Raw genomic sequence first — 57,671 nt, forward strand, 5'->3', positions numbered from 1 at the left:
GTATAAAGAAATGATTCTATATAATCCTAAGCAGTATTTGCCTGATATAGAAGTGCCGGTACTTGTCCTAAATGGGGATGCAGATATTTTTGTACCGGCTTCTGAGAATGTAGCTTCCTTCAAAGAAAATCTGATTAATGCTCCCGTAGTGACAACCAAAATATACCCGGGCCTGAATCATATGTATCAACATTGTAAAACCTGTACTTCCCAAGAAATAAGTATGCTAGATGAGGTGTTTGCACCAGAGGTTTTAGAAGATATTACGCAGTGGATTTGGGAGATATATAGGGATGATAATAAGTAATACAAAATAAAAACCAAAAATTTACAGGGGTTTTAGTTCTGGTTTACGTCTAAACTGTAGTCACCTTTTTTACTTAAAACTATTTTATCGATGAGACTATTTATCACGGGTATCTTTTTTTTAATTGTTTCTCTTGCGCAGAGCCAAATCTATGATCCGGTTTCTTTTAAGCCCGATGTTCAAAAAATTGACGATACCCATTATGCTTTAAGTATTCATGCGAGCATTGAACCTGGCTGGCATTTATACGCTCAAAACGTACCTGATGGAGGTCCTGTTCCTACTCAATTTGAGTTCACTACAAGTGATGCTTATGAGCTTAATGGATCTGTTTCTGAGCCACAGGGGCACGTGGTGGATGACCCTATTTTTGAAATGCGTATTAAATATTTCTCAGATTCGGCCGAATTTCAACAAGTTATAGAACGTAAAACAGCTGAAGCTTTTAGTGTGAAGGCTTCCGTAGAATTTATGGTGTGTAATGATGAAAGTTGTTTGCCACCAACTATAAAAGAGGTTGTTTTTGAGCTGGAAGCGACGGCGGCAACCCTTAACGAAGAAGCTACAAAACCCTTACAAAAAACGAACGAAGTCGAAGAACAGACTGTTCCTAAAAATGGCGATGCTACTAAATCAGAATCAACCGAAGTTGAAGTTGTTAATGCCGAAGAGCAGGATACGTTAACTCTAAAAGAAGGAGATCAGCCAATTAAAAAACCTAATTCAGATTTAGAGAATACTAAAGCAGAACAGGAAGAGGAAGCTGCGGATTCTCGTAATTTGATCTCTATTTTTATTTTGAGTTTTTTAGGTGGTTTTGCAGCGCTATTAACACCTTGTGTGTTCCCGATGATTCCGATGACGGTAAGCTTTTTTACCAAACAAAGTAAAACCCGTGCCAGCGGTATTAAAAATGCTTTGCTATACGGACTTTTTATAATAGTGATTTACGTGGTACTGGGCTCTGTAGTGGTTGCCATTTTTGGTGCCGATTCGCTCAATGCGCTCTCTACGAATGTTTGGTTCAACTTGATCTTTTTTGGATTACTTCTTGTTTTTGCTTTTTCGTTTTTGGGGGCTTTCGAGATTGTGCTTCCCAGTTCCTGGGTCACAAAGATCGATTCGCAGGCAGACCGCGGTGGTCTTATCGGTATCTTTTTTATGGCGCTTGCCCTGGCTATTGTGTCGTTTTCGTGTACCGGGCCCATTGTGGGCACTTTGCTGGTAGAATCTGCTTCGCAGGGCGGGGTAGCTCCCATTGTGGGAATGTTAGGGTTTTCAATGGCGATTGCGCTACCTTTTGCCTTATTTGCGGCTTTCCCCGGCTGGTTAAACTCGTTGCCCAAATCAGGTGGCTGGCTCAATACGGTTAAAGTGGTTTTAGGATTTTTAGAACTCGCTTTAGCCTTTAAATTCCTAAGCAATGCAGATTTAGTGCTTCAATTGCATTTATTAGAACGAGAAACCTTTTTAGCGATCTGGATTGCTGTTTTTGGAGGTTTGGCTTTGTATTTATTTGGTAAAATCACCCTCCCTCATGATAGTCCTTTAGCGCATATTTCTGTAGGAAGATTGAGTCTGGGGTTGTTTGTATTGGCCTTTGTGGTTTATCTGATTCCCGGTCTTTGGGGCGCTCCTTTGCAGTGGATCAGTGGTTTTCCTCCTCCTGCACAGTATAGTGAGTCTCCTTATGGTGTAGGAAATACCAAAGGCGTTTCAGGCACTTCGATAGAGCTTCCTCCGCACGCAGAATTAGGACCTTTAGACCTTGTTACCTTTAAAGATTATGAGGCCGGGATGGCCTATGCAAAAAAGGTGAACAAACCTGTAATGCTTGATTTTACGGGATATGCCTGTGTTAATTGTCGTAAGATGGAAGAACGGGTTTGGCCTGAGCCTCAGGTTCAGCAAGTACTTCGGGATGAGCTGATACTAATATCGCTTTATGTTGATGATAAAAAAGAGCTTCCCGAAGCAGAGCAATATGTTTCAGAAACTACCGGCAAGAAGATAAAGACCATAGGGAACAAATGGAGCGATTTTCAGATCAAACACTATAAAGCAAATGCGCAGCCGTATTATGTGCTGATCGATAACGAAGGTGAGAATTTAAATGATCCCCGAGCTTATGATCCCGATGTGGATTCGTATTTAAGTTGGTTACAAGAGGGAATTAAAAATTATAACAACAAATAATATATGATCTATAGAATAAAAAACGGCCTGGTTCTCTTAATTGCGTTGTTAAGCTTCAGCCTTAATGCGCAGCAGATTGATAGTCCTATACCACCTAAAAATTTCGCTTCGGGAGTTCTTGAAAATGGAATGCATTATTACGTGCTGCATAACGAGGAGCCTAAAGAACGAGCATCTTTTTATTTTGCACAGAATGTAGGTTCTGTTCTAGAAAACGACACCCAGCGGGGTCTTGCCCATTTCCTGGAGCATATGGCTTTTAACGGTACCCAGAATTTTAAGGACAAAGAAATGCTGGAGTACCTGGAGAAAAACGGAATGAAATTCGGTTCTGAAATTAATGCGTTTACCAGCTTTGATGAGACGGTTTACAACATCAATCAGGTTCCGGTTACTAATGAAAAATTACTGGACTCGGTTTTATTAATCCTACACGACTGGTCGGGTTATTTATCCTTAACCGATGCAGAAATCGATAACGAGCGCGGTGTGATTAACGAAGAATGGCGTTCACGCAATACGGCAGGTTTTAGGGCTAATTCTAAAGTTTGGCTCGATGGATTTTTAAAAGATTCTAAGTATAGTAAGAGAATGCCTATTGGTCTAATGGATGTGGTCAATAATTTTGAATATGATGAACTTCGTGACTATTACAAACGCTGGTACCGTCCAGATCAGCAAGCTGTAGTCGTTGTTGGTGATGTTGATGTAAAAGGGCTGGAGGCTAAAATCAAGAAGGTGTTTTCGTCTATTCCATTAAAAAAAGATTTGCCGGAACGCCCTGTTTTTGATGTACCCATCGCAGCAGAATTTGTGTATATTAATTCTACCGACAAAGAACTTGGTGAACCTTCCCTTCAATATTTTGTGAAGCGTACCCCTTTAGATTTAAGTGTGGTTGAGAAAATTAAAGAAGATATTACGGGTAGCTTTGCTTCCTATATTTTAAACAACCGTTTTTCTGAATTGGTTTTAGAAAAAAACTGCCCGGTGTTGGGAGTAGGTTTTGGTGTTCAGGAATTTGTACGTCACTTAGAAATTCTTAGTCTGAATGCACGTCCTAAAAAAGACAGTTTACTTAGCGGGCTGAAATATATAGTAAAAGAGTACACCCGTTTTGCTGAATTTGGTGCTACGCCGGAAGAATTAGCCAGAGCTAAAGCAGCTTTTAAAACCAGTCTTGAATCTTCAATAGCAAATATTGCTAAACGCAGCAACGATAGTTATGCAGGGGAGATTTATCAGGATTTCTTTGATAAGGAGTCGGTAACTGATTATGGCTGGACCTTATCGTATCAATTACGTCTTTTAGATCAGGTGACTAATGAATCTATTCTGGATTATCTGAAACGTTTTAAAGGTGATAATGGCAGAGGCGTAAGTATTGTAGGTTCTGATACAAATACTTACCCGGATAAGGAAGACATTGAAAGCGCTCTTGCTGAAGTGGCGGCACAAAAGCTCACTCCTTTTAAAGAAACCAGCTCAGATAAGAAGCTTATCAATACAGATCTTAAAGGCAGCCCGGTTATAAAAACAGAAAACATTGAAGGTATAGATGCTAAGTCGTACACGCTGGCAAACGGATTAAAACTGGCACTTTATCCTACTGATTTTGATAAAGAACAGGTTTTTATGACGGCCTTTAGTCCTGGAGGTAGTTCGCTACTTTCCGTAGAAGAATTGCCAAATACGGTTGTGGCCTCTTATCTGGTAGGTCAATCAGGCCTTGGTGAGTTAAATAAAATTGAACTTCAAAAATTGCTTGCCGGGACCGAGACTTCTCTGGGTGTTTCTATAAATGGTTATAGTGAGAGCCTCAGCGGAAGTAGTAAAACTAAAGACCTGGAAACTTTGTTTAAGCAAATTTACCTTCAGTTTACCGCCCCTCGATTTGATGCACAGGCTTTTGAAATTATAAAACAAAATCTGGCGACTAATTTAATCGCTAAAGAAAAACAGGTGACCAGTGCTTTTCAAGATTCCCTTACACTCGCATCTACCGGTCACAGCAAGCGATCCGTTCTTTTTGACCAGAAGCTCATAGATAATGTGACTTTAGAGGGAGCTTCTAAAGTTTATCGGGAGCGTATCTCTAATGCTAACGATTTTACTTTTGTTTTTGTAGGAGATTTCCAAGAGAGTGAATTGCTTGATCTCGCTACAAAATACTTAGGAAGTATCCCGTCTACGACTAAAACAGAAGAGGTGGTAAACCATAATATGCGCCCTGCTAAAGGGAAAACAACTGTGCATTTGGAGAAAGAAATGGAGACTCCTCAGACAACCATCAATGTTAGTTTTAATGGTGATATGGAGTATTCCAAGAAAAATAACCTTGAGCTTTATGTGTTATCTCAACTTCTTGATAAACGTTATATGGAGCGCATACGGGAGGAAGAAGGAGGTTCTTACGGTGTCCGAGTAGGCGGTTCTGTAAGCTGGGAACCTATAGGAAACTATAATTTAAGCGTAAGCTTTAACTGTAATCCGGATAAAACAGATGAGTTGTTAAAGATTGTATATGGCGAATTAAAAAAGATGGAAACAAGCATCGGTGCAGAGGAATTGGCTGAAATAAAAAGTAATTACAAGAAAGGTGTTTCAGAAAACCAACGTAATAATAACTATTGGTTGAGTAATATCGCTAATAACCTTCAAAAAGGAACGCCGGTTTCTGACGAAGCAGGTAGTATCGCATTAATTGAAAGTATCACGACAGATGATCTTATGGCTACGGCAAAATTGATCAATAGTGAACCAGATATTATCGAAGGTGTACTTATGCCTAAATAATAACGGCTATAAATTCAGAAAGAAATTAGAATTTATTTGAATTAGCCTTCTTCAAAATTTTGATTTTGCTTGAATTTACTTGGGAGAGCTTAAACTACAGGTTTAAGCTCTTTTTTAATTGAAAAAATCGGAAAGAATTAAAATCAACCAGATCAGTACTTGCTTCCTGATTAGTCGTAGCGCCCGGGATATATGATCTTCAACTGTCTTTATAGAAATCCCCAGATATTCCGCAATTTCTTTATTTTTCAGATTGTGTTGACGTTTTAGTAAAAAGACTTCTTTGCACTTTTTGGGAAGGCTTTCAATAGCTTTATCTATTTGCTCCAAACGCGGTTTTAGATTTTCCTCGTTCAATTCTTCCGTTTCTAAAACAGTTTCTAGATATATCGTATCTGTTAAATAAACCTGTTTTTTTTCTTTTCGGTATATATCGATAAAGCGGTTATGGGCAATAGTAAATAAAAATGTTTTAAGGAAGGCTTGAGGATTCAGAGACGTTCTCTTTTCCCAAAGTTTCATAAAACTATGTTGCACAATATCTTCGGCCAACGCCTCATCCTGGGTGTACGTGTATATAAAAGCCGTTAAGGGTTCAACGAGTTCATTGAATATATACTGAAAACACTCGCTGTCTCCCGCTTGAAGGCGTTGTATAAGTTTTTCATTGTTTTTAAAAGAATACTGAGACATAGATATGTAGGGATACTTTGATAAAGATAGCACAGATATGCTAAGTAAAAATTTTAAGTAGTGGCAAAGACAGAAAGTCTGTTTTAAAATCTCTACCTATAAAGAAATTTATGACCTATAATTCCAAATGCTGATCGCAATGAAAAAAATGTAATAAAAAAGCCGGGGTGATTCATTTTATATACGTTTAATTAAAAAAAATTGCATAATGGAGAGTAAATATACCGATTTTGAAAGATTAGTTGAAAAATTCATTCAAGGAGATCTTTCAGATGAAGAGCAAGAGAAACTTGACTCCTTATTAAATGACAAAGACAATAAGAGTCATTTTAAAGAAATGCTAAGTCTGAATTACAGGCTAAATAAAAGATGGTTAAAGATTGAACAAGCTAAGAAGGATAAACTCTTCGCTAAAATTATGGAAGTACCCCCTGTAAAGAAACTAAATCCTTATCAAAACCTATTACGTATTGCAGCCATTTTTGCAATTCTTCTGGGTGGGGCAGTACTTTATTATGCATCTTTTGAAATTCAACCTGTTCCAGAGCAGGTAGTGACATTAGATCTGGATACAGGTGTGCATAAACAACTTGAGAAAGGAGCTAAAGGCGTTATTGCTGAAACCAATGGCGTTCGTATTGAACAAAGGGGTGATACTTTAACTTATATAACTAAAAATCAGGATGATGTGATAATTAGTTTTGATGAAATTCACGTTCCTTACGGGAAGAGTAGTGTAGTGGCTTTAGCAGATGGTACATTGATAAACCTTAATGCTGGCAGTAGTCTTAGATATCCTAATGGCTTTAAAGCCGAAGGTAATCGGGAAGTATTTTTAACCGGGGAAGCTTACTTTCAGGTGAGTCATGATGCAAAAAGACCTTTTTTGGTGCATACTGATGATTTGGAAATTGAAGTGTTGGGGACACATTTTAATGTACAGGCCTATGCTGATGAGAAAAACTCTAATACGCTACTGGTTAATGGGGTTGTACAGGTAAAACAAAAATCAAACCCTGAGGATGCAGTTGTATTAAAACCGGGGATGCAGGCCTCATACACTCAGGGATCAAAAACTCTGGAAATTGCATCTGTAAATACTGCACCATACATTGCCTGGGTTAAAGGTCAGCTTTATTTTGATCAGGCTGATTTTCCCCAGATCGCCCGGATACTGGAACGCAAATTTGATGTTCAAATTCAGGTGAATAATACCGCCTTAAAAAAAGAGAAGTTTACGGCAAAATTTAAAGCGGAAAGCCTTGAGCAGATTTTAAAATCTTTTAATGAAAGTTATCCTTTTAATTATGATATAAAACAAAATACTGTTGTGATCAACTAAAAAAAGGGAATGCGGCAACATTCCCTTTAGTAAACATAACAGCGATTTAAAACTAAGTTAAACCACTAATTCTACACTTTAAAAGTATGAAAAAATGTATTACGCACAGGTGTCGTAGCTTGCTATGGCCAAAAATGAATCTTTCTATGCGGTTCAGTATTCTTTTTATTTTCGTTGCAATCTTTCAAATACAGGCTAATTCCTATTCTCAGGATGTGAAAATTACACTTCACGAGAAGCAAATAAGCATTCTGGACTTTTTTGAAAAAGTAGAGACTATTACCCCTTATTCGTTTTTGTACCGTGTAGGTGATATTGATCTTAATCGGAGGGTGAATGTATCTGTAGATCAAATTTCTCTGGAGAAGATTTTGAGTAGTTTGTTTACTACAGAAGGGATTATCTACAAGGTACTGGACAAGCAAATTGTTTTTAGTAAAAAAAACGAAACTCTTGTAGCGAAAGAGGTTGTGGAACAACAAACCGTCTCGGGGATAGTAAGTTCTCAAAAAGGGGAGCCATTATTTGGTGTTACTGTACTTATAGAAGGTACACGTCGCGGCGTTTCTACAGATATAGATGGTAAGTACACTATCGTAGCTGAACCCGGTGAAGTACTTGTTTTTAATATGTTGGGTTTTGAAAAAGCTTACCATACGGTAACCGATCAACAGGTGGTAAATATCAGTCTTAAAGAACAAACTTCAGAGCTCGATGAAGTTATGGTGGTTGCCTACGGCGAGACTTCAAAACGTTTTAATACGGGAGCTGTTAATCAGATAAATGCAGAAACGATTGAAGAACAACCTGTAAACAACCCAATTTTAGCCTTACAAGGTGCTGCCCCTGGTCTTTTTATAACTCAGGAAGCAGGTCGCCCGGGCGGAAACGTGACCGTGCGCATCCGCGGAGAAAATTCTATAGGGAGCTCCAATCGTCCCTTATATGTGATTGATGGAATACCCTATAGTGACGAGCCTATGAATCAATTCAGTTATATTGGTTTTCCTACTAAAGGAAACCAGAGCCCACTTAACAGTATCAATCCTGCAGATATTGAAAGTATAAGTATACTTAAAGATGCAGATGCTACTGCGATTTATGGATCTCGTGGAGCAAATGGGGTGATATTGATTACTACCAAACACAATAAACTTTCTGGAAAAGGACTCAGCGTTAATGTAAATGTGCTTACCGGCGTGAAAGAAGTAGGCCATATGATGGATCTATTGAGTACTCCAGAATATCTTGCGCTTAGGAGACAAGCTTTTGAGAATGATGGTGTTGTGCCAGACAATAGTAATGCTCCTGATCTTACCTTATGGGATCAAAATCTGGATATGAATTGGCAGGAACACTTGTTTGGCGGGACGGCCAATTTTGTAAATGCCCAGGCCGGAATCAGCACCGGGACTGCCAGGAACTCATTTTCTTTAAACACATCGTATAACCAGGAGGGAACTATTTACCCGGGAGATTTTTCATATCAGCGCTTTAGTATTCGTTCCCGGTATAGCTATCAATCTCAAGACGATCGCTTTAGGTTGAACCTTCAGGCTAACTATAGTACAGATGATAATAATTCTTTTGGCGGAAATTTTGCCAGCGTTCTTTTAACACCACCCAACTTCAACCCCTATAATGAAGATGGTTCATTAAACTGGACGATTACAAATCCCATAGCTCCCTTAAATGCTTCTTATGTTAATAAGACTAACACGCTTTTTGCGGATCTTAATCTGGCTTATGAAATTTCAGACTACATAACGGCTAAGGTTTTAGTAGGCTATAACATCAATAATCTTGATCAGCAGAATAAAAACCCTTCAACTTCGCTTAACCCGGCTTATGCCAATTATTCCTGGGGAAGTCCTAATGTACAACAAGGAGATACCAAACGCCAGACGCTTAATATAGAACCACAACTTACTTATAAAAATCAAATAGGAAATGGTGTATTCTCTGCCCTATTGGGGGGCACGCTAATGAAACGTACCCAGGACAATCAAACCATTGATGCAAATAATTACTCGTCAGACTTGTTTTTAGATAATATAGGTGCAGCGGGTAGCTATTCGATATTTGTTTCCAATATAGATTACCGGTATTTATCCGGTTTTTTAAGGCTTAATTATAATTGGAATGATAAATACCTGTTCAATGCCTCTGTAAGACGAGATGGTTCCAGCCGTTTTGGACCTAACAATCAATATGGGAATTTTGCCGCTTTGGGTGCTGCATGGATTTTTTCTGAAGAGAAATTTTTTAAAGATCAGTCGGTGTTAAGTTTTGGTAAATTGAGGGCTAGCTATGGCTCCACCGGTAATGATGGGATAGGGGATTATGGTTATTACCAATTATGGACTGCAACCTCTTCGATAAATAATGAATCTTCAACTGTTTTAACACCTACTGCACTGGCAAACTTAGATTATAGCTGGGAGAAAGTATTGAAGTTTGACGTTGCTTTGGAATTAGGTTTTTTAAAGGATAGAATCCTGCTAAATGCTAATTACTACCGTAATTCAACAAAAGATCAGCTGGTAGGTTTACCGTTGCCCTCACAAACAGGATTTACTTCGGTAAATGCAAACCTTCCGGCATTGATACGTAACACGGGAGTTGAGCTGTCTTTGAATACCCGAAATATCAATTCTGAAACATTTAGTTGGAATACAGATTTTAACATCACTTTTCAAAAGAATGAATTAGTCTCTTTTGATGATCTGGAAGCTTCTACTTATGCCAATACTTATGAAGTTGGATCTTCGATTTTGAGTCAGAAAGGTTATCTAGCTTCGGTTGATCCTGAAACAGGGACGTATACTATTCAAGATTTAAATAATGACGGTCAAATTACTTATGCCGATGACCGCAAGATTCTGGGAGATCGTTTACCTAAGTTTTATGGGGGACTGCAAAACAATTTTACCTATAAAAACTGGAACCTTGGCTTTCTGTTTCAATTTGTAAAACAAGAAGATTACAATTATTTGAACACTGTTTATGATGCAGTAGGTAACAGGTCAAATTTTGAGGAATCGGTTCTTAATTACTGGAAGCAACCGGGTGATCAGGTAAGCGTTCCAAAGCCTTCAACTGCTACCAGCAATGCCTTTTTTAATTCACTAAGCTCCAGCCTCCATTGGGATGATGCCTCTTACATTAAATTACGTAATGTAAATCTATCTTATAATTTACCCGCAACCTGGGTGAATCAGGTAGGAATGCAGAATGCACGTGTTTATTTTCAGGGGCAAAATTTGCTTACTATAACCTCTTATAAAGGATTGGATCCTGAATCGAAATCGACTTTTGCACCGCCTTTACGTATAGTTTCATTAGGGGTACAGACCAATTTCTAAATCATAAAAAATCATTATGAAAAACAATATATATCTATCAAGTTGTTTTATGTTAGCCCTTTTAACACTTTTCAGTTGTGAGGCTTATTTAGAACCCGACCTTTCAGACAATCAATTAGCAACCTCAGATGTTTTTGCTTCTGATGCTACTGCTATATCCGCTATAAATGGTGTTTACGGAGACTTTATGTTACGAACTGATCCTATTAATATTTCTAACGGGAGCCTAAGTGTGATGGGAGGACTTTGTGCAGACGAATTGTACGATTTTACACAGACGTATCAATCGTATAATATTAATGAAGTTCCTTTTACTGCTTTTGGCCCGGATTATTATTACTGGTATGATACCTATAATATTATCTATTCGGCAAATGCTATCCTGGAAGGACTTGAAGATGCACCTAATGTTTCTGAAGATCTTAAAGTTCAATTACGCGGAGAGTCATATTTTGTAAGGGCTTTTCTACATTTTTACCTGGTTAATATGTATGGTGGGATACCCTTAATCACCTCTACTGATTATAAGGAGAATGCTTCTAAGGGTAGAGCCTCTGTTGCTGAGGTTTATGAACAGGTAATTACAGATCTTAAAAGTGCTGAGGATCTTTTGACAGATGAATATCCCAGTGATAAAAAATTGCGACCTAATAAATATGTGGTTCAGGCGATGTTGTCTCGCGTTTATTTGTATATGCAAGAATGGAAACTGGCAGAAGATTATACGACAAAGCTAATCAACGGTCCTTATGCCCTGGAAGATGATGTTGAGCAGGTTTTTGGAATTGATAATCAGGAAACCATCTGGCAACTTATACCTTCAAATACAAATTCTACCGTGGTTAATGAAGGCCGGTGGTTTAATCCCGGGCAAACACCAACTTATGTGCTTACTGAAACTGCTTTGAACGCATTTGATGATGCAGATGCTCGTTTTGAGACCTGGGTAGATACCGTAAGTTATCAAAATGAGCTTTATTATTATCCTGCTAAATATGAACCTTTAGGTGGGTCAATTAATCAATATAGCATTATGTTGCGCTTAGGCGAGCAATATTTGATACGTGCCGAGGCACGGGCAGAGCAGGATATGCCCAATGAGGCTCTGGAAGACCTTAATAAGGTTCGTACCCTCCACGGTAACCTGGATGCGTATGCAAGTGGCATGAACAAAGAAGAAGTACTTGATAAAGTATTTGAGGAGCGCCAGGTAGAGTTTATTGGCGAATGGGGACATCGCTGGTTAGACCTCAAACGAACAGGGAAGGCAGATGCCGTTTTAAGCGCTTTAAAACCGCAAACCTGGGAGTCTACCGATGTACTTTGGCCTATAAACAATAGTGAATTACAATCTAACCCTAAACTAGAACAAAATCCAGGATATAATGATTAATATAATGAAAAGCACGAATAGATTAAGTTTGGTTTGTATTTGTATCGCTGTCTTGACGGCGGTGCAATGTAAAAACTCAGATTCCAACGAAAATTCAGAAGAAAAAGAGCAATTCAAAATTTCAGGAAAGATTAAAAATCAACCAGATGGGATGATTTATCTTGAAGAATTGGATGTTCCCGAAGGAGCTTCATCACTGGTAGACTCTGTACAACTTCAGAATGATCAATTTACTTTTAGCGGGAAAGTTGATTTCCCAAAATGGTATGCTATTAAAACTTCAGATACAACAGAGTGGCCTTTACGTATTGTTTTGTCTAACGAAGACATTACTATAAATGCGGTAAAAGATTCTTTGTACAAAGCAAAAGTAAACGGAGCCTCAGTTTATGCAGAGTATCAGGATTATTATGACACCTATTTTGAAAAAATTCGAAGTAAAGCAAGGCCAATATACCAACTGCTTGATTCGCTTAATCAAGGAGGAAAGCGAGAATTAGCTAAGAAGGAGCGGTTGATGATGGATAAAAAGTGGGAAGAAATGAGCAGATTTAGCGATAGTATTACTAAGCTTTATGTATCTAATAACCCTGGTAGTCTGGCGGCTCCTATGATTATTTCAGAGCGTTATATTCAATATGCAGATCCAGATAGAGCCGATGAATTGTACCAGTTGCTTGATCCCAAAGCGCAGTCTTCCTTTTATGGTAAAAAACTTTCCAAAGCTCTAGAGGGGTATAAATCGGTTGCAGTAGGCAGTAGAGCACCTGCTATAAAAAATCAGGTAGACCTTGAAGGAAACAAAATAGGCCTTGAGGATTATAAGGGAAAGTTTGTACTCGTAGATTTTTGGGCAAGTTGGTGCGGTCCCTGTCGTAAAGAAAATCCTAATGTATTAAAGGCTTATAATACCTATCACAGCAAAGGTCTTGAGATTTTAGCAATTTCATTAGATGAAAAGCGTGAACTGTGGGAAAAAGCTATTAAGAAAGATAAGCTTCCATGGAAACATGTTTCTGATTTAAAAGGCTTTAAAAATCAGGCCGCTCAGGATTATATGGTTAGTGCGATACCCCAAAATTTCCTTATCAATCCAGAGGGAGAGATTATTGCTACCAATCTTCGCGAAGAGGGACTTCATGAGAAACTGAAGGAAATATTTACTAATTAAGTCTAAAAATTCAAGCATTCTGAAAAAAATTAATCCTTACTAATTTAGATGATAGATCGGTTATGTACAGAAAATAGTTCTAGTATAAAACAGGTTGTTTTTAGAAATGGAACAAAGCAACCTGTAACCGTATTCCGTACTAATCAATACTGCAGGTGAGTATTTAAGCGGTGTTTAAACGATCCCAAAGCATATGAACCTGATTAGAGGGAGTTAGAAATTATATTCAGGAATTGAAAACAGATTAAAATTAATTTGATGAATATTGAAAGAGGGCTTATATGCTTGTTTAAGCTCTCTTTCTTTATAAAAGACCCGATATTTGTATTAGGTCAATAATTAAAAGGATGAAGAAAAACATGCAAAAAACTACGATGTCAGAAAATCTGGAGACTTATTTTCAAAGCTTTAGGCGAAATACCATAGGTGTAAATCATGAATTTAAATCGGTTTATGGAATCCAGAACCAATTATACGCTGATTGGATTGCGAGTGGAAGGTTGTATCAACCTATAGAAGAAGTGATTTGTAATAAGATAGGCCCTTTAATGGCCAACACCCATTCTTTTTCGAGCGAGACAGGCAAAGCGTCTACCTACGCCTATCACGAAGCCAGAGCTATTATAAAGCAACATGTAAATGCAGGAACAGATGATGTCTTGGTTACCACCGGCACCGGAATGACGGGTGCTCTGGCCAGATTGCACCGCATTATGGGGCTTAAAGCTAAGCAGCATTTGTCTGGATCTTTAGAGCGACCGGTTGTTTTTATCAGCCATATGGAGCATCACTCCAATCAGGTGCCATGGCAGGCTTTAGACGTAGATGTGGTACTTATAGCACCTGATGAAAAATTGCAAATGTCTCTGGAAAACTTAGAGACTCAGCTTAAAAAATATGCGGACCGAAAGGTGAAAATAGGTTCGTTCACCGCATGTTCAAATGTTACCGGGGCTATTGCTCCTTTTTATCAATTAGCAGAAATGATGCACGCCTATAATGGGCTTTGCTTTGTTGACTTTGCAGCATCGGCACCTTATGAAGTTATTGATATGCACCCCGAAAATAAAAACCAAAAACTGGACGCTATTTTCTTTTCACCACATAAATTTTTAGGAGGTCCGGGCACCAGTGGTGTTTTGGTTTATGATAAAAAATTGCATCAAAACACACATCCGGATACGCCCGGTGGTGGGAATGTAAAATGGACGAATCCCTGGAGTGATTATGGGTATCATACCGATCTGGAAACGCGTGAAGATGGAGGAACCCCCGGTATTCTTCAGGTAATTCGTACCGCTTTGTGCCTAAAACTCAAAGAGCTTATGGATCCTAAAATGATGAAGTTGCGTGAAAAGGAATTACTTGATTTGTTTTATGAAGGTGTTGCTGAATTTCCAGAGATTGAAGTGCTGGGAAATCGTGAAGAGAATCATATTGGTTGCGTCTCATTTAACGTAAGAGCAATGCATTACAATTTGGTGGTTAGACTACTTAATGATAGATTTGGGATACAGGTACGTGGCGGATGGTCTTGTGCCAGCAGCCTGGCACATTACCTGTTTAAGATTGATAGTGAGCAATCTGAAAAAATGATTCAGGATATTGAGAATCAAAATTTAACTGATAAGCCTGGCTGGGTAAGAGTGTCTTTACATCCCATTATGACCAATGCCGAGGTACAGAGCATTATTGAAGCCTTACGGGAAATTATACAGTATGGAAAAGAATGGGCAACAGACTATCAATATAATCCCAAAACTAATGAATTTGATAGCCTACGGCAGGATGATACTGAACTAAAGAAAGGTATGAAAGCGATGTTCTTGGGCTTAGCGTAATGTAAAAAATGCTATATGGCTAAATTTTTTCAAATTATATGAAGGAGGAGCCTTCTATCGTTTTTGAAGAGATTGGTGAATAATAGTACACTTTCCTAATCGCCATCTACTCGCTTAAAAAAATAAACCTATTAGAATATTAAAATCCCAGCGTTTCCGAGAGTAATTTTTTATATTCTTCTACATCATTCTTGTGTTTTTTCTGTAATCGAAACCACAATAATAGGACAATGGCGAAAGTAAGGGCGGCTAATAAATACATAGAATTTCCACTATTATTGCCTAAAACTATTGCCGCTATAAAACTTAATCCTAAAGAAAGATGTGCTAAAATCACAAATTTCCAAAGAATATTTTGGCCAAAAGAAATATGTACATCTGTTTCATCTTGATTATCTGCTCTGGATAATTTTCCGTTAACCACTAAATTGTTGTGGTAGACTATGTACCATGCGTACAGTAATCGTTTACGAATTTTAAAGGTGATGCGGCTGCTATTATCACTTTTGATATCTATAACAAACCCGTGAACCGATGCAAGGGAAGATTGTAAATTGTTCTTTATCTCAGCAGGGTTGTTTTTGACTTTAAAATTCCAGTTTTTCATAATATCAGTTTTAAAGAACCGGTATAATTATTTAATAAACCAATCTTAATTTATGCTTGAATATAATCATTATTTACCGATGATTTTATTTTTAAAACAATGATGATGGAAATTAGTTATACTATCGTTTTTAGTTTTTTCCTGTAAAAATATTTTAGACAATTGCGGACTTGTTAGTCGTTATTGCGAGATAGTGTCTAAAGTTATTATTTTGGATAAGCTTGCGAGTAGGGTTCTTCAAAATTTTCAAATAATCTTTTTAAAACCTTTGCGTTATTTGAGTAATAGCTTGTATGATTTTTTTCTAACAAGTCATAATATTTTTTTAACTCGTTTTTATTTTTTTGAAGAAAAGCTAATATGCCCTTGTAATACCACCAGAATTGTTCATCATCATTTTCTGATTTACCTTTCATTGATTCTTTGATATAAAATACAGCCTTTTTATATTGATTATCAAAAGCATATACCTGACCAATATGCCAATAGTCCGCATGCTTATTTCTTGTAGAATCAGACATAGAAAGAAATATAAGTTCACTAGCAGCTTCAACGTGTTGACCATGTTTACTTAATTCTCTCCAATCTTCTTCTAAGTAATCATCTGTTTTTGTAGTCCCGGGATTATCTTTATTTATTTTTTGATTTTGACCATAAGTAAATGAGGTTACCAAAATGAATATTAAAATAATCTTATTCATGATATTATATATTATGTTTTCTGATTAGAATTTTGCAAATATCTTTTTTCAAAATTCACAAATAGAGAATTTAAAGTTCACCACCAATTCTTCTTTTTGGTGATTATCTATTGATTTGTTTGAATAAAATATTGCCTTTTGACAATCATTTAAATATCCATAGGTCTAGATACTTTTTTAATTTTGAATGTTTTAGTTTTCACTATTTCTTATCCAATAACTTCTCTAAATAAGTTACTTTTTCCTTTTCCGCCTGTAACAATCTCTCATAGAGCTTTTTATTTTCTTCAACTGATTCCATTAATTTATCTAGCGGATTGAAAGTACAGTGGTTATTAAAAGTCCCATTACTACTATCCTGAAAACTATTAAAAAAATTTATGGCTAATTCTTCTGAAAAATTCTCAATTGCTTCCTTACTTACTCCTAAAACCTTAGCTACTTTTTCAAGTTTTTCATCTTCAATATGTTCACTTTGTTCTAAGCTGGAAACACTTTGCCGGCTTATTCCTAATTCGGCAGCAAGGGCTTCTTGCTTCATGCCCCGAAGTTCTCTTATTCGGCTAATTTTTCTACCGATATGACTTGTTTTTGTTGCTGTGCTCATAATCTCAAAGATAAACATTCTTTTTAAAAGTTTCGTTTATCACCCTTTGGAGTAAAAATAACTTCTTTATTTTTTTTAGATTACTTTGTTTGGTTGCAGTTGTTTTTTTAAAACTTGAAGTTTCGTAATATCACCATGTTTTCTTTTCTGAATATTAAGACCTAGAATTAGGATAAAAAGAGCGTGGATAATATTCTTTTTCACCATATACTCCTGGTGTGGCACAAACTAAAAAAGGGATTAAAAGTGAAACTTTAATCCCTTTTCCTGACTTTAAAACTTACTAGAACATATCCCACCATCTTTATAAAGCAGCAGAATAATCAAAAAACAAATAACTGCCAGAACGATTAAAATGATTTCCAGCATGACATAATTTTTACTGGTATCGGCAATTGGTATAATACCCCGATACCGGTTACTATTGGGAAATTCAAAATATTAAAAAAAATTGGTTTTATTTATTGCGGTTTTTCTGGGTTTTTTAATTACTGAAGTTGTGCTACAACTTCCTGCCATTCTTTAATTTCAGGTATGCCTGGTTTCCGTTTTCCAAAAAACTGAACAATTAATTCGTCATCTTTATCAAAACACTCAATAGAGGTAACAATTCCATCTTCGGTGGGCTTTCTAACCACCCAACAATTAGTGACGCCATCCATATTTAAATGAAGATTGAAATCTGGATCCATAATATTAAACCATTGCTGGTGCCAAAGCGTTTTATTTATTTTTCCGGTATGAATCTGGATATTCCCAGGATTACCTACAAAAACCATAATTGGCAATTCCTGCCTGGCAACCTTTTCTAACATGCTAACAATTTTTTCTTTTTCAATTTTATCAGCATAGTAGGCGCTGGGTGCTAATCTTAGCGCCTGGGAACGACTAATATTGTGCTTCTTTAATAATCCAAAAAAATGATGTGTATCTTTTAATTCTTCCCATGATTTTTGGAAACCGGCAAGATCAACTTCATTATCGTTTTTATACCTTGGGGCTTCGGCAAAAACGCTAATCTCTAATTTGGTATTTTGCTCTTCAGACTTATATTTTTCTACCAAAGCTTTATAAGCTTCAACATGACTTTGGGGCGTAAGGTAGATTTTATGAATAGCCATCCCATCTTCTGCAAAAAATTGCAAGCTAAGATGTTCTTTTCCGCGCGCCATTTCAGAAACGGCAAAAGCAAAAGCCCAGTGCATAAAGAAAATCCGCAGGTCGATATCTTCTCCAACAAAAAGTCCGACGGGCGATTTACCTATCGACGGATTTAGATATATTCCTTTTCGTTCGTGTACGCAGCTTTCGTTGCGCGTTAGCGCCATAACCTTGCCCAAAGATTCAATTTCCGGTAAAATTTCTTTAGGTTTATTTACTAATCGGGTAACCCCATTGTTGATTTTTGTCGCCAGTAATTCGGCTTCACTTACATTAAGCGCCTGGGCGGCGTTTCGTATTCTTAGTTGAGGTTGCTCTTCTTTAAGAGTTTCCCATCGCTGTTTTAAACTTGTTGTACTCATGGGTTTATATTTTGAATTATTGAAGCTGATTTTTCTTCACCAAAAACAATCATGGGTGTTTTTGCGAGCGGATGCGCCATGACCTTGCAGGGAAAATCGTAAACATCACAAATAGTTTTAGAGGTCAGCACCTCTTTGGGATTACCGTACTTTATCGTTTTACCATCTTTAAGTAATACAATACGATCTGCAAATTGGGCGGCAAGATTTAAATCATGCATTACGATGGCAGCCATATTTCCTTTCTTTACAAAGTCTTTTATCACTTCTAAAACTTTATGTTGATAATAAACATCCAGGTTATTTAGGGGCTCGTCCAGTAACATTAATTTCTTTTGAAAATTATTAGTGAGCTGGGCAAATATTCTGGAAAGATGAATGCGTTGCTTTTCCCCTCCCGAAAGTTGATTGTATGATTTGTCCTTAAAATGACTCATTTCTGTAAGCTTTAAACTTTCCGCAACCACTTTTAGATCGGTAATACCCGGCCTACTGACAAAATAAGGATAGCGCCCCATCATGACCACTTCGTTTACCGGTAACGGAATATCCTGTTGATGATGTTGGCTAAATTTAGCCCTTGTTTTTGCCAATCTTGCCGTTGTCCATTTTTTTATGGATTCTTGTTGAAAACGGATTTCTCCGGAATACTTAATTTCTTCGGTTAAGGCTTTAAGCAAAGTACTTTTACCCGCACCATTGGGACCGATAATAGCAAAAAGCTCTCCCGGTTGAATACTAAAGTTAATATCTTCAAGCAGCTTTCTGTTTTTGATGTGGATGTTTAACTGATTTACGGCTAACATTACAATGCTTTTTTAAATTGCAGAAGAATTAAAATAAATACCGGGGCGCCCATAAAAGCAGTAATGATACCTATTGGGATTTCGATGGGCGCTAAAGTGGTTCGGCTAATAATATCTGCTGTTAGCAGTAATACACTGCCAAAAAGTGCTGAGAGTGGTAAAATTAGTCGGTAATCAGATCCTAAAAGCAATCGTAAAATATAAGGAACAATAAGTCCTACAAAGGCAATAGTTCCAGCAAAAGCTACTGAGGTACCAACAACTAATGCCGATAGCCAGATAATTTTAGCATGGTATTGTTTTACGTTAATGCCTAAATGCCTTGCATTTTCTTCTCCTAGCATCATGGCGTTTAAGGCTTTGCCATTACCTAACAGGAGACTCAGGCAAATAAGATTAATGGTAAAAAGGATCATCACTTTAGACCAGTTGGCGGCACCTAGGCTCCCAAGTCGCCAAAACGTAAGATCACGTAATTCGTCGTCTTTAGAGATAAAGGTCAAGAATCCCGTCGTAGCTTCGGCCAGGGCTGCAATGGCAACGCCGGCTAAAAGCATAATCACTACGTGTGTTTTTCCATTTTTAAAGGAGATGCTGTATACCAGTATCATGACTAAGAGCGCACCGATAAAAGCAGCAATAGAAATTAAGGAATAATGTAAAATTTCAGGAAGAAAACTTTTAATGGTACTCCCTAACACAATGGCTACAGCGGCAAAGAGAGCAGATCCCGCGGTAATTCCTATAATTCCCGGGGTGGCAAGAGGATTTTTAAACATACCCTGTAATGACGTTCCGGTAACAGCAAGACCTGCGCCCATAATGATTGCTAAAATAGTTCGTGGCATACGTACATCAAAAAATATATAGGCATCGGTGGGGTTTACTGCTACCGTGTCATCAAAAATGCTTTTAAATAAAAGCAGAAAATCATTCCAGTTTAACTGGTATACGCCCAAGAGGCTGGAAGCGATGAAAGCGACAACCAACAGGGTAAGACCTAAAGACATATACCATTTAAACTTAGTTTGCATATTGGCTAAGCTCTTTGTTAAGTTGGACTGCGGCTTCTCCTGTTCTGGGGCCAAAGCCTGTTAATAATAAACCATCCATGCTAACTACCTGTCCTTTTTTTACTGCGGTAGAATTGGCTAAACCCGATATTCCTTTTAAACCTTCTATCCCGTTTACACTTTGTAAGCCGCTATCAAAAAATAAGAGTACATCGGGATTGGCCTGTGCAACAGCCTCTGTAGTAAGCGGGCGATAATCATCATACGTATTCATAGCGTTTTCACCACCGGCAAGCTCGATCATTTTTGCCACTGGAGTCTCTTTCCCGGCCACAAGCAAGGTGCCGGCCCCACGCGCATAGACAAACATTACCCTTGGTTTGCTTTTAAATTCCTCTAGAACATCAAGCTTATTTTCGATGTTGTGGGTTATTTTTTCCGGAGCTTCAGTATTAAGATCTTTGGCTACCAAGTTTATCAGGTTTTTAGCATCTTCTACTGAATATTCAGGTTCGTAATAATGAACAGGAACTTCTAAAGTATTAAGCTGGGAAATAATATCTGCAGATAATTCCTTTTTTACCGCAAATATTTGTGTTGGTTTTTGCTGAAGCAGGGCTTCCACATTTAAATTCATCACATGGCCAAGGTCGGTAGCCTTTTCTTTTAAGTTTTCCGGGTAAATGCTGGTCACATCTACAGCTACCAGTTGATCCTGATACCCTAATTCACTAATAATTTCGCTTAGTGTTCCATTAAGGCTAATAATACGTTCCTGTGATTTTTCTGACTCAGATTCTTGTGATGATTTCATATCAGATTCTGTGTTTTTACAGCCAACGATGGCGATAACACATAGAAGGATGGACAGTTTAAATAGTTTCATTTATAATTTTTATTAAATCTAAATAAATCAAATGTAAAATTCATTTTGAAAGAATTCCATTTTCAAATGTTAAATTTATTTTTATTTAGATTGTTTAAAAATAAAAACAATTTTTACTTGTAGTTTTCAATTTCAGCCTTTAAGTTTGCGACTAAATTTATTTAAACTAAATCTAAATAATGAGATTTTCAGTTTTTATTTGTTTCAGCCTAATTGTTGGGAGCCTTTATTCACAAAGGGATTCGGTAAGGGTTAATACATTAGATGAAGTGCTGTTATTTGGAAACCAGTATACCATTTCCAGTATCGATAAGGAATTATTCACTGTAAATACTATAAGTGCCCAGCAGATTAACCAGGTTGGAGCAAACAATCTTGCCGATATTTTAAATCAGCAATTAAACATCAGCATTACGCCCAATGCCGCAGACGGCCGTTCTACCATAAGTATGTTTGGATTGTCCGGCGATTACGTGAAAATTTTGGTCGATAATGTACCGCTGGTAAGTGATAATGGCTACGGCAATAATATAGACATTACGCAGATCAATCTGGAAGATATTGCCCGTATAGAAATCGCCGAAGGCGCTATGGGAGTTCTTTATGGTGATAACGCTGTTGCAGGAGTTATTAATATTATCACCAAAAAATCTACTGCTTCTAAATGGAATATTAGGGTAAGCTTACAGGAGGAAACGGTTGGTGAAGAATATAATTTTGAGGATGAAGGAAGGCATATCCAAAACTTAGCTATTGCACATAATATTTCAGATCACTGGTATGCTTCGGCTAATTTTTCGAGAAACGATTTTAATGGATTCAAAAATAATTACTTCGGGAGGGACTATTTTGGTTTATCGGGAAACAGTGTAGTTAATGACGGTCTTCGAGGTTACGAGTGGAATCCAAAGTTGCAGCATAGTTTAAATGCCATGCTGAAATATGGTAAAATGAACTTCAATTTTTTCTACAAGTTCAATTATTATAACGAAACCCTGGATATTTATAATCATTCGATTAATCCAAGAATTCAGAATGGAGAATACGATATCATAGCTAACGACGAGCAATTCGTAAGCAACCGATTTAGGCATGAAGCCCAGGCTTTTGGACGTATAAATCAGATAGATTATAATCTTTCACTATCGTATCAAACCCAAACCAGAGACTATGAGAATTATGTGTATGATCTTAGGCAGCAAGGTAAACGGAGTACCACTAAAAATACCACTAATCAGGAAAGTGATCTTTGGTTTTCTAAGGGAACGTTTACCAACTTATTGTCTAAATCGGCCGATTTTAGCCTAACCGCAGGTTACGAAATCACCTATCAGGAGGGATATGATGCCGTGGCCAGCGGAGCCTATTCCAATGATATTGCCCAGCAGGATTTGGGGAATTACGATGTGTTTTCTCAGCTTTCTTTTACCAAAAAGAACTGGTCTTTTTATCCAGGCGTTCGCTTAAACAATAATTCTAATTACGGTAGTAAACTTATTTGGTCTACCAGTGCTAATTACAAGCCGGCAAAGAATATAAAACTCCAGGCGGTTATAGGGTCGGCTTATAAAACACCAACTTTCACTAATTTATACTACTATTTTGTAGATGCTAATCATGATGTTCGTGGTAATCCCGATTTGACCCCGGAAGACGGAATTTCTTATCTGATCTCTGCGGAAAAAACTTCAGTCTTCAATAAGCAATTTCAGCTTCAGAATAATCTGAAATTCTTCCATTTTGATATTCAGGATAAAATAGACCTGGCGGTAGTGGGGGATAATTCACAGATGCAATATTTAAATATCAGCGAATATAAAATCCTGGGAGTGTCTACTGAAAACAACTTGAGCTATAAAAATTTTCAAACCAATATCGGATTAAGTTATACCGGGATTTCACAAAGCCTGAAAACCGAAACATCTAATCCAGATGATTATCTGTTCAGTTTAAATGCTACGGCGGCGCTTCGATATTACTGGCCAAAAGCAGAAACACGTTTTTCAGTATTATTAAAATATAACGGCGAGTTACAGCAATATTTTAGAGATAACGATACCAACGAATTTGTAAAGGGAACGCAGGAAGATTACTCGTTAATGGACGCCAGTATCAATAAATATTTTTTTAAGAAACGTTTTGAAGTTACCCTGGGTGCCAGAAATCTATTTAATGTCGTTCGTGTAAACAATGCGGCTATTACCGCTATGGGCGGTCATGCTGCGCCAGCAACTTCACTATTGTTTGGGTATGGCCGCTCTTATTTTTTAAAACTTTTATATAACCTTAATATGTAATCCTAATTAATATACCAATGAAAAAGAATATTTTACTTCAATTATTTTGCCTCTCTTTTGTCGTGTTTAGCTGTAGTAGCGATGATGATAATGTGAGTGTTATCGAAATTCCCGCAGTAGAAAGTGCGGTGCTAGATATAGAATCTGGAGGTTCGAATGAACCTAATCAGGTATATATCGATCTAAGTACAGAAAAGACAACTGTAGTTCGTCGTGATAGCTGGGAACTTGGTTTTATAAGTACTGAAAACCGGGTGGTTTTAAATTCGTCGATTTTAGTTTCAGCAGTAAAACTTGATGGCATTAATGATATCGATGCGGTTAGTGAGGATACTTCGTTAGTAACTCCAATGAATTTAAAATCACTTAATCTTGCGACGTTTCAATCAGTAGATGTGAGCGTAACAACAGTAGAAGAGTTACTTGTTGGTTTACCAATAGGATATTCTATGTATGGAGATCCAGAAAACAATATATCCTTTACAGATAGCAGCATTGGAGATTTGGATGATACAGCCATAGGAGATATTGCAAACTCTGAAACTGATGCTGAGGTTTATGTGGTTTCTCTTGGAAGTGAAATCCCAAATGATCCAGCCGAACCAGGATCTGTAAATCATACTGGTGATCACCGTGGCTTTTATAAGATTAAAGTGTTTATGGATAACAATGATTATGTATTGCAGTATGCTCCCCTAGGCGAAAATTCACATTCACAAGTTGTGATCAATAAAAATGAAACGTACAATTTTACTGGTTTTAGCTTAGCAAACGGTACTGAAGTTGATGTAGAGCCAAACAAGGGAAACTGGGATATAAACTATACCAGTGTATATTCTTACTACGGAAGTATGGGGGGGATGAATGCCGGTTTAACGTATTCAGATTATGTAGTGCATAATACTTTAAACGGAGTAGGGGTTTATATGGTACTTACGGAAGAACCTGGTGAAGGAGAAGATGCAGATCCTGTAGCCACCGGAGCACCATCTTACGAAGATTTTACCTTAGACGATATAAACGAAAATAAACTTGTATTCAACGATCGCGCACTAATCGCTAGTGGATGGCGCTCTACCAGTAATGGTGCAAAATCAGATCGTTACTATATTATAAAGGATACCGATGGTAACTTTTACAAGCTAAAATTTACCGCGTTGCTCAATGAACAAGGGGAACGCGGTTATCCTCAGATCGTCTACGATCTTTTATAAGGAGTATTGTTTTAATTAGTCTTAATCCCTGTTTTTTTTAAGCAGGGATTTTCTATTCGATTATCGAGCCATGTGCATTCCTAATCGCAGGATTTTATTTATTTTAATAGTACAATTTTTAGTATGAAAAACTTTTTTACCACCGTATTAATACTTTTTATTATTTGCAATCTTAAAGCACAGCAATTAAAAGCCTATGCGATTTATGATGCTGAAGGAAATGAAGTTTCCTTTCAAAAAATGAGCGATAGTTTATCGAATTATGAGGTGGTGCTTTTTGGGGAATTTCATGATCACCCCGTGGTCCATTGGCTTCAGAAGAAACTTACTGAAAAATTATATGCCAAAAACGCGAATCTAGTGTTAGGGGCAGAGATGTTTGAAGCCGACAATCAATTGATTCTCGATGAATACCTTCAGGATAAGATTCCGCAGAACCGTTTTGAAGAAGAAATGCGACTGTGGAATAACTATAAAACTGATTATAAGCCTTTAATTGAATTTGCCAAAACCAACAATTTACAGTTTGTGGCTACCAATGTGCCCAGGCGTTATGCATCGGTAGTTTCAAAATATGGACTGGATACCTTAAAAACCTATGCAAAAGAAGCACAATCTTACTTTGCAAAACTCCCCATAACAGTAGATACGATTACTCCCGGTTATGCTGAAATGTTTGGAATGATGAGCGCTCACGGAATGGAGGCTGACGCGATGAAGTTCGTAGAAGCACAAGCGATTAAAGATGCTACTATGGCTGAAAAGATCATTGATTATTTACCCAAAAATGGTATTTTTTTACATTACAATGGCGATTATCATAGCAAAAGTTTTGGCGGTATTTACTGGTATTTAAAAGCAATGCAACCCGATTTAAAAATCGCGGTAATTCGTGTAGCGCAAAGCAAAAATGAATCTTTAGAGTTTATAGAAGACAAAACCGGTACCGGTAATTTTATACTTTTTATTCCAGAAGATTTTACGCGTACTTACTAAGTTGGGAAATTCCCTATTTGCATAAATAATTTATCGATTTTTAAATTTTGGAGTTATTCTTGTTTTGAAAAACTTCAAAAATACTCTTATGAAATTTTTCAAACTACTCTCGTTTTTAGCTTTTTTCGGATTTTCTTTACTTGCCAGCGCTCAGGAAACGGATTCTTTAGCAATTTCATCTGAAATTTCGAACCATAGGGCTATTCATAAAGATTATCTAAGCATAGTTTATGGTCCGTACAGCCTAAAGTCTAATATGGCTTATGTTTCTTTAAACGGAGAAGATTACCAGAAAATCAAACTAAAGCGATCAAAACTTTTTAATCGGTATGATTATAATGGATTATTAAAACTCCTCAAGAAATATAATTCGCAGGGATGGGAACTTGTTGGCAAGGATTTTGAATTTGAAGAGGAAAGCGGAGCTCGTGTCTTTATAATGATGACAAGGGATAGTGAAGAAAAAAAACTGTCAAAAAATGATTAAAGCTTAAAATTAAGTGAAATAACAAGCTGTTAACAAAATTAGTGATACACGATGTATATTTTTGAATCATCTATTTGTATTAAAACTAAACAGTTACAAAAAATTCCGGGAAGTCTATCCCAAATCTGATTTTCCGGATATTAATTTCTGAATACACACAGAAATTTATAATTGATTTTAAGTGAGAGAGAGTGAGAAAAGGGCTGATCAACGCTGGTTGACGGCCTTTTCTTTTTTATACTAATTTAAGTTTTCCTTTAAAATTGCGTGAAATAACAGCCCATTAACACCCCTTCCGGTAGTGGCTTCCTAATTTGTTAAAACCAAAAAATAAAATTATGAAGACGAAAAAGAAATTAAACTTTGGTTTCCTGACGCTATTAACACTATTTGTTTTTAGCACAGTTCACCTGAACGCACAGACCGAAAAGCAAAAGGATTTAATCGACGATGCTACAGCATCTAAAGCTATTTTTGTTAAAGAAGAACCCGAAATGAGCGCGCTTTTTGAAAAAGCAGCTGGCTATGTGATTTTTCCAAATGTTGGGGAAGGGGCTTATATTTTGGGTGGAGCCGCAGGAAACGGAGTACTTTTTGAAAATGGGCAGGTAGCTGGTTTTTCAGAGTTAAAACAATTAGATATCGGTTTGCAGATAGGAGGGCAGGCCTATAGACAGGCTATTTTATTTCAAACAGCATCTGAATAGAGCTATTGTAACTATGCCTAAAGCCGGTGCAATGATCGATATTGCTGTAGGCGGACAAAAGTTTGAATATCAGGATTGGATTAAATAATCCAGATAAAATATATTCATCTTTTTTAAGGTCGGTTAAATTTATTACCGACCTTTTCTTTTTTAGAAAATTTAAAAAGATAAAATGCGTATGATGATTTGTAATGATAAGCCTAATGCCTGTGTACGTGATAATAATCAGGATTGGGTCTATAAATAAAAAATAAACTTCTAATTAAAACCTCATGGAATTGTCTTGGGGTAGTTTTACTGGTATGAAAATAAAAGCAATCATTTTTGATGTAAACGAAACCCTGTTGGATATGCAAAAGCTAGAAGATGAGATCAACGCGGGGTTAGGAAATTCCCTTGGATTTCAGATTTGGTTTAGTAAACTGCTACATTATTCTCTGGTTGAGAACGAGATAGGTTCTCATCATGATTTCTCTAAGGTGGCCTTCGCGACATTGAAAATGGCTGCCAGTTATTTTGGAAAAGAATTTTCTGAAAAAGAGATACAATCCCTATTGCGGCTGGTAAAAGAATTACCGGCCTACCCGGAGGTAGGGATGGTACTGAAAGCATTAAAAGAGGATTATCATTTAATTGCGTTAACCAACGGAAATCAGGAGACTGCTGAAGCGCAACTGAAATATGCTAAAATTGACGAATATTTTAATGGTATATATTCGGTAGATGTAGTGGGTAAATTTAAACCCCATCCAAGTACTTATCAAAAAGTCTTAAAGGACTATAAGCTTAAGGCTCATGAAGCGATAATGGTCGCTGCTCACGGTTGGGATATTGCTGGTGCCCAGAATGCAGGTTTAAAAACGGTCTTTGTAGCAAGAAAAGGAAAAAGTTTATATCCTTTGGTAAACACGGCAGATGGTCTTGTAAAAGATTTAAAAGGTCTAATGGAAACGCTCTAAAAAAAATGCCTGAAATTGTACAATTTCAGGCAAAATTCTAATTTTTTAAAGCACTCAGCAGATGCAGAAATTCTTTTTGAAGGGTTTGTGTTTTATCTTTAGCATACCAGGTGTGCAATTCTTTTTCAAGGGCTTCAAAATCTCTTCCTGCTGGGTTTTCTTTCCAGTCGAGTACCAGGTCATGTGCCGGTTTAGGTCTTGGTCCCCAGGTAAACAGCTCCACTCCTTTTTCAGAAAAAGCGATAAGTTTTGGTATCGATTTGCTTCCGTTAGTATGGTATTTCTCGATTAATTCAGGATTTTCATCTCTAAGGACGATCCTTAATTCAATTTTGTCTCCGGCAGTAGCAATTTCGCCAATTACCGGTAAATTTTGTGCGCTATCTCCACACCATGCTTCGGTAATGACATACCAAACCTGTGGCTTTTTAAGGCCGGTTACCAGGTTTTCCAATTCAGGAATCAGTTTTGTTGTTTTATTAAGCCTTTTCATTCGGCTTAAATTCAGCTCGGTAAATTGGATAAGATTTTCGGTTTGTTTTTCACCGGAAGTCTGCTTATTATTTACCAGCTGTACCATCCATTCGTAAAATTCGATATAACTAAATACCGGCTTTTTTACATTCATTTAAAAAGTTTTTAGAAGTTAAATCCTAGTGAGAACATTACTCTATTCCCATCTTCACTATGATATAGCCCTAAATTTCCAGAAAGTGCATTAAATCCGTTTATAAAGATGGAACCCCCAAAGTCATTATGCCAAATATCAGAATTGTCGTCTTCCTCCCAAACGCGACCGTAATCAAAACCTAAAGTCACACCCATTCTTACAGGGATAAAATTAGTTCTGAATTTAGCGAGACCTACTCTTAAATCTGTACTTTGATAAAAAGAGGTTTTACCATTAAAACGTTCATTTCTATATCCTCTTAAGCTATGGTTACCACCTAAAGTTGCTCCATGATAAAATTCGTAATTATCGCCAAAAATCATGTGGCTTCCAATCTTAGTGGCAAGCACGGCAATTCCACTTTCGTGTAAAGGATAATCTATAGATACAGATGGTTTCAAATACACAAATTCGTTGTTGAATTCGTCGATGTTTGTTTTATAACCTGTCGCCAGATCAAACTGAAGTCCCCGTCTTGGGAACGCAAGCTCGTTTCCTTTGTTTTTATACTGAAAAGCTAATTCACCACCAGCATAGATCTGGTTTTCGAAAATATCATCATTACTATTAAAAAATTCACCGGTAGCTTCGTTGGCTTTGTAATCTACTTCATGAGATTCAATCATAGGTTTGATTTCAAAATTAATTCCGCTTCCATTTCGATAGATTAAAGAAGGAGCAAAGTTCCACTGGGCAATCCCCACACGGTTATAATCTCTGTCTACCGCATCGTCATCATAAGAGGTTTCGTTACCAAAACCAAAGAAGTTAATAGCATAATTAGGACTAGTAAAACCGGCTTCTATCCCAAAATTCCAGTTATGAAAAATATGGGCAAACTCTCCAGAATACGTAAACTCGAATCCATTAGTTGCCGAAAAGTAAGCTGCACCAAATTTGTGTTGCGATTGAAAAGGATTATTCGCAAGGCCATAAGTGGTATAAGTATCGGAAATACCCACCTTAAATCCGGCATCCGGATCCCATCCAATGGCGGGGAATATGGTGTTGGTACTGTATTTGCGTTTATCCGGATTGTAGTTATTGATGTCGTAATCATCAACCAACCATTTACTACTATTCCCTTTTATAGTATTGTTTTTATTCTTGTAATCGTAAAGTTTTGCATTCCGGTTATTTTCAAAATCATAAGTGTCGTTATTTTCTCCCCCTATAATTTTAAGTTTAATGTAATGATCGCCTTCTCCTTCGATTTTAAAATCGTCTTTACCGTCTAGCCCATAAATCCAGATCTCTTTGGTAAGTTTTTTATCGTAAGTATGTTCGTAGACCACTTCCCCTTCAGTTTCGATAGAAAGGCTTGTTTTACCATCCGGTTTTCTGGTGATCAGGAATTTATCATCCTCCTCGGTTCCGGTGATGACCTGAAATCGATTTACATATTCATAATAAGCTTTTGCAGGTTCTAAAAGATTATCCCTGCGCTCTTTTAATGCTTTTTTAATATCGTCTATCGACTGATCCTGTACTTCTTTCGGTAAGGTTTTGAAAGCATCTTCAATGACCTGATCTGTAAGTTGATTTTGTATAAACTTCACCTGTTTTTCCCATTCTTCCCAGGTAATATCTTTTAAAAATGCCTGATCTAAGGAATAGCCGTCAAAATTTAGCCACTTTACGTTTTTAACCCCACCTTCGAAATCCTGCATTTTTCTAAAATCTGTAATCGCCAGTCTCAGTAACTTGATAATTAAACCATCATATCTTGGGAATGCCTGGTCGCGGTCACGTCTTATAGGCTTATAAAGTTTAGAGCCATCTTCCTGTTCAAATTCAGAGAAACGCCATTGATCGTTATGGCGATCCCAATCACCAATAAGCATATCGGTAAGACGTGCCTTTACCCAAGCCGATTGATCTACCTGGTACTCTTTAGAATCTCTCATATCCAGCAATAAATCGGTACTGGAAATGATATCATCTGGATTTCCGAACTTAGGATTGTCTTTGTTTTCATCGCCAGCATGAACTTCTAGCATATAAAGTTTATCCCCGTAATCTTCGTTAAAGATATTCAGATTTTTTTGCTTGGGCAGGTAATAAATTTTTGGCTCGGCATTATAGATGTTAAGGGTGTCGAGTATGGTATTTAACGCAAAAGGAGCATATGGATGTGCAGTAGTATAAAAATCCTGTACTATTCTTTCTGCAACGGTATTTTGCATATAATCTTCTACGTAGTGATTTTTTATGGCCGATTGGATAAATCTAACCGCACTTTTTCTTAGTTCCCTTAAGGTGTATTCGTGATCCTTATCATCTTTTATACGGATAGACCTGGATTGATGCCCACCGCCTTCAGAGATGGCTACGGGATTTCCTTCTAATTTGGTTAAATCAAGTACCGGAGCTTCGATCTCTTTACTGTAGACATCGCGGTAATGTGTTCCCCAAAAGAAATTATATAAACCGCTTTTAGATGTTTCCTCATCGGTATAAATAGAGGCCTTTTTTGTTGCCGGCCAGTTGCTGATATCGTGGTAAGAAACTTCGTCTAAGGTTGTTTGCTGTCTTTTAATCGTTGTGCTGAATAATTTTTCAGGAGTTCCGTTTTCAACTGAATAAAATTCAACTTCAGAGCTGTTATCGTCATACACCGTAAGTCTGGCGAAACCATGATCACTGGACGCAAACTGTCCGTCTTCTTCATCTGCTCTGGCTTTTTTGGTTTTTTTACCTGCAGTTCCACTAATAATTTGTGGAATTCCGTCATCTGATAAATATTGCAAATTTTGATCACTGGCAGAAACAAAAATCACATCTGGGAACATACTGGCCAGGGTTTCTAAAGTACCTCTTAATTGCTTGCGTTGCTGGCTATAGTAATCTTCTTTTTTAAAGCCACCTGTTTTTTCAAAAAATCCTTGTTTTGTATTACTCAATACGGGATGGTGTATCGCAACGATCACCGTTTTATTCTGCTCATCCTTAAGATCGTCTTTAAACTTGGTAAAAAAATCGTCACGAGTTTTAAGATCACATTTATTGTTAATATATAAATGATTATCCCAATCCTCTAAAAACCATTGAGAATCTACCATTAGCAATTCGATATTCTCTGTGTCCAGATCTTCAATCTCTCGCACGCAACCATCATTTGGCCAAAATTCCGCTTTACTATTATCCTGGATAAACGATTCCATATCGTCTATATTCTCATGTCCGTTCTTATTCCACTCATTTTTACCTGGGGTGTAGATCACACGTCCATTAAAATTCTCCATGGGTTCCATAAGGCTTTTTCGAAGTAATGCTTCTGCCTTTTCTCGATCTTTCTTTTTTGGAGGAAAGCCTTGTTTAGAGGTAATATTCCCTATGGCCACGAAGGTGGCTTTTTCATCCTTCTGGGACATTTCGTTTATAGCTGAAAGTACCTTTTTGGTGTAATCAGATTCATCAACCCCGGTATTTCCTGTAAAATAAAAAGTTTGTGATACTTTTCTACCAGATTGCTGCCCGTAAAAATGCGTAGTGCTTATAGCTAGTATAAAGCAAAAAGCGAAGAATATTTTTTTAAAGCTATATGCAGATTGTTGAAGTAGAAATATATTTATCATGTATTTTCTGTTATGTTGAAATGACCAAATACGCTTGGGCGATGTGAAATTTCAAAAAAAATCAGAGATGTAAATAAATTTTAACTATCTATAACACTTTTATTTGAACAAGCCTAAAAATTTTCATAAAAACCAATCTACATTACCTGAGCTTAGTTAAGGTTGCGTTTTTGGATAAAGAATTTTTTGAGCAGCTGGCTGCATTCGTTGGCCATTATTCCCTGGGAAACTTCTGTTTTAGGATGCAGTTGCACTCCAAATTTTTGATATCCCCGGTGATCGTCTTTGGCCGCAAAGACCAATCGGGAAAGCTGGCTCCAATATAAAGCTCCGGCACACATCTGGCAGGGCTCTAGAGTAACATACATAGTGCAGCCTTTTAAATATTTACCTCCTAAAAAACTGGCTGCCGCGGTAATGGACTGCATTTCGGCATGGGCCGTTACATCGTTTAAAGTTTCGGTAAGGTTGTGCCCACGGGCGATAATACGGTTTTTAATAACCACTACTACACCTACAGGAATTTCTCCTTTTTCAAAAGCAATTTGAGCCTCTTCAAAGGCTTTCTTCATGAAGTAGGTATCATCAAAAGGTGTAAGCACAGCGTAAATTTTTAGCAAGATAAAAAAGGAAGTGATAATTATTAAAAATAGTTTAAGGATAAAACTAAATTTGTCTTGATTATGGAATATCAGATTTTAAATAACATAGAAGGGCCGGAAAATTTAAAAGCTTTGTCTTTACAGGAATTACAGCTTTTGGCTAAAGAATTACGACAGTACATCATAGCGGTTGTTGCGGTAAAAGAAGGGCATTTAGGAGCCAGTTTGGGCGTGGTAGAACTCACTATTGCCCTTCATTTTGTATTTGATACTCCCAGGGATCTCCTGGTTTGGGATGTAGGACACCAGGCTTACGGGCATAAAATCTTAACAGGCAGACGCAAAAAATTTCATACCAATCGGCAATTAGGAGGAATAAGCGGCTTTCCTAAACGAGAAGAAAGCGTTTATGATGCTTTTGGAGTTGGGCATTCCTCCACTTCCATTTCAGCAGCACTGGGTATGGCGCTGGCTTCAAGATTAAAAGGTGATTTGGATAAACAGCATATTGCGGTTATTGGTGATGCGTCTATTGCAAGTGGGATGGCTTTTGAAGGTTTAAACCATGCCGGGGTCACCAATGCCAATTTACTGGTAATACTCAATGATAATGCTATTGGGATCGACCCCAGTGTAGGAGCCTTAAAAGAATATCTTACCAAAGCTAAAGTGGGCTATAAGCCCAAAGAAAGCAATATTATCGAGGCGCTTAATTTTCGCTATTTTGGCCCTATAGATGGTCACGATTTAGAAGGATTAGTATCTATCCTGAAAGAATTAAATGAGATAAAAGGACCAAAGTTTCTACATGTTATCACTAAAAAAGGAAAGGGATTAAAGAAGGCGGAAGAAGACCAGGTAAAATATCATGCCCCAGGAAAGTTTAAACCGGAAACCGGGGAATTACTTCCAAAAAGTGCCGAAGGCCTACCTTTAAAATATCAGGATGTCTTTGGTTTAACTTTGGTAGAATTAGCAGAAAAAAATAAGAATATTGTTGGAATTACACCGGCGATGCCAACCGGAAGTTCGCTTAAGTATATGATGGAAGCTTTCCCAGAAAGAGCCTTTGATGTAGGAATAGCAGAGCAGCATGCGGTGACCCTGGCGGCAGGTATGGCAACACAGGGAGCCATTGTTTTTTGCAATATTTATTCTACTTTTTTACAACGAGCATACGATCAGGTAATTCATGATGTCGCTTTGCAAAATCTACACGTAATTTTTTGTTTGGATCGAGCCGGTTTGGTAGGGGAAGATGGAGCTACACATCATGGCCTTTTTGATTTGGTATATTTACGTGCTATTCCCAATATGATTGTGGTCGCACCGGCAGACGAGATTGAACTTAGACAATTGTTATATACCGCTCAATTAGGTTTAACACATCCCATGGCTATACGTTATCCAAGAGGAAGAGGTGTAAACGTAAATTGGCAGCTACCTTTTAAAGCTTTGGAAATTGGTAAGGCAGTTTGTGAAAAGGAAGGTGAGAACCTTGCTGTCCTGGTTGTAGGCTCGATTATAAGGAATGCGAAATTAGCATTACAGGAGTTTAGCGAAGAGATTGGATTATACAATATGAGGTTTGTTAAGCCTTTGGATAAAACGATGCTGCATCAGGTGTTCAAAAAATATAAAACGATTCTAACTATAGAAGATGGTGTGATAAGCGGAGGTTTTGGAAGTGCGATATTAGAATTTGCAGCAGCAAATGATTATAGTTTGAAAATAAAGTGTTTGGGGATTCCAGACGCCTTTATTGAACATGGTGAGATCGGCGAATTACAAGAAATTGCCGGAATTGACGTTAAAACTATAATTAACGAGCTGAAATCTCTGTTATAAATTTTAATTTTGCGAACCCGAATAATCTAAATAACCAATGCAAGTGCGATTAATCATTAGTTTAATTTGTATTTCATTCTATCTAGGTATTTCTTCTTTATCCATGTGTGCACAAAATCAAACGGCGCAAGACACCACACAGACGCCTCAAGATTCTGCAGATGTCGAGCCGGTAATCATATACTGGTCTGAAAAAAATGCTGTTGGAGTGAATTTAAGTGAAGTAGCTTTTGTAAACTGGAATGCAGGGGGAAACAACTCCATTTCTGCCTTATTTCATGGACAGTTTGAAAGAAATTACAAGAAAAAGTTAACCAGCTGGAAAAATTACCTGTCCTTAAGATATGGACTAAACTCCCAAGAGGGACAGGAACTTAGAAAAACCGACGATCAAATTCAGTTTAAGACTACTTTTGGTTATCGTAAAGATTCGGTGTCTAACTGGTATTATTCCGGTAATATTGATTTTAGGACCCAATTTGCCAATGGTTATAAGTATCCTAATACCGATGCCGCAATCTCTAAATTCATGGCTCCGGGATATCTTTTGATAGGTGTGGGTACGCAGTTTTCGCATCCAGATGAAAACTTTAATGCGTATATCTCTCCGGTTACCGAAAAATCTACTTTTGTACTCGATCAGCGTTTAGCCAATGAAGGAGCTTTTGGGGTAGACCCGGCAGAATATGATGAGTTGGGGAATTTAATTGATGAGGGTAATAAAGTACGTTCAGAATTTGGTTTTCTGGTGACCAGTGATTTTAAGAAACAGGTGTTTCCCAATGTGAATATGAATACGCAAATAAGCTTATATTCAGATTATCTTCGGGATTTTGGAAATATTGATGTAGACTGGCAATTGGCGTTTGATATGAAGGTAAACGATTTTATAAAAGCCAATATAGGCTCTCATCTTCTTTATGATAATGATGTAAAATATAAAGAAGATACTAATGGCGATGGGAATCTGGAAACCTTAGGAGCCAGGGTACAGTGGAAACAGCTTTTAGGGGTTGGTTTTACCTATGTTTTTTAGGTTAAACTCCTTTTGGAATTAAACAACTAAGCAAATAGGTTCATGTATTTCCCTAAAGTGTGAAGATATTGAAATATTAAAAACCGGAACCCTGATATCTTTTGAAAGAAGACACCGTAAATCCATCAGTAAGTGATGCGGTATACGAACAAATTTGAATAAGTTTTTGGTATACAGAAGTTTCTGCATTTAAATTTTTAAGCTTTGGTACAGACTTTAAGACCAGATCGTTAAAATTCGAATCTAAATCCTGGGTTGCTGGTAAAAATGCATTGGTATAGGTGTCTAATAAAGTTTCCAGCATTTTATACCCGGCAATTTCTTTATTGATTACTTCTTCGCTTTGGTAAATTTTCTCAATGCTTATTTTGATAATATCTTTAATCTGTGCTTCGTATTTGCTTTTGTCGAATAAAGCCTGATGGAACTCTCCTGCAAGAATAGCTTCTTCGTTTGCCAGGAAGATTTCAGCAGCTTCGCGAATCAAGGTGTTAATCGCTAAAGATCGCAGATAGCTTAAGCGATCTGCCGTACTTTGTAAAGAATTGTATTTAGGTGTGGATATCGTGTCTTTTACCAGTTTAATTAAATATTCTAATGCATAATCTTCGTCGATCAAACCCAGATTAATACCGTCCTCGAAGTCGATAATTGTATAACAAATATCATCTGCAGCTTCTACTAGAAATGCTAGAGGATGTCTTGAAAAACTAATGTCATTTTTGTTTCCAGTTTTGATTAGGCCAAGTTCTTGTGCCACATCAAGCATGGTGCCTTTTTCACTTTGGAAAAAGCCGAATTTCTTATCGGCAATATTTTTTGTGGGTTTGTGCGGTAAGGATTCCTTAGGATATTTCATAAAAGCACCAAGGGTGGCATAACTTATTCTTAAACCACCGGGAGTACCGGGACGATCCTGGGTAAGAATTTTAAAACCATTGGCATTTCCTTCAAATTTTACTAAATCCTGATATTCTTTTTCGCTAAGTTGGGATTGGAATCTTTTGCCGTTTCCATTTAAAAAATATTCGCCTATGGCTTTTTCTCCGGAATGTCCAAAGGGAGGATTCCCGATATCATGTGCTAAAGCGGCTGCGGCAACGATTGCTCCAAAATCATTCATCTGGTAGCCATGAATAGTGCTAAGATGAGGGTGTTTTTCCAGGATCTTTTTTCCCGTTAGGCGGCCTAGGGATCGGCCCACTACAGAAACTTCAAGACTATGGGTTAAACGCGTATGTACAAAATCTGTTTTAGAAAGTGGGATTACCTGGGTCTTATCCTGTAAACTCCTAAAAGCTGAAGAAAAAATAATGCGATCGTAATCTACCTCGAAACCTAAACGGGTTTCATCTTGTTCTTTACGTAATCTTTTATTGGTATCGCCAGATCTTTTTAGTGATAATAGTTGTTCCCAGTTCATGATTTTTATTTAGCGTTAGGGATAGAGCAGTTTGTTTGAGCTCTTGCAAGATGGTACATCCTTGCAAAGCGAGCAGCGAAAGCCCGGCCGAAGGCAACGCCCTACTTATAGTTTTTTAGCTACTTTTTCCAGTTCGGCATACCAGTCTTCACCAAATTTTCTAATAAGTGCTTCTTTAGTGAATTTATAAATAGGTACACCTAATTCTTCGCCAAGGCTACAGGCGTCATCGCAAATATGCCATTGATGGTAGTTGACGGCAGAAAACTCTGAATAATCCTGAACGCGTACCGGATAAAGATGGCATGAAATCGGTTTTTTCCAATCGATTTCTCCCTGATTATAGGCCTCCTCTATTCCGCAAAGAGCGGTTCCTTTATCATCGAAGGTGACATACGCACAATCGGCACCATCGATAAGCGGGGTTTCGATCTCACCAAAATCGTTCGTGATATACCGTCCCTGTGCTTCTATGGCCTCGATTCCTTTTTGCCTTAGAAATGGTTTAACTTTTGGATAAATGCTATCCATGATCTCTTTCTCATACTCTTCTACGGGAGCACCGGCATCGCCATCTACACAGCATGCCCCTTTACAGGCAGAAAGATTACAAACAAATTCTTTTTTTAGAATTTCTTCTGAAACTATGGTTTTACCTAACTGAAACATACGGCAAAGATAATTTTAAGATTGATTTTATAAAGAAAAGTGCTTTATTATTTGATGAATCATCGAGATTTGAATAGTACGGTTCCTGTTTTACCCAGTAATCGGGATTAAATGCTCATGTCCTTATTTGTCGAGATCGGTAGGTCACGAACTAAAATAAATTTGTAACAAATACCTCATTTTACTGTGATAGTTTACGTTAAAAAGGTTTCCTTTTTGTGAGCGGTCGACTTCATTTATACTGCCTGGCAACGTTTGGATATTATTTTTTGATCTTAAATATATTGCGAATTGGCCTTTTTTGCGCTGCAAAGAGTATCCTGCAAAATTATAAAAGCTATTTCGGTTCCTGCCTCGAAAGCTTTTCCTAAGTTCTTAATTGTTTAGAAATATTTAAAGTTGAAATGAACTAAAATCGTTATGAAAATTTACTTTTGCAAAAAATTTTGAGCTATGTTTAATTTGTTCGACCTCAGGGAGGTGTTTACGGTAGGGATGGTTTTATTTGCGGTAATCGATATTATTGGAAGTATTCCTATTGTATTGGATTTACGTAAAAAAGTAGGGCATATACAAAGTGAAAAAGCCTCTTTGGTGGCTGGTTTGCTAATGATTGCTTTTTTGTTTTTAGGGAAAGAGATTTTAAACCTTATTGGTATCGATGTAAATTCTTTTGCGGTGGCCGGTTCGTTTATTTTATTTTTTCTGGCTTTAGAGATGATCCTGGGGATTAGTTTGTATAAAGATGATGCGCCAGAATCTGCTTCTGTAGTGCCTTTGGCCTTTCCGTTAATTGCCGGGGCAGGGACGATGACTTCACTTTTATCGTTAAGGGCAGAATATGAAACCATAAATATCATTGTGGCTATCATAATCAATATTATCTTTGTATATGTTGTTTTAAAATCTTCAGGTAAAATAGAAAAGGTTTTAGGATCGCAGGGTATAAATGTTATCCGGAAGATATTTGGCGTTATTTTACTGGCAATCGCCGTTAAACTTTTTGCCGCAAACATTCAGAGTTTATTTTCATGACAAAGTATTTAATCTACACGATCATCTTTTTAGGAATAGTTGTTATTGGTTTTAATGTGACGATATTAGATTTTAATCGTCTAATGGAAGACGAAAGCGGAACAGCGTTGATCGCTATTGTGGCCAGTCTTTGCGTGATCGTTTTAATGGGAATCCTTTTAGTATCCAGAGCAATCGCAAAAAAACATAATCAATAATTATGGAATATGATCTTTTAATTGTTGGCGGAGGAGCGGCAGGCATGTCCTGTGCATTAGTCGTTGGATCGGGTTTAGAAAAAGAATTTGCTAAGGATAAGAAGGTAGGGATCTTAATGCATCAAAAAACCTCTGATCTGCAAAACGCCCTTTTTAATAATGTACTTGGATTACCACCGGCAACTAAAGGTATAGACATACTGAAACAAGGACCTGAACAATTAGAAGAATTATATCCAAAAGTAACACAGTTAACAGGAGAGAAACTTCAGCACATTAGCAAAAATGAAAATGGAGTTTTTGAGCTTAAAACCAATAAGGATAATTACTTAGCCAAAAAGGTAGTGATCGCTATTGGCTATTCCGATAATTTTAGAATAGGCGGAGTAGATGAATATGTTATTCCGCACAAAAAGGCCAAAGCTTCTAAAAATCGTGTGCAATTAATCAATGAAGACCACCTGGTGGTTCCTAATTTATATGTGGCCGGTTCTCTTGCAGGTTGGCGAAGCCAGTTCTCTATCGCCTGTGGTAGTGGCGCTGCCGTAGCAACAGATATCCTTACCGATTGGAACGATGGGGAGCATACTAAAGTTCACGACAAATTATCCTAAAAGGAAACAACTAATTGCAGGAACTACAGAGCTGATCATCAAGATGATAAAAAAACGATGCACGCTTCGGTAAACTAAAGCTCTTTTTAATTTCTCAGTAAAAACTTTATCCGGATGAGAAGCGATATGTTTTATGATTGTTTTTTTGGGAACATAGGAAGAGGTTACAATGATCTCCTTTTGAAGTAGCAATAATGCACTATTATCCAGCAGCCTAAAACTTACGGCAATCACAAAGAATAATAAGGGGAGGAAAATACAATAACTATCAGATAAATCTTCCGGAACCATTAATCTTTAAAATTATGCTTTTTTTTAGATAATTCCAGTACTTTCTCAATTACAGGATCTCCTTCATTTTTTAATTGTTGAAAGTAAGTGGAACCGAACAGTTGTTGTGCCATCACGGCTTTTAAATACTGTTTCATGAGCGGCTTATATTCGGTAAGGCGAATGTTTAACTTTTCACTTTTTCCAAAGGCAATAAGTCTATCGATGACTTCATCGGTAATTTCCACTTCATTCTCAAATTCTCTTTTGGAAAGTGAGTTATAGTAGGATCGTTTTCGTTCTAATTCCTGAAAAACAAATCGGCTTAAAAAACCGCGATTTAGTAAAATGCGAATGTGCTCATGTTCAATTTCTATATCTTTAGGGATAAATACATCAGGGATAATTCCGCCTCCGCCGTATACCACTTTTCCACCCGGGGTGACATATTTTAAAGAGTCGTCTACTTTTATGCTATCTACGCTTTTAAGTTCGCCGTTTTCATAGCGGCGCTCATAATCTCTAAAATAATTATCGTTTCCGTTTTCGTAAGGTTTTTGTATAGAACGGCCGGTTGGGGTATAATACCTAGCTATAGTTAATCGTACCGCACTGCCGTCGCCAAGATCCATTTCCCGCTGTACCAATCCTTTACCGTAGGATCGTCTTCCGATAATAGTTCCCACATCGTTATCCTGTAAAGCGCCTGCTACCACTTCGCTTGCCGAAGCCGAATTTTCATTAATTAAAACATATACGTGTCCATCCTCAAAGTCGCCTTTACGATTGGCAAAAGTTTTTTCTATAGCACCGCTTTTGTTTTTAGTGAAAAGAATAAGCTTATCGTCTTTTAAGAACTCATCGGCAATATTAATGGCTTCTGCTAAATATCCGCCTGGATTGTCGCGAAGATCCAGTGCAATCTCTTTAGCGCCCATTAGCTTTAAAGCCTTTATAGCAGCATCAAACTCCTCATAGGTCGATTCTGCAAAACGATTTATTTTAATGTAGCCTACGGTTTTGTTAAGCATATAAACCGCTTCCACACTTTTTATAGGCACATGATCGCGCTTTACATTAAAACTAAGAAGATCGTCCTGTCCGGGGCGTTTTACTTTAAGTTCCACATTACTGCCCTGTCGTCCTTTTAAAAAATGGGTTAAGGAATCGCTGCTTACACCCAGATTGAATAATGCTTTGTCGTTTGCATATAAAATACGGTCACCGCCTCGGATACCAATCTTTTCACTTGGTCCGCCTTCTAGTGGTTGGATAACCATAATGGTGTCTTCGACTGAATAGAAACTAACACCAATACCCACAAAATCACCTTTCATGTTTTGAGAAACATTGTCGTATTCCTGTTCCGGGATATATACCGAATGGGGATCCAGGCCTTTTAATATTGTATTTACGGTAACATCAACAATACTATCTGTATTTACATTATCAACGTATTCATAATCGATATAGTCGATTAGGCGGTTTAACTTTTCTTTTTTTGGATTAGATGAAAATAACTGATCTGAAGAAGAGTAATTTATTTTACCTCCCATAAATACGCCAATAGCACAGGCTATTCCTAAAAGGAGTGGGGTATATATGTTTTTTTTATTTTTCAATCGTCTAATTGCGTTATCTGAATTAAATCGACTCCGGCTTTTTTAAGAAAATCGAGACCGCTATTATCTTTATAATCTACACAATATACCAGTCTGGTTATTCCGGCCTGGTGTATTAATTTGCTACATTCCTTACAGGGCGACATGGTTATATATAATGTAGCTCCCTGGCAGGATTGAGTAGATGCGGCAACTTTTAAGATCGCATTCGCTTCGGCATGTAAAACATACCATTTGGTATAGCCTTCTTCATCTTCACAAAAATTCTCAAATCCGCTGGGGGTACCATTGTAGCCATCAGAAATAATCATTCTATCTTTAACAATAACTGCACCAACCTGTTTTCTTTTGCAATGGGAAAGTTTGCTCCACTCCCTTGCTATTCTTAAATAGGCTTTGTCGTATTTAAGTTGTTTTTCTTTTTGCATGTGTTATGAAAGGAGATTTATTAAATCTCATATTCTTATAATGTAAGAATCGCTAAATTATTGTAAGCTACAGGTTAAACCAATTTTAACGCGTTAAAGTTAATTAAATGGCATTAAAATTATCCCTAAGTATAGGTAGAATAATCCCTATAACCAGTGCAGAGACGACCAGCACCCAATCACGTTTAGAGACCTGAAAGAAATTTTGCGTGATAAACGCCAGGATTAAGACCGATAAAACAATGATTGCCTGTGCACATTCTATCCCTAAAGCAAATTCTAAAAGCGGGAAGATCTTTGAGGAAAAACCGCTGCTTAGCATTTTAAAATACGTAGAAAAACCAAGGCCGTGAATCACCCCAAAAAAGCAGTGGTAAAATACAGCAATGTTGGGTTGCCTGATTTTTCTTTATTGCTAGCGGTAAAAATATTGTAAATGGCAGTAATCATGATTGATACCGGAATTAAAAATTCTACCCAAGCGGTGTCTACAATTACAATTTCGTAAGTAGATAAAAATAAGGCAAAGGTGTGACCAATGGTGAAAATGGTCACCAGCCATAGTACCCTTTTCCATGAGGTAAAGGTATATGAGGCTACCAGGGCGATTAAAAATAGAATATGGTCGTATGCATTCCAATCCAGAACATGCTCCAAACCTAATTTAAGATATAACCAAAACTGCGACATAAGGGAAAAAGGCTAACGTTGCCGAATGTACGACTTCTTAATAAAATCACAAAAGCTAATGCAGTAAACCATGGCTTTATTTGGATTTTTGGGTTAATTAGATATCGAAAATAGATGTTTTTCGATCCCATAGTCATAAATGAATTTTAAATTCTAAAATACCTTAGGGTTAATGCAGTCCAAACGTCTCTCAAAGTTTTGATTTATAAAATTATAGGTTGTTGTTTTTTTAAAATAAGTCTGATTGAATTATAAATAATTAAGAAAGCTTATTATTTTTGGATTTTATATTAAATAAGTCTAAATAAATAAATTATTGATCTTGCATTAATTAATTGGGTAAAATAATAATGGAAATTCAATGAAGAAAAAGAAAAATTACAGTTTACGCGCATTTATAAATGATGTTCATTTATGGTTAGGATTAGGCAGCGGGATCATTTTATTTTTGGTTTGTTTTAGCGGAACCATACTTACTTTTGAAGACGAAATAAAAGATCTTTTTGCCGAAGATTTTACGGTTGAAGGCGGAGATGAAAAATTATCGATAGAACAGTTAATTTCGGTATTAGAAAGTGAAGGGATGGTAAGTTCGGTTACCGTACCGGCTAAAGACGGCGAAGCTTACGAGTTTAGTGTAAAAGAATCCCCTGAACAACGCCGCGGAACCACCTATTATGTAAATCCTTATTCTGCCGAATTCAGTAAAAAACGTGAATCTTCTTTAGATGGCTTTTTCTTTTCTATGTTTAAATTACATCGATGGTTACTGTTAGATTCTTCGATTGGGCGGCCTATTGTTGGTGTTGCTACAATTATCTTTTTAATATTATCGATCACTGGGATCGTGCTTTGGTTTCCAAAGAAAAAAATCAACTGGAAAACTTTAAAACCCGGCTTTAAAATTAAATTTTCGGCCAGATGGAAACGTATTAACCACGATTTACATAATACCTTAGGATTTTATGCCTGTATCTTTTTAGCTATTATGTCGCTTACCGGTTTGTGTTGGTCGTTCCAATGGTATCGTGATTTAGGGAGCGAGGTAATGGGCGCTCAAATTTTTGGTGGGCGTGGAGGCCCACGTGTAGAAAGTGAGGCACAAATTGATGAAGATGAAATGATATCAATTGCTGCGGTAGAAAAAATCACCGCACAGGAACTAAATTATGAAGGCAAAACATCAATTAGTTTTCCTTCTGGGGACAAGGGTGTTTATAGCATTAGAAAATATGAATCGGCTAAACTTTCACCACTTATTGCCGACAATCTAATTGTAGATCGAGATGGGAAGGTGCTTAAAAAGGAAGTTTTTAATGATAAACCTATTAATCTAAGAATAGCTTCTTTAATTAAACCTTTGCATACAGGAAGTATTTATGGAGGTTTCTCTAAGCTCCTTTATTTTTTAGCCTGTTTGATTGCAACGAGTCTCCCTATTACTGGAACCTTTATCTGGATTCATAAAATGAAAAAGAAACCAAAGAAAGAATAAAGCTTAATTTGTTATTATTGAAGGAATTTTTAGCCTTGTTTCTCTATTGTTTTGAAAGATTTTTCCCGGTTATAAAGCAAGGGATTTTGTTGATTTTACCGTCTTTTTCCTAACGCTTAGAAGGTTTGAAAGTTGTTTCTTACAAATGTTTGAAAATGGAATTGGCATCAAACCTGCTTCATGTTGGTAAACACTAAATATAAAACTAGTTAGGCCGGTTCTTATTAAGAATTATAAGGTATAATGTAGAATTTCTTTGATATTCGATAAAATTGAAGCTTGTTTTTTTGGAGTTGATATATTTCTTATTTTTAAAAATATGTTAAAACTATAATTTAAAAAATGAAAGACCCTAACACAGCTCCGCTTTTTTACGTGGATAATTTACAGAAAATCGAAGGAGATAATCAGTACACGGTAGATTTACATTTACCCCAAAATTTTAGCAATGCTGGCTATAAAGTAATTGGTAATAGTCCCGCGATTCATGATATTCTAAAAATTGAAATCTATTTAAGAGGGGATAAAAAGATTACTCCGAGTGATGTGACTATCGTAGAAAAGATCGAGCTAGATTTAAGTAATCAAAACTTTAAATATTTAAAATTTAAAATTATCTGGAAGCTAGCTGTAGGACTAGGTGGTGGAGTAGGAGATCCTGAGGACGAAGAAACTGTTGGCGAGAGCGTGTTGAACGGTATGGGGTAATGAAAAGTATCCTGGCTTTTTTTGGATTTTTAACTTTTGGGCTGGTGTCTTGCTTTGCTCAGCAAAACCTTTTAGATAAGGCTGAAGCTTCTAAAGAAGCCGATAACTATCAATTATCCTTAAATATCTTATCGAAAATTGACACCAATACCTTATCCATCCCACAAAAAGCCAGGTTTTATTATTTAAAATCTGCCAACTATAAATTCAGGAAGGAAGATTCAGATGCTTATCCATTATTATTGAAAGCACGTAAGCTTTATACGGCATTGGATAGTCTGGAGAAATTAGCGACCATTAATCTGGAACTTTTTCAGGTCGTAAGAAATATTGGTGGTGATCATTTAAACTATGATGAATATATAAAAGCCTATCTGGATTACCATCTTTCTCAGAATGATCCGAAAAACCTGCGCAAAGCCTATATTCGGATTGCAGGGAATTTTGCCAGAGAAACAACAGTGGACAGTTCTTTTAACTATTTTAAGAAAGCATTGCAATTAATAAGAATCGATAAGGATACGCTGGCAGAAGCCCACATGCTAAATAATTTTGGGGTATTGCATAATGAATTTACCTCCTATAAAGATTCCGCTTTATATTATTTTACAACTTCTAGAAGATTATATAAAAAGTCTGAATACATACAAGCTAGCTTTCAAAATACGGCCAGTGCTTATAAAAAGTTAGGCGAGTATGATAAAGCGATTGAAAATTATCAAAAAGCAGATTCGCTTTTAGGTAAAGAATACAGTAAAGAACGTAAGCGTTTTTTATATGATCTCATGGCCAAAACTTATGAGCTTGCCGAGAAACCGACAAAAGCTCTGGAGTATTACAAATTAACTCAGGCCTATCAGGATAGTTTAAATCTACAAGAACAGGAAAAGGCGATTTTCGACATCCAAACCAAATATGAGGTTCAGAAAAAAGAAAATGAAAACCTGCAATTAAAGCAATCTCGATTTTGGTTAATTTCAGGAGTCATTCTTTTGGTGTTGTTGCTTATTGCTACTTATTTGGTGTACCGTACCCGTATTGCCAAAAAGCAATTAGAAGTTAAGCAGTCGGCTTTAGAGAAAAACGAATTAGAAAAGCAGCTTAAGGATCAGGAGCTTGCAGGCTTAGATGCTATGATCGAGGGGCAGGAAAAAGAGCGCCAGCGTATTGCCAACGATCTTCATGATAATTTAGGAGGATTGCTGGCTACCTTAAAACTGCATTTTCAGAATTTAAAAACCAAGACCGATCGTCTTCGCGACGAGCAGGACGAGTTGTTTAAAACCACCAACTCACTTTTAGATGAAACCTATCAGCAGGTTAGAAATTACGCGCACCAGCGTAATGCCGGTCTAAAAACCAGTGAAGGTTTGGTGCCGTCCATAAAGAATTTTGCTTCAAAAGTTTCTGTAGGGAATAATCTTGTGGTTCAGGTAGAAGCGCATGATATGGATGAGCGCTTAGAAAATAGTGTAGAAATCACGATTTTCAGGATCGTACAGGAATTAATTACCAATGTGATTAAACACGCTGAAGCTTCAGAAATTATTGTTCATCTTACTTCTTTTGAAGATCATATCAATATCATGGTAGAGGATAACGGTAAAGGTTTTGACCCTTCTATTATAAAAGATAACGACGGGATGGGATTGGCTTCGATTATAAAGCGGGTAGAACATCTTGGCGGTAATGTAGATATAGATAGCCATTCGGGTAGTGGTACTACTGTCATTTTAAATATTCCCAAATCATGATTAGAGTGGTAGTTGCCGAAGATCATTTAGCCGTAGCCGATGGGATTTTGGCTTATTTCAAATATCACGATAGTATATCGATTATCGGTCACGCCAAAAATGGCGAGGATCTAGTAAAACTGGTAGAAAAAAATATTCCTGATGTTGTACTAACCGATGTGAAAATGCCGGTGATGGACGGAATTGAAGCAGCAAAACTGATAAAAGCAAAATTCGACAGGATTGGGATTATTGCCTTTAGCATGTTTGATCAGGACGAGGCGGTAGATTTAATGTTGCAGGCCGGTGCCACCGGATACTTGCTAAAAAATTCTCCCCTTTCTGAAATGGAAAAAGCAATATTAAAGGTTTCTGAAGGAAATTTATATTACGATCCCAATTTAAGTCTTGCTACTGAAAACACACCTAACGAGAATACCGGAATTCTTACGAAACGCCAAATTGAAATCTTAAAACTGGTAGGTAAAGGTAAAACCAATCAGCAAATAGCGGATGCTTTATTTATCGGAAAAACCACGGTAGAAACTCATCGTAAAAACATGATTAGAAAACTCGGTTTACATGGCCCGGGAGAATTGCTGCGCTACGCTTTACAGCGCAAATACGATTTTTAAAATATCCCCTCGTATGGGTATGGTGTTACACAGTTTTATGAGATATTTTTGAAGTAATAATTCATTTTGCTGGTGGTTCTTAATCCAATTTAATGAAGTATTTCGTTCAATTCCCTTTATAGGGGGCAAGTTCTAAAAACTGGCTGGGAAACTTTATTTGTTTTCTACTTCTCAGCGAAGTTAATGAACGTATTCTCGATTTCATTTATGAAATTATACTCCCGATGTAAAGTCGGGAGTTTTTTGTTTTCAGTAGTTAGATATGGTAAACAACCTATTCTGAATCACTTACTTCTTTTAGGGTTGTAAATATTTATAAAGCTTCATATTAAGGTAATATAGCTAACAATTACTGAAGCTAAATTTTACATTTAGATGAATTGCAGCTAACAGTTTTCTAAGGTTTTTTCTGTTCTTTTGAGATTGATTCAGGTTTGGTGAAATACATCCAAATTTATGTTAGCTTAAAGAGTTTCTCTTTAAGAAAATAACGAGACAGGTTTTGTAAACCTGTTCATTCCTTTTGTTTCTTAAATCCACCTCTATCCCGAGGTGGATTTTTAATCCTTTAGGGGTAATGATCTCTTTTTTAAATCAAGAATACTAACGAAGATTTTTTGATTCAAATCTCGAAAGCTTTTTCCGAAGTTCTTAATTTGCTTTAAATGTAGAGAGATAATTTTCTTTAATGCTTAATGCGTTTAAATTTAGTAAGAAGAATATGTCAACTGAAATCTGATTTTTGTAAAAAAAAAGCAGTTGATGTCAAATAATTTTTTAATTTTGCCGTCCAATTGCCTTGGTGGCGGAATTGGTAGACGCGCTGGATTCAAAATCCAGTTCTTTCGAGAGTGTGGGTTCGATTCCCACCCAAGGTACTAGAGAGCAAAACCCCTGCAATTACAGGGGTTTTGTTGTTTTTAGCCCTCAATATTACTTGTATGAAAATTGAGGTGAATATCACAAAGGAGCCTACAAAGGAGCCTACAAAGGAGCCTATTTCGTTCGAAATCGTCGATATGAGTAAGAGGAAATATTCCGAAGTAAAAATTTACATTCCAAAAAAGAAGGGGCGAAAAAGTGTTGCTCCTGGCGATAAATGGTATGCATATTTTTATTGGCGAGATCCCGAAACCGGGAAGATGAATATTAAATGCAAGTACTATCGCGGCATAAATCAAAAGAAAACCGTTGCAGAGCGTGAAGAAGTAGCGAAGGCTTATCAGCGATCTTATCAAATGTTACTGGAGCAAGAATGGTGTTATTACTCATTATGCTTTTCATGAGAAATCTAATGATTCAGTAAGCTTTGCTAAAAAAGTTGATAAAAGGTATGCCATCCAATTATTAGAGAATCCTAATAATTCTGCATTTACCTGGATTTTGAATTATAATTTGTGTGGATGGAAAATTGGAGAAGAGGTAAAAGTAGTCAATGGTGATTCTGGTAAATATTTGAGATCGAATCCAGATAAAACAGAAACCAATAATTTAGAACACTTAATCGATTATGATTGGCTCAGGTATTTATAGCAAGTTAATGATCATAAAATAAATTGAATGAGAGTTTAATTATGTGGCTTTTGATATTACTTTTTTATTTTTTTTGATTAATCTTTTTATAGTCACGGGCGTTAGAAGTTTTTTGAATTTGAAAAAATAATATCTTTGTTTATCAATCTTAAGTTATAACCTTTTGCAGAACAATAGAATAATAACTAAAATCGATATAGAAGGTAACCTCAATACAGATTCAAGAGGGATTAAGAAGTTATTTCAATTTTACAATAAAGCCGTTGGCTATAAAAACCAGGTCATAGAGATCGACATGTATAAAATGGGATTCTTCGATGCGAATCTTTCCTGTGTTTTATATGCAATATTGTATAAGTTGAATAAGGATAATGGGCTGAAATTTGCACTTGATTTCGAGTATTTGCAAAAAGAGTACAGTGTGCTTTTTAGAAATGGTTTGTTTATTGAAGGAGAGGCCGTAGATGAGAGAGAGTCCACAATTCAACTTAAATCATTTCAGCCAAATGCAGATAACGATGAAGAGTTTGTAAGTTATATTACTAATGATGTTTTGGGTCATAGAGGGATGCCAAATTTTTCAAGAAAAGTAAAATTAGGCATTGCTCAAGAGCTTACAGAAATATCAAGTAATATTATACAGCATTCGCGGACAAATGATCCATTTTTTGTTTGTGGACAATATTTTCCTAAGAAGAATTTACTTAATTTTTCGATAGTAGATATTGGAGTAGGGTTTTTACCTGCAATTAGAGAAAAGGAGTCCAAGATAACAGATCATGGTTCTGCAATTATTTGGGCTTTGGAAAGTGGAAATACCACAAAAAAAGATGTGCCTGGTGGTCTTGGTTTACATAATTTGCTAAAATACTGTGAAGCTAATAATAGCTATATGCAAATTGTAAGTGGTGATAAGTTTTGGAACTCTGAGTCTATGCCTGGTTTTACCATGTCTCTGGGATGTGAATTTGCCGGCTCTGTGATTAATTTGCTTTTCTCAGATAAAATACGCTAAATTTGCACGCCTTTTTGCATCGAATTTGTTTTTAAAAGGTTTTATATTTATATTTAAGACTATGAAAATGGAATTAAAAAAAATTTTAGGATCATCTTTGGCTACGAACCCTAAACAGGGTAAAAGCTTTTTTAGTAGTTTAAATGAGGCTGCTCAGGGTTCTAATGAAATAGAAATTTCATTTGAAGGTATAGAGTTACTTTCTTCTGCCTTTTTAAACGAATCTATAGGTAAATTCGTTATGATGTTCCCTGATAAAGAGTCTAATGTAAAATTTATTTATCCTATCGATCAGCCAATATTTGAGACAAAGGTAAACGATGTTTTAGATAACGTAAAGATGGGAGATAAATATGACGAATGGTTGGAAAATGCTCAAACTCATTAAATGAGTGATTATAGTATAGCCAGGCTTACAGATTATGATCTTACGGATCCTCCGAAAAAAAAATTTCTACTTGATGCAAATATTTGGATTAACGTAATTAGATCCAGCAATAAGAATAGAAAGAAAGCTAATTTATACAGAGAATTCTTTTTTGATCTTGTGGACTGCAAGGGGGCTAATATAATTTTACCCGCCTTAGTGGTTTCTGAAGTAATGAATAGATTATTAAGAGAAGTTTATTTAAAGAAATTTATTGAGAGAATTGGTGCAAAAGAACCATTAGCTAGTAGATTCTATAAAGAGCAATTTCGACCTTCTAAAGAGTATCGTTCTGGTTGTATGCTAATCGCTGATGAATTTAAGACGTACTTAGAGAGTGTAGAGCTTAAAAATGATGAGTTTGGTAAAAATATAAAATATAAGCATGTTCTTTCTAAATTTGATTTTGGCTTAGATTTCAACGATAGTTTTCTTTTTTACTTAGCAAAAAAGAATAATTATATAATCGTAACAGATGATGGTGATTTTTTCGTTAAAGGAGTCGAAGTACTTACTTTAAATCAAGAGCTTTTGGAAAAAAGCTCTAAAATGTAATCTTGATAATATTTAAAAATGAAGGATATAGATATTAGATTAGAGTTACATTCTAATTACCTTTCCAGCTTTTATAAGCATGATCCTGATTCAGTTATAATTGATGAACTAGGTATTTGTCAAGGATCTTCTAAAATAGATATTGCTGTTGTGAATGGTCACTTGTGGGGATGGGAGATCAAAAGTGAAAAAGATAATTTAAAGCGGTTACCTTTACAAATCCAATATTATAATAAGGTTTTCGATTATGTTACTATAGTAGTTGGGAGAAATCACTTGGAGGAAGTGAAAGAAATGGTTCCTGAGTTTTGGGGTATTATGGAGGCTAAGAATCAGAAGGGAAATAGCTTGTCCATAAAGAGTGTTAGGCACTGCAAGTTAAATCCAAAGATTGAAGCAATATCGTTGGCTCAACTATTATGGAAAAATGAGACCTTAGAGATCCTAGAAAGATTAGGGAAAGATAGGGGATACAAAAGTAAACCGAGACGTGCATTATGGCAAAGGTTAACTGAGGTTCTTTCCCTTGAAGAATTAAACTCTGAGGTTAGATCTTATCTTAAGAATCGAAAGGGATGGAGGACAACTGATCAACAACTAGTTCTAAGTGGTGGTTAGTGCCAATTTGTCGCCAGGTCGTAGCATTACCAGTACCTCCTATTTGACGAGATTTTTCTAATATTTCATTATCTCCCCAGCTGAAGTCTTCTCCATAAAATTCTCCGGAATGATTAACTAGTTGATCGCATAGACCGTAGAATTGATCATATCCAAATCTCTTAGCATCTCTTCCTTTTAAAATTAACCAATCATTAGCTATGGTGTATCTAAGGTTTACACTCATTCTTATCGTTCTAGGATCCATTTCAAACAATTCTGGATTAGCAATGGCATAGTCTCCAAATTCTGGTTTACGTTTTATCTTTGATGCAATTATATTCTTCCAGATTTTAAATTCAGATCTAGGTATTTTTTCCATAGAATCTCCACTTATCCCGGAAAGATTTTCGGGAAATGCTGTTAGAGAAAGTATAATTTTATTATAATCATTCAGAAACGGAAGCGAATTAACCATTAACTTTGAAAATTGACTTAGCATAGATTCTTGTTCGTTACGGAGGAATCCAAAATCTAATACGATATCAATTTGATTTAGATTTATTTCCAAAACTTCGATTATTCTTTCTATTTCTACTTGTAAATCAAAATCCTCAAAGTCATCTTGTGTAAGTCTTACGCAAATTCTTTTAGAATTATTTTGAATTTCATGTTTTAATTCGTTTAAATAATCATTGTCAAATTTTAGCCTGATAACCGGTATTCCAAATTCTCTTTTCTCTCTCAAGTTTTCTAAAAGAGAGAGTAAAATGTATTTATTTCTTATTTTAATTTCATCTAACAATTCAACATCAATATAACATGGGAATTGCCTTCTTCCTGTACCAGATATGCCGTTAATTATAGTCTGTAGGTGTTTCTCAATCGTTTTCGAAGGTTTCTCGTTGACATAATCATAAGTTATTGGTGGGATTTCGAAAAGTGGAGTGAGATTCTCTCTTGTTTCAATCTTAAGCTTTTTTAAGGCTTTAAATTCTCCAGATTTTGCTTTCAAAATTGGTGTGTAGTGACTATTCATAATTAAGTTTTTAAAAGTTAAAATTTAAATTTAGATAATTTTAACAAATTAAGTTAGGGGAAATTTCCCCTTTATAGAATAGCTTTAGAGGTTTATATTGCGACGCTAAAAGAAATTATGAAGGAAAGTTTTTTTGATTTTTTGCAAGCCTATAGCGGAGCCTATAAAGATGATTTTAGTGTGAAAGGTAAAAAAAAATAATCTGAAAATTAAAGGGTTAGGTTTTAGTATAGGGTAGGAATAAAATTCAAAATCCAGTTTCTTCGGAAGTGTGGGTTCGATTCCCACCCAAGGTACAAGGGAAAGCTGAGATAAATGTCTCAGCTTTTTTATTTTCAGGTATAACATAGGTACAACATTTCCTTATATTTTATAAAATTATATTTTTTGATTTAAAAAGGTATGATTTGATGCTGAGCAAAGATTAATAGAAACTAGTAATTATCTGTAAGGCTATTGTAGAGGGGCGGTATCCGCCACATGCCATAAACTTTCTTTTACTAATGATGAATTACTAGCCAAGCTCATCTACCTGTCTACATGAAAAATTGAGAAGGAATGGAATGCTATATGATAAAATTGTACTCTTTTCCACAATTTATGGTCAATATCGTTAGTTATAAATCTAATTCCTCTGGGGCTAGCCCCAGAGGAATTGAACAAAGTTTATTTTACAGATCCATTGCCTCTTTTTTTTATTTTACTAATAGCTTTATTGATATCCCGATGTACATGAGTAGCATCATAGTGGCGGTTCAACTTATTTTCTAAAAATGGAATATCCTCTAATTCTCCAATTTTACCCAATGCTTCTGGAGTTACTCTATAATTATGATCAAAACCTTCTCTCAAAATTTCTCTAGCTTGATCTTTTGGAAACATTTTTATTATTGCTAGCGGAAGAATTCCTATTTCGGAGTAGCTATAGGTTTTGGATAAATATATAGATTTAACCCAATCGTTAATATTCAAAGGTGGGTTTTTAACAATCGCTGAACAAATTCGCCAACGATCCGCTGTATCAGCTTCGTTAAATATTGGAATTATAATGCTACCATCATATTTAATATCAGTCTTAGCAATCAATAATAGACCACCTGTTTTATATTCTATTTTAGGTAGCCATTTTTTTATAATTTCAATATATGTTTCTAAGTCATAATTTCCATTTTTTAAAACTTTTATGTAATCATTATTATTCCCATATTTCTTAATATCAGGATAGCCTGCTCGACTTAATTCCTCATACATTGCCTTAAAATTTTTAAATGTCGAGGTTGATTCATTTTTTTCGCTCATATTCATATTCAATAAGTTTACCTAGTGTATCTAACGATTTTCAATAAAGAAGAACTATTAATTGCTTCTTGCAGTGGCTTAGATATATTTACGCCATTCGGAACATATAAATTAAATTTAATTTGATGTTGGTTTGCATACGTAATAAAATCTTGTAATTGTTTTGTATAGCTAACAGTTCGGTTTAGAGCATAATGTTTTACCTCTCCAATTTGTTGCACAACATCAAACTCATCAACTATCATTTCATCTGGGATTCGGTAATTTGCTGTTTTATTTAGTGATTCAATATGTTCAGTATTTTGTTTAATATTATTAAGTTTCAAGCCTTCTTGACCTTTATCATAAGGTTTTAAAGATGGTACAGGAGCTATTTGAGGTCTTCCTAATACATCTCCATTCTAAAAATTACGACCGTTCAGAGCAGCTATTCCTCCATTCACTATTCCCCCAGTAACACCACCGATTGCTATGCCCGTAATATACTGCTTTGGAGTCATTAATGGATCACCAAAATATAAGTGATTTCCTAAATTTTGGACTGGAGAAGCAAAAGCCGTACCAGCAAGGCCTCCAGCTAAAAATCCTCCCACACTCCTCCTGCAGCACCTCCTGCCATTGTAAAAGCACCTCCACCAGTTGTCGCTCCAATAGCTCCTGCTGCAGTACCTATACCAAATGCTACAAAACCATCTTTCCAATTATGAATTTTCCCTTGAACGGCTTTCACAGCCAGATTAACTAATCCACCAACGACTGCTCCGATTACTATATGCCAGAATTCACCATTTACATCTATATAGATTAGAGGATTATTAAGTACATAGGAATATCGGTTAAAATTTAGGGGATTGGATGGATCCTGCACATAATTATCGGGACTTAAGAACCGGTGGAGCATGGCATCATATAAACGCCCGTTCATATGAATGATCCCTACCCACATTAAGTGCTCGTGTCCGGTATACCCCCGGTCCTATATGTTAAAACTGGTAAGGTTGTTGTTATTGCCATCAGTAAGTTTTACAATTTTTCCCCAGGCATCAAAATGTCGCTTTTTCTTAAAATTACCATTGCTATCGGTGATCGATAAGATACTTCCCAGATAATCCCTGTGCAGGTAAAAATAATTGGAGACCGTACTGCTTCCTTTTTCTTCATGGAATATTAAAGGGGCGGAATAGGCATCACCACCAATATAGGTCACAAAGGTGGTTTTGTTCGATTGGGAATCAAATTTAACCTCCATTTTACCATTGGCCGAATAATGCTTTTGATAGCGCCTTTGGTTTTTATTACTCTATGTCCCTCCTGGAGTTACTACTTTTATTCGGACACAAAATTTAAGACCGTTTTTTACTAAACAAATATCTTAGAACCATGAAAAAACCATATTACAATCCGGAATTAAAGGAGCAAGCAGTTCGTTTAAGTTACCAGCGCGAGAATATAAAAGAATTAGCAGATGAACTAGGCATAGAAGTCCAAAGGATCTACAAATGGCGCAAGGCAGCTAAAACAGCTACATTGCCTAAGCCTGAAAAACCAATAACCGATCATACTTTAGCGCTTGAAAGAATTCGCAATGCTCTTAAAGAAAAGGAACTTGAACTTGAAATATTAAAAAAGGCCGTGCACATCTTCTCCAAGAGTGATGGGAAATCTATGGATTTATATCCGATAGAGAGGCTGTGCAGGTTTTTAAAATAAGTAGGAGTAGTTTTTATAGGTGGTACACAGCTGGCCCTTCAAAGCGAGCATTGGAACATAGCCTTACAGATTTAATAAAAAAGGAACTTGACCTGAGTAAACAGCGTTATGGCGCTACACGAATAGCAGAAAAACTTAAACGTGAAGGTTACTGTATATCCAGATGTAGAGTGACTAAAATTATGAGAGCGAACCATTGGGTAAGCAAACACAAATGGAAGTTTAATTAAGGCTATCACAGATTCCAAACTCCAAAAGAAAGTGCAAGTTCTAACCAACACTGCTGAAAAATTCAATTTAAGTGAAAGATCTATTTATTCGATCATTAGAAAAATGAAATAAAAAAGACGCCGATTAAAGCGTCTTTCAAATGAAGTCCTGTTTTAAGGGGTTAAAGCGAAACTGATATTAATTCTTGTCCTAATTCGTGAATAGCGTTTTCTATAATCTTTGCTCTCTCTTCTGAAGCATTAGCTTTACCAGAAGCATATTGACGCATCAAAGATTCATTTATTCCTGCCTTTTTGGCTATGGATGATATTTTTAATTCAGGTAATAACTTAAATAATGAAGGGATGTTCATTACATATTCTACACGTTCTATCGATTTTACTTCATCGATCCAATCTTCATCTAAATCTTCAGCTATCTCTAAATAATCATTAAATGCTGAAGTAAAACTTTCTTTTAACTCTTCTAAAGAATTTCCGTAAGCAGTTACTCCTCCAGGGAGATTTTGGGTACTACCCCAATAAGTTCCGTCGTCTGCCTTCTCGACGAAAACTCGAATTACTTCTTGTGCCATTGTTTTGTTTTTGTACGATCTATCTGCTATTCTTTGATAGAAAAGACGGGGGAGGGTGGTTAGTCCAACCCCGCCTGTTTTAAAATCGACTTTACCGTTCCTATAGGTACATCTTTTTTTGGATGTGGTATTGTAACGATCCCCCTTTTTGAAGGATGCTTGAAATGATGGTGACTTCCTTTTGTTCGAACTTTGTACCAACCATCGCTTTCAACCAGCCTTATCAAAGAACTAGACTTCATAATACAAAGATATAACATTTTAGTTATGTAACAATATTGTTATATATTTTTTATACTGTGATATAAATTAATATAAAAAAAGCCACCGCAAAACCGATGGCTCTCAAAAGGTAAAAAAGTTTAATACATCAAAATTAGAGTGTACTCAACGATAAGGATTTATCTATCGTATTTCCATTTATTACACGAAAAAAGCCACTTGTATGTAATAGCTTTTCCGATTTAACCCAATAAATTTAAAATGTTTTAACCCTTAGTAAGGATACATGAATTAACTGTATAAGGGCTGATTTTATAAACTGACTTCGACAATTTAAACCGTAGCTATAGGTGTTTACTGTCAGCTTCCGGAGCTCTCGGTTTTTCTTACTTGCTCTCCATTCAGCGAATTTTGCTGCTGTTTCTAACCGTAGCAACAATAAATGTATTTCGCATCCAACGCAAAAAAACTGCTCGTAGTCAATGGCTTTTATAATCGATAAGAGTTTATATCCTTACTATATAGTTAAACAAAAAACTCATTGTTCTTTGCGGCTCTTAAAACATGAGTATTTCATAATTATCTTTTTTAGGTAATAGGTTTCCTAATGTACTGGTGCTATATAAATAGAGCCATGCACCCCATAATGTCTACTTAAATGCTTTTCTGCTTATCTATTTGAGTTCATTTTCTCATTCAGACTGTAATGAGTTCTTTTTTAGTAAAACGTTTTATATTGCATTTATCTTTCGTAAATTTACTTACTTTTCGAAGCTGGGAATCCTATTACTTATCATCAAAAAATGAAAAAGAAGCAAAGAGTATCCATTAAAGATATTTCAAAAGAGTTGGGGATCTCAATTACTACAATCTCTTTTATTATTAACAAAAAAGCCAAGAACCGAATTAGTGATGAAGTAATAAAAAAGGTTGAAGATTACATTGAGAAAGTTGGCTATGAGCCAAATACTTCTGCTCAGACCCTCCGAACGGGGAAAACCAAAACTATAGTATTTATGGCAGAGGATATTTCTGACCCCTTTTTTTCAGCTGTAGCCAAGGAAATGGAAGAAATTGCCTATAAAAATGGATATAAGATCATTTACTGTAGTACCGAAAACAATAAGGATAGAGCCGCTGAACTCATTTCTTTATTTCAAAATAGACAGGTCGATGCTTTTATAATTACTCCTCCCGAAAATTTCGAAAAAGAAATACAGGAATTAATTACTCAAAAAAATGAGGTTATCATGCTTTTTGACCGCCGTTATACTTCTACAGAGCATAATTATGTAATACTTGATAATTT

The 57,671-nt window shown here is 36.4% G+C and carries 54 protein-coding genes, 1 tRNA gene and 2 pseudogenes (2 of these 57 cut by a window edge); 33 read left to right on the top strand and 24 right to left on the bottom strand.

The annotated features are described in order from the left end of the window. The 3 genes from ZPR_RS01855 to ZPR_RS01865 form a co-directional block, all read left to right on the top strand. Positions 1–307: the 3' end of an alpha/beta hydrolase family protein gene (locus ZPR_RS01855; protein WP_041578530.1), read on the top strand. Its footprint begins 1,097 nt before the window's first position; 307 of the gene's 1,404 nt are visible here — the last part of the coding sequence; its start codon lies beyond the left edge, outside the window; its stop codon occupies positions 305–307. Between the two features lie 90 nt (positions 308–397). Next, positions 398–2,503 (top strand): protein-disulfide reductase DsbD family protein, encoded by a 2,106-nt coding sequence (locus tag ZPR_RS01860; protein ID WP_013069898.1) that lies wholly within the window; start codon positions 398–400, stop codon positions 2,501–2,503. Positions 2,504–2,506: 3 nt separating this feature from the next. Continuing rightward, a complete protein-coding gene (locus tag ZPR_RS01865; protein ID WP_013069899.1) occupies positions 2,507–5,299 on the top strand; it encodes a M16 family metallopeptidase in 2,793 nt (930 codons plus the stop codon). A 114-nt stretch (positions 5,300–5,413) separates the two neighbouring features. On the opposite strand, the gene ZPR_RS01870 is transcribed toward ZPR_RS01865, so the two are convergent. After that, on the bottom strand, positions 5,414–5,992 hold the full coding sequence (locus ZPR_RS01870; protein ID WP_013069900.1) for an RNA polymerase sigma factor: 579 nt from the start codon (positions 5,990–5,992) through the stop codon (positions 5,414–5,416). A 208-nt stretch (positions 5,993–6,200) separates the two neighbouring features. Between ZPR_RS01870 and ZPR_RS01875 the strand changes: the two genes are divergently transcribed. From ZPR_RS01875 to ZPR_RS01895, 5 genes are all read left to right on the top strand, one after another. Further along, positions 6,201–7,334 carry a FecR family protein gene (locus tag ZPR_RS01875; RefSeq protein ID WP_013069901.1) on the top strand — a complete coding sequence of 378 codons (1,134 nt, stop codon included), beginning with the start codon at positions 6,201–6,203 and terminating at the stop codon, positions 7,332–7,334. A 146-nt stretch (positions 7,335–7,480) separates the two neighbouring features. Then, complete coding sequence (locus tag ZPR_RS01880) at positions 7,481–10,699, top strand: SusC/RagA family TonB-linked outer membrane protein (protein ID WP_187288250.1); 3,219 nt, start codon at positions 7,481–7,483, stop codon at positions 10,697–10,699. Positions 10,700–10,715: 16 nt separating this feature from the next. Further along, a complete protein-coding gene (locus ZPR_RS01885) occupies positions 10,716–12,092 on the top strand; it encodes a RagB/SusD family nutrient uptake outer membrane protein (RefSeq protein WP_083759713.1) in 1,377 nt (458 codons plus the stop codon). Positions 12,093–12,096: 4 nt separating this feature from the next. After that, on the top strand, positions 12,097–13,263 hold the full coding sequence (locus ZPR_RS22380) for a TlpA disulfide reductase family protein (protein ID WP_187288251.1): 1,167 nt from the start codon (positions 12,097–12,099) through the stop codon (positions 13,261–13,263). Between the two features lie 347 nt (positions 13,264–13,610). Next, positions 13,611–15,104, top strand: a complete 1,494-nt coding sequence (locus tag ZPR_RS01895) for an aminotransferase class V-fold PLP-dependent enzyme (protein ID WP_013069905.1) — start codon at positions 13,611–13,613, stop codon at positions 15,102–15,104. Between the two features lie 139 nt (positions 15,105–15,243). Here ZPR_RS01895 and ZPR_RS01900 read toward each other — a convergent pair whose 3' ends face one another. From ZPR_RS01900 to ZPR_RS01930, 7 genes are all read right to left on the bottom strand, one after another. Beyond that, entirely contained in the window at positions 15,244–15,711 is a 468-nt protein-coding gene (locus ZPR_RS01900; RefSeq protein WP_013069906.1) for a hypothetical protein, read from the bottom strand. Between the two features lie 206 nt (positions 15,712–15,917). After that, positions 15,918–16,412, bottom strand: a complete 495-nt coding sequence (locus ZPR_RS01905) for a hypothetical protein (RefSeq protein ID WP_013069907.1) — start codon at positions 16,410–16,412, stop codon at positions 15,918–15,920. A gap of 202 nt (positions 16,413–16,614) precedes the next feature. Continuing rightward, the gene (locus tag ZPR_RS01910; protein ID WP_049771510.1) at positions 16,615–17,019 is read right to left on the bottom strand and encodes a helix-turn-helix transcriptional regulator; all 405 of its coding nucleotides are present in this window, start codon (positions 17,017–17,019) and stop codon (positions 16,615–16,617) included. A 488-nt stretch (positions 17,020–17,507) separates the two neighbouring features. Then, complete coding sequence (locus ZPR_RS01915; protein WP_013069910.1) at positions 17,508–18,542, bottom strand: hemin-degrading factor; 1,035 nt, start codon at positions 18,540–18,542, stop codon at positions 17,508–17,510. Beyond that, the gene (locus ZPR_RS01920; protein WP_013069911.1) at positions 18,539–19,348 is read right to left on the bottom strand and encodes a heme ABC transporter ATP-binding protein; all 810 of its coding nucleotides are present in this window, start codon (positions 19,346–19,348) and stop codon (positions 18,539–18,541) included. Before ZPR_RS01920 ends, ZPR_RS01915 begins: the two co-directional genes overlap by 4 nt. Beyond that, positions 19,348–20,382 (bottom strand): FecCD family ABC transporter permease, encoded by a 1,035-nt coding sequence (locus tag ZPR_RS01925; protein ID WP_041578532.1) that lies wholly within the window; start codon positions 20,380–20,382, stop codon positions 19,348–19,350. The genes ZPR_RS01920 and ZPR_RS01925 overlap by 1 nt, the downstream gene beginning before the upstream one ends. Further along, positions 20,372–21,247 (bottom strand): heme/hemin ABC transporter substrate-binding protein, encoded by an 876-nt coding sequence (locus tag ZPR_RS01930; RefSeq protein WP_041578533.1) that lies wholly within the window; start codon positions 21,245–21,247, stop codon positions 20,372–20,374. The genes ZPR_RS01925 and ZPR_RS01930 overlap by 11 nt, the downstream gene beginning before the upstream one ends. 179 nt (positions 21,248–21,426) lie before the next feature. Here ZPR_RS01930 and ZPR_RS01935 point away from each other — a divergent pair, with 179 nt between their 5' ends. The 6 genes from ZPR_RS01935 (at position 21,427) to ZPR_RS01960 (ending at position 27,907) form a co-directional block, all read left to right on the top strand. Continuing rightward, positions 21,427–23,544, top strand: coding sequence for a TonB-dependent receptor plug domain-containing protein (locus ZPR_RS01935; RefSeq protein ID WP_013069914.1), 2,118 nt, complete (start codon positions 21,427–21,429; stop codon positions 23,542–23,544). A 17-nt stretch (positions 23,545–23,561) separates the two neighbouring features. Then, positions 23,562–24,758 carry an HmuY family protein gene (locus ZPR_RS01940; RefSeq protein ID WP_013069915.1) on the top strand — a complete coding sequence of 399 codons (1,197 nt, stop codon included), beginning with the start codon at positions 23,562–23,564 and terminating at the stop codon, positions 24,756–24,758. Between the two features lie 123 nt (positions 24,759–24,881). Continuing rightward, a complete protein-coding gene (locus ZPR_RS01945; RefSeq protein ID WP_013069916.1) occupies positions 24,882–25,754 on the top strand; it encodes a ChaN family lipoprotein in 873 nt (290 codons plus the stop codon). Positions 25,755–25,842: 88 nt separating this feature from the next. Next, complete coding sequence (locus ZPR_RS01950; RefSeq protein WP_013069917.1) at positions 25,843–26,241, top strand: hypothetical protein; 399 nt, start codon at positions 25,843–25,845, stop codon at positions 26,239–26,241. Between the two features lie 338 nt (positions 26,242–26,579). After that, a complete protein-coding gene (locus tag ZPR_RS01955) occupies positions 26,580–26,948 on the top strand; it encodes a lipid-binding SYLF domain-containing protein (RefSeq protein ID WP_049771409.1) in 369 nt (122 codons plus the stop codon). A 272-nt stretch (positions 26,949–27,220) separates the two neighbouring features. Continuing rightward, on the top strand, positions 27,221–27,907 hold the full coding sequence (locus tag ZPR_RS01960) for a haloacid dehalogenase type II (protein WP_013069920.1): 687 nt from the start codon (positions 27,221–27,223) through the stop codon (positions 27,905–27,907). Positions 27,908–27,944: 37 nt separating this feature from the next. On the opposite strand, the gene ZPR_RS01965 is transcribed toward ZPR_RS01960, so the two are convergent. The 3 genes from ZPR_RS01965 to ZPR_RS01975 form a co-directional block, all read right to left on the bottom strand. After that, positions 27,945–28,535: a thioredoxin family protein gene (locus ZPR_RS01965; RefSeq protein ID WP_013069921.1), complete on the bottom strand. Its 591-nt coding sequence runs from the start codon at positions 28,533–28,535 to the stop codon at positions 27,945–27,947. Positions 28,536–28,546: 11 nt separating this feature from the next. After that, complete coding sequence (locus tag ZPR_RS01970; RefSeq protein ID WP_013069922.1) at positions 28,547–32,155, bottom strand: BamA/TamA family outer membrane protein; 3,609 nt, start codon at positions 32,153–32,155, stop codon at positions 28,547–28,549. Positions 32,156–32,307: 152 nt separating this feature from the next. Continuing rightward, complete coding sequence (locus tag ZPR_RS01975; protein WP_013069923.1) at positions 32,308–32,757, bottom strand: nucleoside deaminase; 450 nt, start codon at positions 32,755–32,757, stop codon at positions 32,308–32,310. Positions 32,758–32,838: 81 nt separating this feature from the next. Between ZPR_RS01975 and dxs the strand changes: the two genes are divergently transcribed. Both dxs and ZPR_RS01985 read left to right on the top strand, forming a co-directional pair. After that, on the top strand, positions 32,839–34,605 hold the full coding sequence (dxs, locus tag ZPR_RS01980; RefSeq protein WP_013069924.1) for a 1-deoxy-D-xylulose-5-phosphate synthase: 1,767 nt from the start codon (positions 32,839–32,841) through the stop codon (positions 34,603–34,605). A gap of 37 nt (positions 34,606–34,642) precedes the next feature. Beyond that, positions 34,643–35,641 (top strand): DUF3078 domain-containing protein, encoded by a 999-nt coding sequence (locus ZPR_RS01985; protein ID WP_041578535.1) that lies wholly within the window; start codon positions 34,643–34,645, stop codon positions 35,639–35,641. Between the two features lie 76 nt (positions 35,642–35,717). Here the strand turns inward: ZPR_RS01985 and dgt are convergent, their stop codons facing one another. Continuing rightward, a complete protein-coding gene (dgt, locus tag ZPR_RS01990) occupies positions 35,718–37,064 on the bottom strand; it encodes a dGTP triphosphohydrolase (RefSeq protein WP_013069926.1) in 1,347 nt (448 codons plus the stop codon). Positions 37,065–37,169: 105 nt separating this feature from the next. After that, positions 37,170–37,733: a DUF3109 family protein gene (locus tag ZPR_RS01995; protein ID WP_013069927.1), complete on the bottom strand. Its 564-nt coding sequence runs from the start codon at positions 37,731–37,733 to the stop codon at positions 37,170–37,172. Between the two features lie 453 nt (positions 37,734–38,186). Here ZPR_RS01995 and ZPR_RS02000 point away from each other — a divergent pair, with 453 nt between their 5' ends. From ZPR_RS02000 to ZPR_RS02010, 3 genes are read left to right on the top strand one after another with little or no spacing between them, the layout of a single operon-like run. Further along, positions 38,187–38,768: a MarC family protein gene (locus ZPR_RS02000; RefSeq protein ID WP_187288252.1), complete on the top strand. Its 582-nt coding sequence runs from the start codon at positions 38,187–38,189 to the stop codon at positions 38,766–38,768. Then, a complete protein-coding gene (locus ZPR_RS02005; protein ID WP_013069929.1) occupies positions 38,765–38,965 on the top strand; it encodes a hypothetical protein in 201 nt (66 codons plus the stop codon). The genes ZPR_RS02000 and ZPR_RS02005 overlap by 4 nt, the downstream gene beginning before the upstream one ends. A 2-nt stretch (positions 38,966–38,967) precedes the next feature. Then, positions 38,968–39,579 (top strand): FAD-dependent oxidoreductase, encoded by a 612-nt coding sequence (locus ZPR_RS02010; protein ID WP_013069930.1) that lies wholly within the window; start codon positions 38,968–38,970, stop codon positions 39,577–39,579. Here ZPR_RS02010 and ZPR_RS02015 read toward each other — a convergent pair. The 4 genes and pseudogenes from ZPR_RS02015 to ZPR_RS02030 all read right to left on the bottom strand — a co-directional run bounded on the left by ZPR_RS02015 (position 39,571) and on the right by ZPR_RS02030 (position 42,589). Further along, positions 39,571–39,870: a hypothetical protein gene (locus tag ZPR_RS02015; protein WP_013069931.1), complete on the bottom strand. Its 300-nt coding sequence runs from the start codon at positions 39,868–39,870 to the stop codon at positions 39,571–39,573. The two genes, ZPR_RS02010 and ZPR_RS02015, sit on opposite strands and share 9 nt — an antisense overlap. Continuing rightward, the gene (locus ZPR_RS02020; RefSeq protein ID WP_013069932.1) at positions 39,870–41,471 is read right to left on the bottom strand and encodes a S41 family peptidase; all 1,602 of its coding nucleotides are present in this window, start codon (positions 41,469–41,471) and stop codon (positions 39,870–39,872) included. The genes ZPR_RS02015 and ZPR_RS02020 overlap by 1 nt, the downstream gene beginning before the upstream one ends. Further along, positions 41,468–41,899, bottom strand: coding sequence for a deoxycytidylate deaminase (locus ZPR_RS02025; RefSeq protein WP_013069933.1), 432 nt, complete (start codon positions 41,897–41,899; stop codon positions 41,468–41,470). The genes ZPR_RS02020 and ZPR_RS02025 overlap by 4 nt, the downstream gene beginning before the upstream one ends. A 103-nt stretch (positions 41,900–42,002) precedes the next feature. Continuing rightward, positions 42,003–42,589 (bottom strand): annotated as a pseudogene (locus ZPR_RS02030) (HupE/UreJ family protein). 361 nt (positions 42,590–42,950) lie between these two features. Here ZPR_RS02030 and ZPR_RS02035 point away from each other — a divergent pair. The 11 genes from ZPR_RS02035 to ZPR_RS02080 all read left to right on the top strand — a co-directional run bounded on the left by ZPR_RS02035 (position 42,951) and on the right by ZPR_RS02080 (position 51,308). Next, positions 42,951–44,084, top strand: coding sequence for a PepSY-associated TM helix domain-containing protein (locus tag ZPR_RS02035; RefSeq protein WP_013069936.1), 1,134 nt, complete (start codon positions 42,951–42,953; stop codon positions 44,082–44,084). A 342-nt stretch (positions 44,085–44,426) separates the two neighbouring features. After that, on the top strand, positions 44,427–44,792 hold the full coding sequence (locus ZPR_RS02040) for a hypothetical protein (protein WP_013069937.1): 366 nt from the start codon (positions 44,427–44,429) through the stop codon (positions 44,790–44,792). After that, a complete protein-coding gene (locus ZPR_RS02045; protein ID WP_013069938.1) occupies positions 44,792–46,546 on the top strand; it encodes an ATP-binding protein in 1,755 nt (584 codons plus the stop codon). The genes ZPR_RS02040 and ZPR_RS02045 overlap by 1 nt, the downstream gene beginning before the upstream one ends. Further along, complete coding sequence (locus ZPR_RS02050; protein WP_013069939.1) at positions 46,543–47,160, top strand: response regulator; 618 nt, start codon at positions 46,543–46,545, stop codon at positions 47,158–47,160. The genes ZPR_RS02045 and ZPR_RS02050 overlap by 4 nt, the downstream gene beginning before the upstream one ends. A gap of 796 nt (positions 47,161–47,956) precedes the next feature. Further along, positions 47,957–48,038 (top strand) — tRNA-Leu (locus tag ZPR_RS02055). A 63-nt stretch (positions 48,039–48,101) separates the two neighbouring features. Beyond that, positions 48,102–48,446: a hypothetical protein gene (locus ZPR_RS22790; RefSeq protein WP_013069940.1), complete on the top strand. Its 345-nt coding sequence runs from the start codon at positions 48,102–48,104 to the stop codon at positions 48,444–48,446. After that, the gene (locus tag ZPR_RS23995) at positions 48,424–48,693 is read left to right on the top strand and encodes a DUF3892 domain-containing protein (RefSeq protein ID WP_394329742.1); all 270 of its coding nucleotides are present in this window, start codon (positions 48,424–48,426) and stop codon (positions 48,691–48,693) included. The genes ZPR_RS22790 and ZPR_RS23995 overlap by 23 nt, the downstream gene beginning before the upstream one ends. A gap of 163 nt (positions 48,694–48,856) precedes the next feature. Then, on the top strand, positions 48,857–49,708 hold the full coding sequence (locus tag ZPR_RS02065; protein WP_013069942.1) for a hypothetical protein: 852 nt from the start codon (positions 48,857–48,859) through the stop codon (positions 49,706–49,708). A gap of 67 nt (positions 49,709–49,775) precedes the next feature. Then, complete coding sequence (locus tag ZPR_RS02070; RefSeq protein WP_187288253.1) at positions 49,776–50,096, top strand: STAS-like domain-containing protein; 321 nt, start codon at positions 49,776–49,778, stop codon at positions 50,094–50,096. Next, positions 50,097–50,690 carry a type II toxin-antitoxin system VapC family toxin gene (locus tag ZPR_RS02075; protein ID WP_013069944.1) on the top strand — a complete coding sequence of 198 codons (594 nt, stop codon included), beginning with the start codon at positions 50,097–50,099 and terminating at the stop codon, positions 50,688–50,690. An 18-nt stretch (positions 50,691–50,708) separates the two neighbouring features. Beyond that, entirely contained in the window at positions 50,709–51,308 is a 600-nt protein-coding gene (locus ZPR_RS02080; protein ID WP_041578539.1) for a sce7726 family protein, read from the top strand. On the opposite strand, the gene ZPR_RS02085 is transcribed toward ZPR_RS02080, so the two are convergent. From ZPR_RS02085 to ZPR_RS23625, 5 genes and pseudogenes are all read right to left on the bottom strand, one after another. Further along, complete coding sequence (locus tag ZPR_RS02085; RefSeq protein ID WP_013069945.1) at positions 51,250–52,326, bottom strand: beta family protein; 1,077 nt, start codon at positions 52,324–52,326, stop codon at positions 51,250–51,252. The genes ZPR_RS02080 and ZPR_RS02085 overlap by 59 nt on opposite strands. Positions 52,327–52,992: 666 nt before the next feature. After that, positions 52,993–53,631, bottom strand: a complete 639-nt coding sequence (locus ZPR_RS02090) for a hypothetical protein (RefSeq protein WP_013069947.1) — start codon at positions 53,629–53,631, stop codon at positions 52,993–52,995. Between the two features lie 11 nt (positions 53,632–53,642). Then, positions 53,643–53,951: a putative toxin gene (locus ZPR_RS02095; RefSeq protein ID WP_041578540.1), complete on the bottom strand. Its 309-nt coding sequence runs from the start codon at positions 53,949–53,951 to the stop codon at positions 53,643–53,645. Positions 53,952–54,202: 251 nt separating this feature from the next. Then, positions 54,203–54,583: pseudogene (locus ZPR_RS23620) on the bottom strand (RHS repeat domain-containing protein); the annotation flags it as partial. A gap of 18 nt (positions 54,584–54,601) precedes the next feature. Then, a complete protein-coding gene (locus tag ZPR_RS23625) occupies positions 54,602–54,874 on the bottom strand; it encodes a hypothetical protein (RefSeq protein ID WP_013069950.1) in 273 nt (90 codons plus the stop codon). Positions 54,875–55,005: 131 nt separating this feature from the next. Here ZPR_RS23625 and ZPR_RS02110 point away from each other — a divergent pair, with 131 nt between their 5' ends. Together ZPR_RS02110 and ZPR_RS24000 are read left to right on the top strand one after the other, a co-directional pair. Further along, positions 55,006–55,335 (top strand): transposase, encoded by a 330-nt coding sequence (locus tag ZPR_RS02110; RefSeq protein ID WP_013069951.1) that lies wholly within the window; start codon positions 55,006–55,008, stop codon positions 55,333–55,335. Further along, on the top strand, positions 55,317–55,565 hold the full coding sequence (locus ZPR_RS24000; protein WP_394329736.1) for an IS3 family transposase: 249 nt from the start codon (positions 55,317–55,319) through the stop codon (positions 55,563–55,565). The genes ZPR_RS02110 and ZPR_RS24000 overlap by 19 nt, the downstream gene beginning before the upstream one ends. Positions 55,566–55,726: 161 nt before the next feature. On the opposite strand, the gene ZPR_RS02115 is transcribed toward ZPR_RS24000, so the two are convergent. Both ZPR_RS02115 and ZPR_RS22805 read right to left on the bottom strand, forming a co-directional pair. Continuing rightward, the gene (locus tag ZPR_RS02115) at positions 55,727–56,140 is read right to left on the bottom strand and encodes a hypothetical protein (protein ID WP_013069952.1); all 414 of its coding nucleotides are present in this window, start codon (positions 56,138–56,140) and stop codon (positions 55,727–55,729) included. Between the two features lie 59 nt (positions 56,141–56,199). Next, a complete protein-coding gene (locus tag ZPR_RS22805; RefSeq protein ID WP_083759719.1) occupies positions 56,200–56,382 on the bottom strand; it encodes a type II toxin-antitoxin system HicA family toxin in 183 nt (60 codons plus the stop codon). Positions 56,383–57,165: 783 nt separating this feature from the next. Between ZPR_RS22805 and ZPR_RS02120 the strand changes: the two genes are divergently transcribed. Further along, on the top strand, positions 57,166–57,671 hold the 5' end (the start) of the coding sequence (locus ZPR_RS02120) for a LacI family DNA-binding transcriptional regulator (RefSeq protein WP_013069953.1). It continues 538 nt past the right edge of the window; the window shows 506 of its 1,044 coding nt (coding positions 1–506); the start codon lies at positions 57,166–57,168; its stop codon lies off the right edge, out of view.

Origin of the sequence: Zunongwangia profunda SM-A87 (assembly GCF_000023465.1) — a bacterium.
GTDB classification, from domain to species: domain Bacteria; phylum Bacteroidota; class Bacteroidia; order Flavobacteriales; family Flavobacteriaceae; genus Zunongwangia; species Zunongwangia profunda.

Bases quoted from the DNA above. Each gene is read 5' to 3' on its own strand.
- ZPR_RS01860 (WP_013069898.1), top strand. From the start codon at position 398: ATGAGACTATTTATCACGGGTATCTTTTTTTTAATTGTTTCTCTTGCG.
- ZPR_RS01865 (WP_013069899.1), top strand. From the start codon at position 2,507: ATGATCTATAGAATAAAAAACGGCCTGGTTCTCTTAATTGCGTTGTTA.
- ZPR_RS01870 (WP_013069900.1), bottom strand. From the start codon at position 5,992: ATGTCTCAGTATTCTTTTAAAAACAATGAAAAACTTATACAACGCCTT.
- ZPR_RS01875 (WP_013069901.1), top strand. From the start codon at position 6,201: ATGGAGAGTAAATATACCGATTTTGAAAGATTAGTTGAAAAATTCATT.
- ZPR_RS01880 (WP_187288250.1), top strand. From the start codon at position 7,481: ATGCGGTTCAGTATTCTTTTTATTTTCGTTGCAATCTTTCAAATACAG.
- ZPR_RS01885 (WP_083759713.1), top strand. From the start codon at position 10,716: ATGAAAAACAATATATATCTATCAAGTTGTTTTATGTTAGCCCTTTTA.
- ZPR_RS22380 (WP_187288251.1), top strand. From the start codon at position 12,097: ATGAAAAGCACGAATAGATTAAGTTTGGTTTGTATTTGTATCGCTGTC.
- ZPR_RS01895 (WP_013069905.1), top strand. From the start codon at position 13,611: ATGAAGAAAAACATGCAAAAAACTACGATGTCAGAAAATCTGGAGACT.
- ZPR_RS01900 (WP_013069906.1), bottom strand. From the start codon at position 15,711: ATGAAAAACTGGAATTTTAAAGTCAAAAACAACCCTGCTGAGATAAAG.
- ZPR_RS01905 (WP_013069907.1), bottom strand. From the start codon at position 16,412: ATGAATAAGATTATTTTAATATTCATTTTGGTAACCTCATTTACTTAT.
- ZPR_RS01910 (WP_049771510.1), bottom strand. From the start codon at position 17,019: ATGAGCACAGCAACAAAAACAAGTCATATCGGTAGAAAAATTAGCCGA.
- ZPR_RS01915 (WP_013069910.1), bottom strand. From the start codon at position 18,542: ATGAGTACAACAAGTTTAAAACAGCGATGGGAAACTCTTAAAGAAGAG.
- ZPR_RS01920 (WP_013069911.1), bottom strand. From the start codon at position 19,348: ATGTTAGCCGTAAATCAGTTAAACATCCACATCAAAAACAGAAAGCTG.
- ZPR_RS01925 (WP_041578532.1), bottom strand. From the start codon at position 20,382: ATGCAAACTAAGTTTAAATGGTATATGTCTTTAGGTCTTACCCTGTTG.
- ZPR_RS01930 (WP_041578533.1), bottom strand. From the start codon at position 21,247: ATGAAACTATTTAAACTGTCCATCCTTCTATGTGTTATCGCCATCGTT.
- ZPR_RS01935 (WP_013069914.1), top strand. From the start codon at position 21,427: ATGAGATTTTCAGTTTTTATTTGTTTCAGCCTAATTGTTGGGAGCCTT.
- ZPR_RS01940 (WP_013069915.1), top strand. From the start codon at position 23,562: ATGAAAAAGAATATTTTACTTCAATTATTTTGCCTCTCTTTTGTCGTG.
- ZPR_RS01945 (WP_013069916.1), top strand. From the start codon at position 24,882: ATGAAAAACTTTTTTACCACCGTATTAATACTTTTTATTATTTGCAAT.
- ZPR_RS01950 (WP_013069917.1), top strand. From the start codon at position 25,843: ATGAAATTTTTCAAACTACTCTCGTTTTTAGCTTTTTTCGGATTTTCT.
- ZPR_RS01955 (WP_049771409.1), top strand. From the start codon at position 26,580: ATGAAGACGAAAAAGAAATTAAACTTTGGTTTCCTGACGCTATTAACA.
- ZPR_RS01960 (WP_013069920.1), top strand. From the start codon at position 27,221: ATGGAATTGTCTTGGGGTAGTTTTACTGGTATGAAAATAAAAGCAATC.
- ZPR_RS01965 (WP_013069921.1), bottom strand. From the start codon at position 28,535: ATGAATGTAAAAAAGCCGGTATTTAGTTATATCGAATTTTACGAATGG.
- ZPR_RS01970 (WP_013069922.1), bottom strand. From the start codon at position 32,155: ATGATAAATATATTTCTACTTCAACAATCTGCATATAGCTTTAAAAAA.
- dxs (WP_013069924.1), top strand. From the start codon at position 32,839: ATGGAATATCAGATTTTAAATAACATAGAAGGGCCGGAAAATTTAAAA.
- ZPR_RS01985 (WP_041578535.1), top strand. From the start codon at position 34,643: ATGCAAGTGCGATTAATCATTAGTTTAATTTGTATTTCATTCTATCTA.
- dgt (WP_013069926.1), bottom strand. From the start codon at position 37,064: ATGAACTGGGAACAACTATTATCACTAAAAAGATCTGGCGATACCAAT.
- ZPR_RS01995 (WP_013069927.1), bottom strand. From the start codon at position 37,733: ATGTTTCAGTTAGGTAAAACCATAGTTTCAGAAGAAATTCTAAAAAAA.
- ZPR_RS02000 (WP_187288252.1), top strand. From the start codon at position 38,187: ATGTTTAATTTGTTCGACCTCAGGGAGGTGTTTACGGTAGGGATGGTT.
- ZPR_RS02005 (WP_013069929.1), top strand. From the start codon at position 38,765: ATGACAAAGTATTTAATCTACACGATCATCTTTTTAGGAATAGTTGTT.
- ZPR_RS02010 (WP_013069930.1), top strand. From the start codon at position 38,968: ATGGAATATGATCTTTTAATTGTTGGCGGAGGAGCGGCAGGCATGTCC.
- ZPR_RS02015 (WP_013069931.1), bottom strand. From the start codon at position 39,870: ATGGTTCCGGAAGATTTATCTGATAGTTATTGTATTTTCCTCCCCTTA.
- ZPR_RS02025 (WP_013069933.1), bottom strand. From the start codon at position 41,899: ATGCAAAAAGAAAAACAACTTAAATACGACAAAGCCTATTTAAGAATA.
- ZPR_RS02035 (WP_013069936.1), top strand. From the start codon at position 42,951: ATGAAGAAAAAGAAAAATTACAGTTTACGCGCATTTATAAATGATGTT.
- ZPR_RS02040 (WP_013069937.1), top strand. From the start codon at position 44,427: ATGAAAGACCCTAACACAGCTCCGCTTTTTTACGTGGATAATTTACAG.
- ZPR_RS02045 (WP_013069938.1), top strand. From the start codon at position 44,792: ATGAAAAGTATCCTGGCTTTTTTTGGATTTTTAACTTTTGGGCTGGTG.
- ZPR_RS02050 (WP_013069939.1), top strand. From the start codon at position 46,543: ATGATTAGAGTGGTAGTTGCCGAAGATCATTTAGCCGTAGCCGATGGG.
- ZPR_RS22790 (WP_013069940.1), top strand. From the start codon at position 48,102: ATGAAAATTGAGGTGAATATCACAAAGGAGCCTACAAAGGAGCCTACA.
- ZPR_RS02070 (WP_187288253.1), top strand. From the start codon at position 49,776: ATGGAATTAAAAAAAATTTTAGGATCATCTTTGGCTACGAACCCTAAA.
- ZPR_RS02075 (WP_013069944.1), top strand. From the start codon at position 50,097: ATGAGTGATTATAGTATAGCCAGGCTTACAGATTATGATCTTACGGAT.
- ZPR_RS02080 (WP_041578539.1), top strand. From the start codon at position 50,709: ATGAAGGATATAGATATTAGATTAGAGTTACATTCTAATTACCTTTCC.
- ZPR_RS02085 (WP_013069945.1), bottom strand. From the start codon at position 52,326: ATGAATAGTCACTACACACCAATTTTGAAAGCAAAATCTGGAGAATTT.
- ZPR_RS02090 (WP_013069947.1), bottom strand. From the start codon at position 53,631: ATGAATATGAGCGAAAAAAATGAATCAACCTCGACATTTAAAAATTTT.
- ZPR_RS23625 (WP_013069950.1), bottom strand. From the start codon at position 54,874: ATGGAGGTTAAATTTGATTCCCAATCGAACAAAACCACCTTTGTGACC.
- ZPR_RS02110 (WP_013069951.1), top strand. From the start codon at position 55,006: ATGAAAAAACCATATTACAATCCGGAATTAAAGGAGCAAGCAGTTCGT.
- ZPR_RS02115 (WP_013069952.1), bottom strand. From the start codon at position 56,140: ATGGCACAAGAAGTAATTCGAGTTTTCGTCGAGAAGGCAGACGACGGA.
- ZPR_RS22805 (WP_083759719.1), bottom strand. From the start codon at position 56,382: ATGAAGTCTAGTTCTTTGATAAGGCTGGTTGAAAGCGATGGTTGGTAC.